The following is a 55,225-nucleotide window of genomic DNA, read 5'->3' as shown; positions in this document are numbered from 1 at the left end:
AGCGGCCGCAATTCACGAAGATCCGCTCGGCCGTGACCCGGACGACGTGATCCGCGCCGGGATAGAGGCCGAGCAAGGTCGGGTCGTCGGCAAGCGTGGCCTTGCCGTGCACCCGCAGCCGGTGCGGGCGCTCGAAATCGATGAAGAGCAGGCCGATGCGCGGGTTGTCGCCGAGATTGCCGAGGGTCAGGAACATCCCGTTCCCGTCATAGCTCGGAAGGATCAGCGCATTCGGGCCTACGACCCGGATGAAGCCGGGCGCGCCTCCCTTGTAGGACACCGTGGGCTGGCCGCTCCCATCCACCGTGCTGAGGAAGACCATTGTCGCTGCTTCGATGAAGTCCCGTTCCGGCGGCTCGAATGAGGCATGCGCGTGCGCTTCCAGCCGATCGGCGAGGGCGCGCGTGCCGTGCTCGTCCTGAAGGTGCCGGTGGCTCGCGCTGAAGAAGGCGCTCATGGTTGTCCTCCCCTGGTGCCGGCCCGTCCCGTGCCGATCCGCTGGGGTCGGGGAGAGCCGGTCGTGGTCGTGCTCGACCGTTGGCACCGTCATAGCATGGCGGCGGGGGAGCACCGCATCCGGGCTTGAAGGCAGGGCCTGACCAGGAAAGGGAGGGCGCGGGTTTCCCCGCTCCCCGACGGATCCCGGGCCTGCCCAGGATCTGCGCTTGCCCGGGGATCGATCCGGGGGCTCTGCAAGCCACGGGAGACGTCGGGCATGCCCGACGTCTCGTGGAGAGAGGAAGGCCCACCCCTCCTCTGGCCCGGACAGCCCTGCCTCAGGCAGGAAGCGCCGAGGCGCGCGGGTCGTCGCCGGGCTCAGTCCTTCATCACCTGCCCGTCCGGCCCGACCTTCACCTCCTGCTCCTTGTCCGCCAGCGCCACCTTGATCTCGTAGGCGACCGCCTTTCCCTCGCGCTCGACCTCGGCCTCGTAAGCCTTGCCGCCGCCGGCCTGCCGCTCGGCGATCGCCAGCGCGTCCTTCAGCGAGACCTTGGCGTTGTTGAAGTCGGCGACCTTCAGGCGGGTGAAATAGCGCTCGATCGGCTGGTTCTCGCTCTTGTAGAGCGCGCCGGTCTCGGCGTTGATGCCATGCTCGACCAGCTTGCCGTCCGGATAGACGACCTTGATCGCCCAATGGGTCGGGTTCTTGCCGTCGGCCTTCTCGAAATCGGCGTCGATGGCGCGGCCGTTACCGTCCTTCTGCTCGGCGGTGGCGATGGCATCGGCCAGGCTGACCTTGGCCAGCTTGGCGGCCTGGAACTCCTTCATGTCGCCCGTCGCCGTCGCGGCCGGCGCGGCGGCCGGCGCGGTCCCGGGAGCGGTCGGGGCCGTCGGGGCGGTGGTCTGGGCGAAAGCGAGGCCGGTGGTGAGGGCGAGGGCGCCGGCGGCGGCGAGGAAGCGGGTCGGCATCGTGGTCTCCGTGGGCGGAAGGCCCATCCATCAGGGATTGCGGAAACGCCGACCACCCGACTTGGTTTCCCGTTGGGCAGACTGCTTCACGGCTGGGCAGATCGCCGTCCTCGGAACGCAGATACCCCCCACTGGTTGTTCGGGCACCGCGACACCACCCGCAGCGACGCCTCCGCGCCGCTCCCCGCAGCCACGGAGTCCGACCATGACCGACGTCACGACGTCACCCTTCCCGAAGCCGCCCTTCGACCGGCAGAGGCCGATCCCGATGCCCGGGCACGACGCCGGAATGGACCCCCGGCCCGATTACGGCGAGACCCGCTACCGGGGCTCGGGCCGGCTCGCCGACCGCAAGGCGATCATCACCGGCGGCGACAGCGGCATCGGCAAGGCGGTGGCCCTGGCCTTCGCCCGCGAGGGCGCCGACGTGCTGATCGCCTATTACGACGAGCACGACGATGCCCGCGAGACTGCGAGGCTGGTCGAATCCGCCGGCCGCAAGGCGGTGCTGGTGCCGGGCGACATCAAGGATCCGGACCATTGCCGCGCCATCGTCGAGAAGGCCGTGGCGGCGTTCGGTCGGGTCGACGTGCTGGTGAACAACGCCGCTCACCAGGCCACCGTCCAGTCGATCGAGGAACTGAGCGACGAGGAGTGGGACGTCACGTTCCGCACCAACATCCACGCGATGTTCTACCTGACCAAGGCGGCGGTGCCGCACATGCGGCCGGGTGCGGCGATCATCAACACCACCTCGATCAACGCCGACACGCCAAACCCGCACCTGCTCGCCTACGCCACCACCAAGGGGGCGATCCAGAACTTCACCGGCGGCTTGGCGCAACTGCTCGCCGAGAAGGAGATCCGGGTGAACTGCGTCGCCCCCGGCCCGGTCTGGACGCCGCTGATCCCCTCGACCATGCCGGAGGAGAAGGTCCGCCAGTTCGGTTCCCAGGTTCCGATGAAGCGCCCCGGCCAGCCGGTCGAGCTCAGCCCCGTCTACGTGATGCTGGCGAGCGAGGAGGCGAGCTACGTCTCGGGCGCCACCGTGGCGGTGACCGGCGGCAAGCCGATGATCTGACCCCGTCGAACGTCCCCCGGATCGTGCTCCGGGGGGCCGCATCGGTGCAGAGGGATGCCCCGTCCTACGCGGCTGTCAGCGACACCCGGAACACCGTCCGCCCGGTTTCGTCACGGACGTTCATGGCGAGGATCGCTCCGGCGGCGCGGGCCGGGTCGAGGGCGCAGGAGCGCAGGGCCTGAACGGCCTCGGCATGGGCGGCGCCCGCATCGGTGAGCACGACGCCGATCGCGTCGCGGGCATCCCAGGTTCCGGCATCGAGATCGAAGAAGTAGCGGTGCACGGTACATCCTCCTGCTCATCCCGGTCTTGCCGGGCCCGACGACCCGCGCCTGAACGCGGGCTGAACCACGTGACGCAAGGATCGGACCGCCGCGGAGCGGGGGCGCACGCCGATTCGGCGCGGCTCTTGCCTTACCCTATCCCGCCAGCGGGAAGGGACTCAAGCCGTGCGCTACACTGTAGGTTGCCATCTCGCCTATGAAGTCGAGGCCGAGACGGTGTTCATCTTCAACCTGGAGGTCGCCCGGCTGGAGCGCCATCGCGACCTGCGGGAGACGGTCAACCTGATACCGGCCCTGCCCCTGCGGCGCCACGTCGCACTGGAGACCGGGAACCGCTACGTCGCCGTCACGGTGCCGCCCGGGCGGTTCAGCCTCGACTACGCGGCGGAGGTGACTCTCGATCCCCATCGGGCCGATCCCGCCGGCATCGCCGAGACGCCGGTGAAGGACCTGCCGCTTGCCATCCTGCCCTACCTGCTGCCGAGCCGCTTCGTCTCCTCCGACCGGCTCGCGCCGTTCGCGCAGGCCGAGTTCGGCGACACCGCCCCCGGCTTCGCGCGGGTGACCCGGATCTGCAACTGGATCCACGACCACATCGCCTATGTGCGCGGCGCCAGCGACGAGGAGACCACTGCCGACGAGACGCTGCTGAAGCGGGCAGGGGTGTGCCGCGATTTTGCGCATCTCGGCGCCGCCTTCTGCCGGGCGCTCGGCATCCCGGCCCGCTTCGTCAGCTGCTACGCCGATGGACTGGTGCCGAGCGACTTCCACGCGGTGTTCGAAGCCTATCTCGACGGCCGCTGGTGGCTGTTCGACGCCACCCGTCAGGCCCATCTCGACGGGCTGGTGCGGATCGGGGCCGGACGCGACGCCGCCGAGATCGCCTTCGCGACCCCGTTCGGAGAGATGACGCCAACCGGCATGGAGGTCCGCATCACCCGGACCGACGGCGCGCCGGAGACGGGCGAGCGCACGGTGGCGGCGATCTCGACGGCGGAGACGGGCCCTGACGCCGAAGGCGGCCTTGCGTGAGGTTCATGACGCCGAAGGCGGCCTGCGTTAGGTTCATCCGGAAGAAGGCCCCCGCATGAGCGATCGCCCATGACCTATCGGCATGTCGTCGGACCCCGAACCTTCGTCTTCGCCGATCTCGCCGAGCTGATGGCGAAGGCGAGCCCGCCGCGCTCCGGCGACCGGCTCGCCGGCCTCGCGGCCGGGAGCGCCGAGGAAGGCATGGCGGCGCGCTGGTGCCTCGCCGAGGTGCCGCTGGCCGACATCCTGGCCCGGCCGCTGATCCCCTACGAGGCCGACGACGTCACCCGGCTGATCCTCGACAGCCACGACGCCGCGGCCTTCGCCCGCATCGCCCATCTGACGGTCGGGGATTTCCGCGAATTCCTGCTCACCGCCTCGTCGGAGACCCTGGCGGCGATCGCGCCCGGGGTGACACCGGAAATCGCCGCCGCGGTGTCGAAGATCATGCGCAACCAGGACCTGATCCTGGTCGCCCGCAAGGCCCGGGTGGTCACGCGCCTGCGCAACACGATCGGGCTGCCCGGCACGCTGGCGGTCCGGCTCCAGCCGAACCACCCGAGCGACGATCCCGCCGGCATCACGGCGTCGATCCTCGACGGGCTGGCTTACGGCTGCGGCGATGCCTGCATCGGCATCAACCCGGTCTCGGATTCGGTGCAGGGCCTGACCGGCCTGCTGCATCTCCTCGCCGAGCTGATCGACCGCTTCGCGATCCCCACGCAAGGCTGCGTCCTCACCCACGTGACCACGACGCTGGAGGCGATGAACCGCGGCGTGCCGGTCGACCTCGTGTTCCAGTCGATTGCAGGCACGCAAGGAGCCAACGCCTCGTTCGGCGTCACGCTGGCGGTGCTGAAGGAGGCGCACGAGGCGGCCCTGGCGCAGAAGCGCGGCACCCTGGGCGACAACGTGATGTATTTCGAGACCGGCCAGGGCTCGGCGCTGTCGGCGGAGGCCCATCACGGCATCGACCAGCAGACCCTGGAGGCCCGGGCCTATGCGGTGGCCCGCGCGTTCCGGCCGCTCCTCGTCAACACGGTGGTGGGCTTCATCGGCCCGGAATACCTCTACGACGGCAAGGAGATCATCCGGGCCGGGCTAGAGGATCATTTCTGCGGCAAGCTGATGGGCGTGCCGCTCGGGGTCGACGTCTGCTACACCAATCATGCCGAGGCCGACCAGGACGACATGGACACGCTGCTGACGCTGCTCGGCGCCGCCGGCGTGACCTACGTCATGGGCGTGCCGGGGGCCGACGACGTGATGCTGAACTATCAATCGACCTCGTTCCACGACCAGCTCTACCTGCGCGAGGTGATGGGGCTGAGGCGGGCGCCGGAATTCGCGGCATGGCTCGCCCGGATGGGGCTGACCGACGCCGACGGGGTCCTGCTGCCCGGCGGCGGAGCGCCGCTCCTCGCCGCCGCGCCGGGACTTGCCACCACGCCGGAACTTGCCGCGTGAGCCGGGAGGACGATCCGGCCGCCGCCTGGCGACGCCTCGCCGCCCTGACCCCGGCCCGCATCGCGCTCGGCCGCGCCGGATCGGGCCTGCCGACCCGGGAAGTGCTGCGCTTCGGCCTCGCCCATGCGCAGGCCCGCGACGCGGTCCACACGCCCCTCGACGTGGACGGCGTGCGGGCCGGGATCGCGGCGCTCGGCTTCGAGTCCGTGGTGGTGGCCTCGGCGGCGCCCGACCGGGCGACCTACCTGCGCCGGCCCGATCTCGGGCGGCGGCTCGACGCGGCCTCCACGGCGGCGCTCGCGGCGGCGGCGGCGGGCGACCCGGTCGACCTGGCGCTCGTGGTGGCGGACGGCCTCTCGGCCCGCGCCATCCACGAGGGGGCGGTGCCGCTTCTCACGGCGCTGACGCCGGCGCTCACCGGGGCGGGCTGGCGCCTCGCGCCGGTGGTGGTGGCGACGCAGAGCCGGGTGGCCCTCAGCGACGCGGTCGGGGCGCTGCTCCGGGCCCGCGCCGTCGCGGTGCTGATCGGCGAGCGGCCCGGCCTGTCCTCGCCCGACAGCCTCGGGATCTACCTCACCTTCGACCCGCGCCCGGGCCGGACCGACGCCGAGCGCAACTGCCTGTCGAACGTGCGGGCGGCGGGGCTGACGCCGGACCTGGCGGCGTTCAAGCTGCACTGGCTGATCGATCAGGCCCTGAGCCGGCGGCTCACGGGGGTGGCGCTGAAGGACGAGAGCGACCGGCTGCTGCCGGGGCCGGGACCAGGAGCCGTCGCCGACGATGCGCGCCTGACCCCTCCCCCCTCTGCGGGGGAGGATGCCGCACGGAGTGGGGCGGGAGAGGGGAACCCGCTTCCCGAGAGGTCGCGCGCGTCATGACGGGCGCCCTCCGGATCAGGTGGCGCACGCGCTTCTTTCTGAGACGAATCTAGAAGAACGACTTGACCAGCCCGCTCACCAGCAGGTTCCAGCCGTCGATCAGGATGAAGAACAGCACCTTGAACGGCAGCGAGATCACCGTCGGCGGCAGCATCATCATGCCCATCGACATCACGATCGTCGAGACGATCATGTCGATGACGAGGAAGGGCAGGGCGATCAGGAAGCCGATCTCGAAGCCGCGGCGCAGCTCCGAGATCATGAAGGCCGGGATCAGGATGCGCAGGTCGATCTTCTCGCCTTCTTGAGCCTTCGGGAAGGTGCGGCTGGCGAGATCCTGGAAGGTCTGGAGATCCTTCGGGCGCACCTGGGCCGACATGAACTCGCGGAACGGGTCGGTGATGCGGGTGAAGGCTTCCTCCTCGGTGATCCGGTTCTCCTGGAGCGGGCGCACGCCCTCGCTCCAGGCCCGGTCGAAGGTCGGCGCCATGACGTAGAAGGTCATGAACAGCGACAGGCTGACGAGGAAGAGGTTGGCGGGCGTGCTCTGGAGGCCGAGCCCCGAGCGCAGGAACGAGAAGGCGACGGCGAAGCGCGTGAAGCTCGTCACCATCACGAGCAAGCCCGGCGCGAGCGAGAGCACCGTGAGCAGGGCGACGAGCTGGAGGATGCGCCCGCTCGCCGCGCCGTTGCCCGGCGGCAGCAGCGCGTCGAGACCCGGGATGCCCGTGACGCTGCCGGCCGCGCCGCCCGCCGCGCCCTGGGCCAGGGCGGCGCCGGCCGGCAGGAGCAGGAAGGCGGCGGTCGCGAGGGCGAGGAGGGTGCGTCGACGGACTGGACAACCGCTCATTGCACCACCAGGACCTCGACGATCAGCTCGCGGATCGCCCCCTTGGTGCGCAAGGACACGCGCTCGTTGAGATCCTCGCGCAGATGCTGCAAGCCGCTCGCCCCCTCGATCTGGGCCGTCGAGAGCGTGCGCAGATAGGCGATCATGTCGGCCTTGATCTCCGCCACCGTGATGTCCGGGGTCGGCAGGCTGCCGGTCTTGAACACCACCGAGGATTCGAGCCGGATCCAGGAATCGGCCGGCTCGGCGAGGTTCGTCACCACCGAGCCGACGCTGCGCAGGGTCAGGTCGCCGGAATAGTTCAGGACCTTGGCGGCCTTCTCGTGCTCCTGCGCCTCGCGGGTCTTCTGGTCGACCGCCTTCTCGACGCTCGACATCAGGTACATGCCGAGGCCGCCGCCGGTGCCGATCGCCACCAGGGTGCAGAGGGCGAGGGCGCCGATCCACGCCTTGCCGCCGCCCTTCTTCTTCTCGTCCTTGTCCGCCATCGCGCGTCCCCCAGGTTCGGGCCGTCAGAACGGCGCGACGGTCTCGAAGATCTGCTGGCCGAGGGTCGGCGCCTGCACGTCGCTGAGCCGGCCGCGGCCGCCATAGGAGACCCGGGCCTCGGCGATCTTGTCGTAGTCGATGGTGTTCTTGCGCGAGATGTCGCGCGGCCGCACGATGCCGGCGACGTTGAGCACCCGCACCTCGTTGTTGACCCGGATCTCCTGCGAGCCGCTGATCAGGAGGTTGCCGTTCGGCAGCACCTCGGTGATCACGGCGGCGATCGACAGGCTCAGGTTCTCCTTGCGGTCGATGGTGCCCTGGCCCTTGGTCTCGGTGCCGGACCGGATGCCGGTATCGGCGGTGGCCGAATCCTTCAGCCCGGAGACGCCGTAGCCGAAATCGAAGCCGAGGCTCGACTTCTGGCTGCGCGAGCGGTCGCTGGCATTGTCGAACTGCGCCTTGTCGTTGATCAGGATGCTGACGGTCAGCACGTCGCCGATGTTGCGGGCGCGGGGATCCTGAAACAGGTCGGCGCTCGCCGGCGACCAGGTCGAGTGGTAGCTGTGCCGGCTCTGGAGCGAGCCGAAGGTCGAGGGCAGGGCCTCGCGCGGGGCGGCGAGCCCGGTGCCGATCGGCGTCAGGCTCGGCGGGCGGCCGAACTCGTCGAGCCTGCTCTGGCACCCGGCGAGCGCGAGGCCCGCGACGGCCAAGGGAAGCAGGCGGAGAGTGAGGAGGCGGGCGGCCGGGAACGGGGGGGTCATCACGATCTCTCGTTGTCCTTGCGGCGGCCGGCCTCGGCCATCTTGCGGGCCAGCGACGCGGCGCGGGACGCCTCCATCTCGGCGAGCACCGCGCTCGCCGTCCGGGCGTTGAGCTTCACCAGGATCGCCGCGGCGTTGTCCTCGGGCATGTTGGTGAGCTGGAGCGCCGCGGCATCGGCCCGCATCTTGGCGTAGACCGCCACCACGCTCTCGTCGGCCTTGGCCAGGAATTCCTTGCGGCGCTGGACCACCGCCTCGTACTCGGCGCGCTTCTCCTCGAGGCGGCGGATGCGCTCCTCGACCTGCTTCTCAAGCGCGGCGAGCTGCTCCTTCTGCCAGGCGAAGCGGGCATCGGCCGCGGCATCCGCGATGGTGGCGCAATAGCCGGTCTTGGCCGGGTCCTTGGCGGCTCCCCCGGCGGCGAAGTCCTGGGCGGTCGGCTCCTTGGGGGCGTCGCGGGCGGCGATGGCGCGCATCGCCGCGTCCTTGGCCGGGTCGCTCGCCGCGCCACCGCCATGGCCGTCGCCGGCGGCGAGAGCCGGGCCGGCGACGGCCAGGGAGAGTGCCAGCAGGCGGGCCGTGAGGAGGATCCGGGTCATTGGACGACGAGCTCCGCCTGGAGGGCGCCGGCGGTCTTCACCGCCTGGAGGATCGCGATGATGTCGGTCGGCTTGAGGCCGACCTGGTTGAGGCCGCGCACCAGGGTCTGAAGGTCGGAGCCGCCGAGCACCGCGAGCTTGCCCTGCTCCTCGCGGGCCGCCACCTCCGTGCGCGGCACCACCGTGGTCTGGCCGTTGGAGAAGGGGGCGGGCTGCGACACTTCCGGCGTCTCGGTGACCCGCACCGTGAGGTTGCCGTGGGTGACCGCGACCGTGGAGATCTGCACGTTGCGGCCGATCACCACCGTGCCGGTGCGCTGGTCGACCACGACCCGGGCCGGCACGTCGGGCTGGATCGTCAGGTCGCCGATCTCGGCGACGAGGCGCGGCAGGACCATGTCGCGGGGGCGCTGGAGCACCACCGAGCGCTGGTCGCGCGGGCTGGCGATGCGGCGGCGGAAGCGGCCGATCGCGTAGGCGTTGATGGCGTCGGCCACCATCGTGGCGGTCTTGAAGTCGGGATTCTTCAGCTCGAAGACCAGCTCGGGCAGGTCGCGGAACGCGCCCGGCACCTCGCGCTCGATGAGCGCGCCGTTGGGGATGCGGCCGGCGGTCGGCACGCCCTGCGTCAGCTGCTCGGCCTGGCCCTGCGCCGAGAAACCCGAAACGGCGAGCGGCCCCTGCGCGGCGGCGTAGACGTTGCCGTCTCCGCCGGACAGGGGCGTCATCAGCAGCGTGCCGCCACGCAGGGAGGTCGCGTCGCCGAGGGAGGTCACCGTCACGTCGATGCGCGAGCCGGCGCCGACGTAAGGAGGCAGGTCGGCCGTCACCATCACGGCGGCGACGTTGCGGGTGCGCAGGCGCGCATCGCGCACGTTGATGCCCATCCGGTCGAGCATCGATTGCAGCGCCTGCTCGGTGAACTGGGCGTTGCGCAGGGTGTCGCCGGTGCCCTGGAGGCCGGTGACCAGGCCGTAGCCGACGATCTGGTTGTCGCGCACGCCCTTGAGGCTGGCGACGTCCTTGATCCGGGCATAGCCGCCGCTGGCGATGACCGGGGCGGCGGCGCGCGCCGGGACGGCCGGCACCAGGGCGACGGCCAAGGCCGAGACGACGCGGGCGAGGACGATGCGGAACCGGGCCCGCATCAGAACCCGCCGATCCTGATGCGCCCGTCGGCCATCACGGTGCCCAGAACGATGCGGTTGGTGTCGGTGTTGCGCACCCGGATGGTCTCGCCGAGGCCGCCATTCTGCAACGGCGCCCCGACCGCCGTGATGACGAGGCCGTTCTCCTCGAAGATCATCTGGGTCGGCGTGCCGCGGCTGACGAGGCGCGGATCGTCGACGGCGTTGACCGGCACCGGCTCGCCCGGCAGCAGCATCCGGCGGGCGGTGCGCCCGACGATGGCCATCGGCGCGTCGATCACCGCCGCCCGGGCCCGGAAGGTCGTCGGATAGGACTGGAGCCGCAGCATCGACTCCTTGATCGTGTCGCCCGGATAGATCGTCACGGTCGGCACCGGCAGCAGCATCTCGTTCGCCGCGGCGGCGGCCGGCGACCCGGTGGGCGACCCCGTGGGCGGCGACGGGGCCGGGGCGGCCACGCCGAGGGCGGCCGGCAGGCAGAGGCCGACGACGAGCGCCAGGACCAGGCGGGAAGGCCGGAGACGGGGATGCCGGAGAGAGGATGACATGGGGTGTCGCGCCGGGAGGAGGGGCGCCGCCTTGGACCGGCGGCGTGGCAGTCTCACCGAGGTCGGGGGCCGGACGTCGGAACGACCGGATCCCGGCTCACCGGATGCCCTTGGAGACCGTGCTGGCCATCTCGTCGACGGCCTGGATCACCTTGGAGTTCATCTCGAACGAGCGCTGGGCGGTGATCAGGCTGGTGATCTCCTTGACCGGATCGACGTTCGAGCCTTCGAGGTAGCCCTGCTGGAGCTTGCCGTAGCTGGCATCGCCCGGATTGCCGATCACCGCCGCGCCCGAGGCCGGGGTCTCGCGGTAGAGGCCGTTGCCGAGGGGCTCCAGCCCCGACTCGTTGGCGAAGTTGGCGATGGTGATCTGGCCGATATTCTGCTGCGCCACCTGCCCGTCGACCTTGGCGAAGACCTGGCCCGATTGGTTGATGGTGATCTCGGTGGCGTTGTTCGGGATCAGGATCGCGGGATCGACGGTATAGCCCTCGAGCGTGACGAGCTGGCCGGTGGCGTTCTTGTTGAAGGCGCCGGCGCGGGTGTAGTTGATCTCGCCGCTCGGGCTGGTGATCTGGAAGTAGCCGCGGCCGTTGATGGCGAGATCGAGCTGGTTGGCCGTGTTGGTGAGCTGGCCCTGGCGGTGCAGGTTGCGGATCGCCGCCGCGCGCACGCCGAGGCCGAGCATCGCGCCCTCGGGGATCGCCTCCTGGCCGGACTGGTTGGGCACGCCCTGCTGCCGCTCGGCCTGGTAGAGCAGGTCGGTGAACTCGGCCCGCGCCCCCTTGAACCCGGTGGTGTTCAGGTTGGCGATGTTGTTGGCGATGACTTCGAGGTTGAGCTGCTGGGCGGACATGCCCGTGGCGGCGACGGCGAGCGCTCTCATCTTTCGTGAAATCCTCAGATCGCCATGCGGCTCAGTTCGAGATAGGCGGCCACGACCTTGTCGCGGATGGCGACCGCGGTCTGGAGACTCTGCTCGGCGGACATCACCGCCTCGACGACCTGCTGGGTCGAGGCCTTGCCCTGGATGCCGGCGATCGCCGCGGCCTCGCCGGCGCGCAGGTCGTTGCGCATGCCGGTGGCGAAGCTCGCCATGATCTGCCCGAAATCCGCCGGAGCGGCGCCGTCGGCACCGGGAACAGCCGCTCCGGTCACCGGGGGCAGCGTCGCCCGCTGAACGGAGGCGCCCTCGGGGCGGGAGGAAGCCGCGGCCAGGTCGAAGGCGGAGAGGGTGAGGGCCTCGATCATCGGATGCTCATGTCCTCAGGAGGTCGATCACGCTGGCCACCATGGCGCGGGCCTGCTTGATCACCTGTAGGTTGGCTTCGTAGGAGCGGTTGGCCTCGCGCATGTCGGCCATCTCGATCAGGGCGTTCACGTTCGGCAGCTTGACGTTGCCGTTCTGGTCCGCCGCCGGGTTGCTCGGGTCGTACTCGACGCGGAACGGGGTCTTGTCGATATCGATGTCGCGCACCTTGACCGAGGCGGCCCCCACCGCCCGGTCGAGCTCGGCCTTGAAGGTCACGGTCTTGCGCGAATAGGGGTCGGCCCCCGGCACATCGCCCGTCGACTGGACGTTGGCGAGGTTCTCCGACACCACCCGCATGCGCAGGGACTGGGCTTCGAGGCCCGCGCTGGCGAGGCGGGTGGCCGTCATCAGGGGGTCGATCACGATCCGCTCCTCACGGCCGACATCAGCATGCGGTGGAAGCTGCGCACCACCCCGACATCGAGGTTGTGCTGACGCGACACCTCGCTCGCCTTCAGCATCTCCTGCTCCAGGCTGACGCCGCTCGCGGTCTCGAGCACGTCCCAGCCGGACTTGTCGGGCCGCACCGGCACCCCGAGGCCCGGGGCGTGGAGATGGGCCTGGGCGGTCGCCGCCATGTCGGCGCCGGTGCCGGCGAGCACCTGGGCGAAGGGCGCGACGTCCCGGGCCTTGTAGCCCTGGGTGTTGGCGTTGGCCACGTTGCCGGCGATCGTCGACTGGCGCACCGACAGGTAGCGGCCGTGCATCGAGGCGAGATCGAACAGGTAGATCCCCGTCACGCGAGCCTCTCCATGTCCCCGTCACTCCTTGGAGCTGTGCCGAAACGACCCGACGCCCGGGCCCCGCCGCGTAACCGAGGATTTAGAAGCGCTACCTTGCCCGAGGCTGGCGAAGCTGGCGAGTTCGCTCGGTGGGAAGCGGGTGTGGCGGCGCTCCCGCGCCTTGACAGGGATGGCCGCCGCCCGGCACTGCCGCGGGGTACCCTGCTCGCACCCGTCCCTCGTCCGCACCATGCTTCCGGCCCTGCTGCCCTCCGAGCCGGTCTTCCTCCCGGTCCAGGCCCGCTACGCGGGCGGGGCCAGGCCGGGGACGCACGAGGGCGAGCACGCGATCAGCGCCAACAACCGCTGGTCGCGGGTGCAGCTGACCTTCCGCCACCTGCCGGCGGAGGTGTGGTGCTGCCTGGAGGTGCGCCTCGCCTGGACGGAGGAGGAGGAGGGGGGACAGGCCCTCGACTTCCTCCTCGCGGGCTTCGACTTCCTGGCCGCCGACGGGTCGAGCCTCGACGTCGAGCACGTGCCGGGCCTCGCCCGCACCCTGCTCGATCCCCACAGCGCCTGGATCGCCGGCCCGGCCTGCCAGCCCGCCGGCAGCGAACTGGTCCGGGCGGCGCCGGTGCGGGTGGCGTTCGGGGTGCCGCCCCAGGCCCGCGGCCTCGCGCTCACGCTCCGCTCCTGGCGCAACACCGAAGGGATCACGCTCGCCACGCCGCGCCTGCGCCCCGGGGCGGCCCTGGGGCCTGGCGGGTTCCGCCGCCGCCGCCTCGGACCGCATCCCGCGCCCCTGCGCCACGGCCTCGTCCCGGGCCTCGGCCTCGTGGTGCGCGGGCAGATCCACGCCGCGCGGTCGACCGAGCACGCCGCACGGGTGAGCCTCGTCTACCGCGACCGCGACGGGGCGGAGATCCCGCCGCCCTATCCGGGCACCGTGGCGGTGCCGGGCCTGGGGGCGAGGCCGGGTGCGGAGGAGCCGGGATTAGGGGCGGCGATCAACCTGCCGGCCCAACCGCAGGCGCGCCGCTTCACCCTCGACCTGGAGCCGCCGCCGGGCGCCACCTCCCTCGATCTCGGCTTCTGCACCTGGGAGGAGGAGGGCGAGCGGCTGCCGGTCGTGGAGCTGCTCGGACCGCCGGAAGTGGCGCTCGAGGACGGTTTCCGGCTCGAGAGCCTGTGCGGTGACGACCTCCTCGACGCCCCAGGCTTCCTCGCGCGCCTCTCGGCCCGGCTCCGGCACGATCCGGGCGCCGAGGCGGCCTGGATCCCGGGCCCCGGCGAGGCCGGGGCCGCCGCCCTGCCGCTCGCCCGCGCCCGGTCCTTGCGGTCCGAGGCCGAGCGCCCGGTGGTGCTGCGGCCCGATGGCGGCCTGTCCTTGCGCCTCGCCGGCTGCCCGGACTGGACCCTGCCGGAGAGCCCGGATTTCCGCGAGGATCCGTTCCGGGCCGTGCCCTCCCGCGCCATCCCCTGGCGCCTCGCCTACCAGTCGCTGACCTGGCTGCTGCCGCTGGCCGAGGCGGCGCCGGCCCGGGCGCTCGGCCTCGCCCAGGCGTGGTCGCGGGCCAATCCCTGGGGCCAGCCGGCCGATCCGCTGAGCCTGCATCCGGGCGCCCTGCCGGCCCGGGCCGAGACGTGGATCGGGCTCCTCGCCCTGCCGGGCGCCGGGGCGGCGGCTGCGCTCCTGACCGGCGAGGCGGTGCGGCACGGCTTCGCCCTGGCGGAGATGGTCGGGCAGAACACCTTCGGGCGGAGCCTGCACCAGCTCCAAGCCGCGGCGGCCCTGCTCGCCCTCGCCCGCGCCCTGCCGCGCCTGCCGCTGTCGGCGCATTGGGACGGGCTCGCCCGCGAGAGCCTGGGCGAGGGCGTGGACGCCCTCCTTCCGGCGGACGGCCGCTTCGCGGAATCCTCGCTCCATCGCCGGCTCGACCTCGTCACCCTCGGGCGGGCCCTGCGCGAGCCCCTCGGCGAGGCGGCGCCCGGCCCCCTCGTCGCCGCCCGGACGGAGGCGGCCCTTGCGGATCTCGCCGGCCTCCTCGATCCGGGCGGGCGGCTGCCGCCCTTCGGCGAGGTGTTGTCCGGCACCGACGATGCCGGCTGGATCGCCCGGCTGCGCGGCACCGCCGGGCTGGTGGTGGCGCAGCGGCCGGCCGCTCCCATGCCGGCCGCCTCCTCCTCGACGCTCCTGCCCGATGGCCTGTCGGCCCGCCACGAGACCGCCGGGCGCGGCTGGGCCCATTTCGCCTGCACCTTCGCGGAGACCTCGCCGCAGGGCCACGCCGATTGCACGTCCTTCGTCTACGCGGCGGGCGCGACCCGCTGGATCGTCGAGGCCGGCGGCTCGGAGCAGGTCGAGGCCGGGGCGGCGCGCCACTACCTGCTCTCGGCCCGCGCCCACAACGTCGCGGTGATCGACGGCACCGAGCCGGTCGCCGGGCGCGGCCTCCACCGCGGCAGCCTCGCCCTGCCGGGGGCGGTCGCCCACGCGATCGAGACGAGCGTGCACGGGCCGGGCATCCGCCACCTGCGGATCTTCGTGCTGCCGCACGACCTGTCGGGCCTCGCGGTGATCGACCGCTTCGCCGCGCAGGAGGGCGGTCCCCTGACCTTCCGGGCCTTCGCGCAGCTCGCGCCCGAGACCCTGGTCGCCGTCGAGGGGCCGCGCCGGGTCCAGGCCCGCCAGGGCGGCCGGCGCCTCGGCCTGGTGCCGTTCGCGGTCGCCGGCCGGGTCGCGGGCCTGGAAACGGTGATCGGCCGCAGCGAGCGGCCCGGCACCATGCAGGGCTTCGTCGTCCGGCCCGGCATGCTCGAACCCGCCTGCGCCCTGCGCTACGCGGTCACCGGCCGCGGCCTGGTCTGCGGCGGCCTGCTGATGGCGGTGGACGGCCCGGCCGAGGATTCCCTCGCGCGGGTGCTGGCGCGGGAGGAACTGGCGCGGTTCCTCGTGGAGGCGTGATACCAAAGGTCGTTTTCAACGACCGTTGGTATACCGCGGCACGGAGGAAATCCGGCTTGGCCAGCCTCCCCGCCGATCGGCCCCAAACCAGGATTTCTTCCGCGTAGCGGTATATCACACCACCTTGCCGGGATTGAGAACCCCATTCGGATCCATCGCCGCCTTGAGGCGCCGCATCAGGGCGATCTCGGCCTCGGAGCGGACATGGCCGAGCCAGGGCTTCTTGGTCAGGCCGATGCCGTGCTCGGCCGAGACCGTGCCGCCGAACTCGCGCACCAGGCCGTAGACGACCTCCTGGATCACGTCTTTCGGCTGGGGGCTCGCGCCCTTCAGCCCGGCGACGATGTGCAGGTTGCCGTCGCCGATATGGCCGTAGAACAGCGCGAAGGCGCCGGGCAGGCGCTGGCTCAGCGCCGCCTTGCAGGCCCGCACGTACTCGTCCATGGCCGCCACCGGCAGGCCGATATCGAAGGGCTCGTGCGGCCCGAGCACCTGCGGAAATTCCGAGCAGGCATCGCGGACGCCCCAGAACGTCTTCACGTCGGCGAGCGAGCGGGACAGGACCGCATCGGCGAGCAGGCCCGCCTCGGCTTGCGCCTCCAGCCACGCCTCGAAGCGCGGCGCGTCGAAGGTCTCGTCGGTCCCTTGCGCCTCGATCAGGCAATAGACGGCATGGCCGTGCGGCAGCGGCACCCGCACCCCGGGCGTCATGGCGATCGTCTCCCAGTAATCCGGCCACATCACCTCGAAGGCCGACAGCATCGGGCCGAGGCCCCGGCGGGCCGCCGCGAGAAGGCCGACGACGGAGGCATAATCCGGCAGGGCGCAGAGCGCCGCGAGGGTGCAGGCGGGTTTGGGAAAGAGCCGCAGCACCAGCCGGGTGATGACGCCGAGCGTCCCTTCCGAGCCGATGAACAGGTGCTTGAGGTCGTAGCCGGCGTTGTTCTTGATCATCCGGTTGAGGGTGGTGACGATGCCGCCATCGGGCAGGACCACCTCCAGGCCGAGGATCATCTCGCGGGTCATGCCGTAGCGGATGACCCGGTTGCCGCCGGCATTGGTCGAGGCGTTGCCGCCGATGGCGCAGGAGCCCCGGGCCCCGAGATCGAGCGGGATCAGGAAGCCGGCCGCATCGGCGGCCTCCTGCACCACCTGGAGCGGCGTGCCGGCCCAGACCGTCATGGTGGCCGAGGCCGGGTCGATCGCCTCGATCCCGGTCATCCGCTCCAGCGACAGGGCGACCGCGCCGGGCAGCGGCCGGGCGCCCCCGCACAGGCCGGTGAGCCCGCCCTGCGGCACCACCGGCACGCCGTGGGCGGCACAGATCCGCATCGCGGCGGCGACCGCCTCGGTGGTGGTGGGCCGCACCACCGCGAGGGCGGGTTGCGGCCCGAGCGTGCTCCAGTCGGAGGCATTGCGGGCCGGCCGCTCGGCGCCGGTGAGCACCGCCTTCTCGCCCAAGGCCGCCACAAGGGCGGTGATGACCGCCTCGTCGCGGGTTGCGTCCGGCATCGTCCTCATGCTGGTCTCTCCTCCCAGGGGGGCAGCGTGGATCGCCGCTCGTGCCGGTGATCTGGCGAGTGTCCAGATCGGGCAACAGGATCAAGATCCACCGGGTCATTCCGGGCTCCGCTTTCACGCCCCCGGAATGACCCGGAGGGTGCCAGTTCGGTCGGAGACGATCCGTCAGGCTCTTACAAATTTCACGCCGCCGCGGCGCGCGACAGGCCGGCGATCTCCCCAGCGATGCGCTGCCCGATCGCAGCCTCCGCCGCGACCAGCGGGGGGCGCACCCGGCCGAACGCGGCCTCGCCGGTCATCGCCGCCATGGCGGCTTTCAGCACCGGCACGAACGGCCCGCGGATCAGGCCGATCGCCGCCCGCATCGGCTCGGCGGCGGCGGGATCGGTGAACATCGCCCGGACCAGGTCCGGCGCGAGGTTGGCCATCCCGCAGATCGTCCCGACCCCGCCCTCGGCGAGCGCCCGGCCGATATCGGCCTCGTTGCCGATGCAGACCGCGACCTCGGGCGCCGCCGCCCGGAAGGCCCGGAACTGGGCGAAATCGCCCGAACTGTCCTTCACCCCGGCCACCAGCTGGCCATAGCGGGCCCGTAAGCGCGCCACCGCCGCCGGGGGCAGGCCGACGCCGGAGGTCTGCGGGATGTGGTAGAGCGTCGCCCGCAACCGGTCGTCGCCGACGCCGTCGAGGATCGCCGCGAAGGCGTCGACGATCCCGGCCTCGGTCACGTCGCGGTAGAAATAGGGCGGCAGCACCAGGACATGGGTGAGGCCGAGGCCGAGCGCCGCTTTGGTCAGCGCGACGCTGTCGGGAATCGCCGGGGTGCCGGTGCCGAGGCCGATCTGCGCCGCCGGGATCCCGGCGGCGAGCAGGGCTTCGACCGCCGCGAGGCGCTCGAGGCCCGAGAACGAGGTGCCCTCCCCGGTGGTCCCGAACGGCACCACGCCGTCGCAGCCCCGCTCCATCAGGAACCGGACGTGACGCACGAGGGCGCCGTGATCGACCGCGCCGGTCGCGTCGAGCGGCGTGGCGAGGGCGACCCACAGGCCGGTGATGGCGTTGCTCATGCGGTCCTCCGAGAGGGCGCTTCGCGCCCGTCCGTGTCCAGGGATGCGGGCGCGTCGCGCCCGTTCGTGTCCAGGGATGCGGGCGCGTCGCGCCCGTTCGTGTCCAGGGATGCGGGCGCGTCGCGCCCGTTCGTATCGACGGATGCGGGCGCGTCGCGCCGGTCGGCCTCTCGGCCGGTCTCGAGCCCGAGCGCCCGGCGGCGCGAGGTGTCGAGGTGCCGGCGCAGGGCCGCCACCGCGCCGTCCGCGTCGCGCGCCTCCACCGCCGCCAGGACCGCGGCGTGCTCGGCGAAGGCGGGGGGCAGCACCTCGGGCGAGAGCGCGACGCGGCTCTGCATGATGACCCGGATGCGGATGAGGTTGACCCGGTGGATCTCCGAGACGAGGCCGTTGCCCAGATGGGCGACGAGCGCGTCGTGGAAGCCCCAATCGGTGGCTTGCGCCTCGGCGATCAGCGCCTCGGTGACGCCCTCCGCGGCCTGCGCGCTGATCCGCGCATGGGCGGCCCGCAGGGAGGCCACCAGCGCGGCCGGGGCGGTGCGGGCGAAATGCGCCACCGCCGCGGTCTCGATGATCTCCCGGAGCTGGAACGCCTCGTGGACCAGCCGCAGATCGACCGCGGCGACCTGGAGCCCGCGCTGCGGCAGGGTCGAGATCAGCCCATCGGCTTCGAGCCGCGGGATCATCTCGCGCACCGCGCCGAGCGGCAGGCCGGTGAGCGCCACCAGCTCGCGCTGCGTCACGAAGGAGCCCGGCGCCAGCCGCCCGCCCAGCAATTGCTGGACGAAGGCATCGTAAGCCTGGTCACGCTGTTTCATGTCAGTCGTATCTCACTGACATGTCAGATTGTCAATCGCTGACTGGTCGATCCATGCGCCCTGATCGGGGCAAGGCGAACGCGCCGGCCGGATTGGGACGGGACAGGGAAAGCCGTTGAGATCGGACGGTCCGGCCGTGGGCAATCCGGGGAGAGGGCGCGAGGGCCGACGCTCCCGAGGCGATGCGGGGCACACCCGCTCACCGCCTGCCGGCGCACGCGTCCGGCAGGCAAGATGCAGGTGGCGCGGGACAAGGAGCCCCGGGCGAAGGGCTTCAGAACGCGGCCCGGATGCCCGCGAACACGCTGCGACCGTTGCCGGGGTAGAAGGCCGCCAGCGCCGCGGCGCCGCCCGCCGCGGTCGCCGCATTGGTGACCACGGAGATGTCCGAGATGTAGCGCTCGTCGGTGAGGTTGCGGGCATCGACGAAGAGCGACACCCCGTTCTTGAAGTCGATGCCGGTCTGGACGTTGAACAGCGCGTAGCCCGGCACCCGCAGGGTGTTGGCGTGGTCGGCGAAGGCGCCGCGCGGGACCCAGTCCACCGAGGGCGAGAGGTAGAAGCCGCTCGGATGGACGTAGCCGAGCACCGTGCGCAGCACGTCGTCGGGAATGCCGGCGATCCGGTTGTTGCCGAAGACCGGATCGCGCACGAAGCGGAAGTCGTTGTGGGTCCAGATCTGCGTCAGGCTGACGGTGTCGCCGATGCCGGTCAGGTCCCGCGCCACCTCAAGCGAGACCGCCGCCTCGATGCCCTGATGGAGGGTGCGGGGCGCGTTGAAGGTCGCGGCCGGGATGTTGAGGCCGGGATTGATCGAGAAATTGATCAGCTCCTCGCGCAATTCCGAGCGATAGGCGGTGACGTCCCAGGCCAGGCGGTCGATGCGGCCGCGGGTGCCGGCCTCGTAGGTCCAGGCGCGCTGGGCCTCCAGCGGCACGAAAGTGGTCCGCAGCAGGTTCGACTGCGCGAGGTCGCTGAAATCCGGCACGTCGCGCGAGCGGGTGATGTCGCCGAACACCTGAATGTCCGGCAGCGGCTGCCACAGCAGCCCGAGCTTCGGGTTGATCCCCTCATAGGTCGCGTTGCCGAACTGGACCGTCGGGTTGGCGGCAAAGCCGCCCTTGTTGCTGTAGGTCCGGTTCGAGGAAAACAGCTTGGCGCCGGTCATCAGGGCCATGTCGGGCAGGAACCAGAACCGGTTCTCGCCATAAGCTTCGTAGTTCGAGGCGCTCTGGAGCGCGCGGAGGGTCTGGCCGCCGCGCTGGCCGGCGACGTTGGTGAATTGCAACGCCGAATTCTGGCCCGCGAAGGCGCGCAGGCCGAGGATCATGTCGTTGCGGTAGCCGCCGACATCGACGGTGCCGGCCCAGCGCGGCGCGATCCCGTAGGTCCAGCCATCCTGGTCGATGACCTGGAAGATCGGATGATAGAGGGACTTGTGGATCGCCCAGGTGTCGATGTCGAGCTTGCCGACATCGAGCAGGAACGAGGTCCGGTTGGCGATGCGCTGGGTCTCGACCTGCCGGGACTGGTTGCCGCTGATCGCCGCCGGGTTCGCGCGTTGCGGGTTGTTGAGCGCGTCGAACAGCGACAGAGTGCCGGGCAGCTTCTGGTCGGTGTTGTAGGAGCCGATGTAGAACCGCGTCTCGACGCCCGGCGCCAGCCGGTAGCCGAGATTGGCGTTGAGGTTCTGGGTGCGCTGGGTCTCGTGGGTGCGGTAGCCGTCCGAGTTCGTCGCGGTCCCGCTGATCAGGAAGTCCGCCGGACCCGCGATGCGGGAGAACTGGAAGCTCTCGCGGATCGTGTTGAAGCTGCCGCCGTCGATGCGCAGGATGTTGGGCGCCAAGGCGGTGTAGGCGGTCGGCGTGACGACGTTGATCGCGCCGCCGAGCGTCGTCGCCCCGAAGGTGAGGGCGTTGCCGCCCTTGTAGACCTCGATCGAGCGCAGGGCGAGCGGATCGATCTGGTAGAAGTCGCCGCTGCCATCGGCGAGGTTGAGCGGAATGCCGTCCTGCAACAGCTCGATGCCGCGCAGGTGGAAGGCGCGGGCGACGCCCGACCCGCGCACCGACAAGCGCAATTCCTGGCCGTAGCGTTCCTGCACGAAGACGCCGGGCGTGTCCTTGAGGACGTCGCGCAGGGTGTTGGCGTAGCGGTTCTGGAAGTCGGCGGCATCCACGAAGGCGACGGAGCCGACGGTGGCGTTCACGGCGGCGCGCTGCCGGGCGACGCTCGGCACCGTCACGGATCCGGCGGTCTCGCCGGGGCGGGCCCCCGTGCCGGCATCCGGGGGAGCGGCGCCCGCGACCGTGATCTGGTCGAGGGGAATGGTGGTCGCGGCGACGGTCTGCGCGCGAAGCGAGGTGGTGGCGAGCAACAGGGCGAGCAGGGCGGCACAGGGCGCGACCCGCGGAAGGCGAGGCATGGCTGGAATCCATCATCTGACTGACCGGGACGGGCGATCGGTCAGAGGACGGGAGGCGCTCGGGCACTGGCGCTGACCCCGGGCGGGGCGCGGGCAGGGGCCGGGACCTCAGGACGCCACGTCACGCCGACGCTCCGGCGGATGGGCCAGGCGACGAGCGTGGAATCCGGAAGCGGCGCCGTCACGACGCCTGCGCCGTGGGCCGCCGTGCAGCAATCGAGATGGCTGTGACCGGCCGGCGTCCCGGCCGGGGCATCGGGCGCGGCGCCGGCCTCCGGCGCGCAAAGGATGTGGGGCAGGCCCGGCTGGACGGTGACCAGCGCACCCGCGAGGAAAGCCTGAAGGACGAGCGCGTACAGCGCGGCGACGGCGATCACCGCACGGCAGGCGAGTCGGCTTGTCCTCTCCTTCGGCATGGCTCTCGCGTAAGGCCACGCTTGGGCACGGGTCAAGCGGCGGGCCGCGCCCCGCACCGATTTCGCCAGCCTGTGTCGCCGGCACCGGCCGTGGTGGAGGGCCGGTGCCGGCCTGAGGGTCGAACCACGGAGCCGAAGACCGTGGCGCGCGCCGCCGGGCGCGGTAGAGGAATCCCGATGTCGTGCCCGGCGCGACCGCCACCGAGGCCCGCCATGCCCACCCTCAGCCTCCGCATCGACCTCGCCCCCGGGATCCGGGTCGGGCCCGGCAAGATCCACCTGCTCGAGGCCATCGCCGCCCACGGCTCGATCTCGGCGGCAGGTCGCGCGCTCGGGATGTCGTATCGCCGGGCCTGGCTGCTGGTCGACGAGCTGAACCGAGCCTTCGCCGAGCCGGTCGTGGCGGGCCAGGCCGGGGGGCGCCGCGGCGGGGGCGCCCGGGTGACGCCGCTCGGCGAGCGGCTGGTCGCCAGCTACCGCGCCGTCGAGCGCGACGCGGCCGCGGCGGCGGCGCGCCACCTCGCGGGGCTCGACGCGGCGCTGGCGCCGCGCTGAACCGACGCTCGGCGTCGGGACGAGGCGTGCCGGGCGCGGCGATCAGGGCTTCGGACAGGCCGGGTCGGCCGGGCGGGCTGCGCGGCGGAAGTCCAGGACCTCGCGGGTATAGGTCTCGACCACCTCCGAGAATGGCTGCCGCTCGGCCGTGAACAGCACCGCGCGGTGGCTGAACAGGTGCTCGGGCACGGCGAGGCTGCCGCAGGACGGGGCCGGGGGCGCCGCCTGGTCCCAGCCCTCGGGCAGGGGCTGCCACAGCGGCTCGGACCCGACCGTCTGGCGGGTGGTGCCGAGGGGCGCCACCGCCCGGCCGAACGGCGTGTCGGTGGTCTCCAGCAGGCGGTTCATCTCCGGGGTCAGGCGGGCGGGCACGTACCAGTTGTCGGCCTCCGACAGCACATGGTCGCCGCAGGCGAGCCGCACCCGGCGGTAGCGCAGGGGCTCGTCCGGCCCGACCGCGAGGCGCTTGCGGGTCTCCGGGCTCGCCGGCTTGTCGACGCCCCGGTCGAGCCGGGCGGCGAGGCGCGGCGTCTCGGCCATGTGGTGGGCGGCGCACCAGCCTTCGAGCGTCGCGGTGGCGCTGCGGCTCGCCAGCAGGGCGGCGTTGAGGCTCTGCACCACCGCCACGGCCTCGACGCGGGAGAGATAGGTGTCGGGCCAGTCCGGCCCCGCGGCCCGGGCGGGGAGGGCGGCGAGAGGGACCGCGAGGAGCGGCGCGAGGGAGCGGGCGAGGGAACGGGCGTGCGGCATGGCGGGGCGTCTCTCCGGGCCGGCCCCGTGCCCGGGGCCGCTGCCCAGGGCCTGCCCGGTCCGGCCGACGGCCGCAAGCGGGGGGCTGGCGTGCCGCCACGGCCCGGCTATGAAGACGCCCGGGCCGCCGATTCGCCGCTGGCGCGGTGCGGCTGTTCTTCGTCCTGTCGCAGGGTTTCGCCAGTCTGGGCGCGGCGCGCGCCCGTCATGGCCGCTAGAGGGGAGACGACGATGTCGGGTGGTCACGGAGCGGTCGACAGCTCCAACAAGAAGGTTGCGCTGCTGATCTCGGTTCTGGCTCTGTTCCTCGCCCTCGGCGAGACCCTGGCGAAGAGCGCGCAGACCGAGGCGCTGAGCGCCAACGTCGAATCCTCGAATCTCTGGGCCTATTTCCAGGCCCGCACGATCCGCACCACGATCCTGAAGACCGCCGGGGAGCAGATCGCCCTCGATCCCGGCGCCTCCCCGGAAGCGGTGAAGAAGCAGGTCGAGGACTGGGCCAAGACCATGGCGCGCTGGGACTCCGACCCGTCCTCGGGCGACGGCCGCAAGGAACTCGCCGCCAAGGCCAAGAAGGCCGAGGAGAAGCGCGACCTCGCGCTCGAGCGCTACCATCATTACGAAATCGGCTCGGCTGCCTTCCAGATTGGCATCGTGCTCGCCTCCGCCCAGGTCATCACCGGCATCGCGGCGCTCGCCTTCGCGGGCGGGGCTTTGGGCGTCGCGGGGATCGCCATGCTGGCGATCGGGCTGTTCGCGCCGCACGCCATCCATCTGGTGTGACCCTCGGCCGGTCTCGATTGTCTCACGTCTGCGCTCTCGGCCTCTGATCAGGCCGAGGGCGCACGCGACGAGGACCTGCGGCGGCGCCTCGACGCCCCCCACCATCCCGAGGCACGGTCGGGGCCACGTCCAGAGCCGATGCTCTCGCCCATGCGATGACCCGCCAGCCGACCGACCAGTATCGATTTCAATCATACGCTCGATTGCAGAGAGACCGCCGCCCGATCGATTCGATCGATCGAGCCTGGCTGCGTGTCGATCCACGACCAGGCTGCCCGTTGCAAGATGCCGACAGCACATCCCCAGGATGTGCCGGAACCGGCCATTCCCGTTTCGCTCCTATTGCGCCTTCGTGTCGCAGAAACCTCAGCTTGCCAGCGCGATGCGCCGCACCCCTAACTGAACCCGCCAGTTCAGTTAGGGCTTCATGAGCGACGCCGCCCACCCCGTCGATCGCCTCCGGCTCGCGCGTGCCGCCGCCGCGCAGCCGGTCGCCTGCAAGCTGCTCGACCCCAGGCGGCGGCGCCGCATCCTCGAAGCCGGGATGGAGCTGTTCTCGGGCCTGCCCTACGCGGCCGTGCACATGGACGCGGTCGCCGCGGCGGCCGGCGTCGCCAAGCCCACGCTCTACCGCTACTTCCCCACCAAGGAAGCCCTGTTCATCGACGGCCTGGCCTGGACGCTGGCGGAGTTGCGGGACGCGATCGCGGCGATTCCGGCGACGGACGCCGCCGCGCGGCTGCGCTCCGCGGTCGGGCTGGTGCTGGAGCGCATCGGCGCGCTCTCGCCGGCGCTGACCGCCATCGAGGGGCGCGGCGCCGAGTTCGGCGAGCGCAGCCGGCGGGTCCTGCGCGAGGGCTTCGACGGCTTGCGCGATGCGCTGGCCGACCTCCTGCGCGCCGGGGTCACGGCTGGCGAGCTGCACGTGCCCGACATCGACCTCGCGGTGCTGATGATCCTCGGCGGCATCCGCATGGCGGTGCACGGCACCGGCCGGCGTCCGCCCGCGTCAGTCGCAGTGGCCGATTTCTTCCTCAACGGCCTCGGCGCGCCGTCCGCGCCGCGCAACGGAGCGCCCTGATGATCCGCCTCGTCCTCGTCCTCCTGGCGCTCGTTGCGGGCGGGGCGGGCTGGCTCGTGCAACGCCATGGCGGCGACACCCGCGCCGCCTGGAGCACGGCCCGGGGCGCGCTGCCGGCCGATCTCGCCCGGCACCTGCCGGAGCACCTGCCGGTGGCCTATGCCCCGCCGGCCCCGCCGCCGCCGAACCCCGCCGCGTCCCGTCCGGTCGTCACCACGGTGGCGGCGGGCGTCACCGACCTCGCGCTCACCCGCTCGGCGGTGGGCTGGGTCGAGCCGATGGCGAGCGTGATCGTGCGTCCGCGCATCGACGGGGTCATCGTCGAGCAGCTCGCCCGCGACGGCCAGGTGGTGAAGGCCGGCGACGTGCTCTACCGCCTCGACGACCGCGAGATCCGGGCCCAGATCGCCCGCGACGAGGCGGCTTTGGCCCGCGACCAAGCGACCCAGGTCCGCACCCAGAACGACGTCCGCCGCGTCGGCGAATTGCTGTCGCGCAACTCCGCCTCGCAGGCGCAGTTCGACATCGCCTCCGCCGAGGCCAAGGTGGCGGCGGCGAACGTCGCGGCGTCGTTGGCCGCGATCGAGGCCGACACGGTCCGGCTCGACTACACCACCGTGCGGGCGCCGATCGCCGGCCGCCTCGGGCGGGTGCTGGTCACCACCGGCAACCTCGTCAAGGGCAACGAATCCGCCGGGACCGGCCTCGTCACGATCACGCAGATGCGCCCCTTGCGCGCCACCTTCTCGCTGCCCGAGCGCGACCTCGACGGGCTGCGGGCGGCTCTCGGCCGTCCCGGCACCGCGCCGGTCCGGGTCTATCCAAGCGGCGGCGAGGCGGTGCTGGCGGTCGGGCGGCTCTCCTTCGTCGATTCGAGCGTCGATCAGGCCTCCGGCACCGTCACCGCCTGGGCCCTGTTCCCCAACGAGGACGACCGGCTCTGGCCCGGCCAGTACGTGCGGATCGAGGTCGATCTCGGCCGGCGGCCCGGCACCGTGACGGTGCCGCAGGCGGCGGTGCAACCCGGGCAGGAGGGCAGCTTCGTCTGGGTGGTGCGGCCCGACCGCACGGCCGAGCGCCGCACTGTCGAGGTGATCACCTCCCGCGACGGCCGCGCCGCCCTGAGCCTGGGGCTGAAGCCCGGCGAGCGGGTGGTGGTCGAGGGCCAGTTCCGGGTCCGCGCCGGCCTGCCCGTCACCGAACGGCCGCAGGACGCGACCGAGGCGCAGGCTGCCGCCGGCGCCCCGACCCGGATCGAGTAGTCCGATGAACCTCTCGGCCCCGTTCATCCGCCGGCCCGTCGCCACGATCCTGCTGTCGATCGCCCTGACGCTGTCGGGGCTGTTCGCCTACCGCTTCCTGCCGGTGGCGGCCCTGCCGACCGTGGATTTCCCGACCATCTCGGTCACCGCGCAGCTGCCCGGCGCCTCGCCGGACTCGATGGCGGCGTCCGTGGCGACGCCGCTGATCAAGGAATTCTCCACCATCCCGTCGATCGCCACGATCTCGGCGACGAACTACCAGGGCTTCACCTCGATCACCGTCGAGTTCGAGCTGTCGCGCAACATCGACCAGGCCGCCGCCGACGTGCAGGCGGCGATCACCCGGACCTTACGCCGGCTGCCGGTCGAGCTGACCATCCCGCCGAGCTTCCGCAAGCTCAACCCCGCCGACGCGCCGGTGATCCTGCTCGCTCTGTCGAGCGAGACGACGCCGCTGCCGACGCTCGACGCCTTCGCCCAGACGGTGATCTCGCCCTCGCTCTCGACCATCACGGGTGTGGGCCAAGTGCTGGTCTATGGCAGCCAGAAATTCGCGGTGCGGGTCCAGCTCGATCCCAACGTGCTCGCCGCCCGCGGCATCGGCGTCGACGAGGTGCAGGCGGCGATCCAGAACGCCAACACCTCGACGCCGGTCGGCGTGGTCGAGGGCAGGGGGCAGAACCTCACCATCCAGACCAACACCCAGCTGATGAACGCCGACGGGTTCCGCAACGTGATCGTGGCTTTGCGCAACGGCCGGCCGGTGCGCCTCGGCGAGGTCGCGCGCGTCATCGATTCGGTCGAGAACAACCGCATCGCCTCGTGGAAGGACGGCACCCGCGGCCTGGTGCTCGCCGTCCAGCGCCAGCCCGACGCCAACACGGTCGACGTGGTCGACCGGGTGCGGGCCATGCTGCCGAAGTTCCAGGAACAGCTGGGCGCGAGCGGCAGCATCGCCGTCGTCAACGACCGCTCGCTCTCGATCCGCGAGGCGGTGCACGACGTGCAGTTCACGCTGGTGCTCACCATCGTGCTCGTCGTCGCGGTGATCTACCTGTTCCTCGGCCGGCTCGCCGCGACGCTGATCCCCTCGGTCGCGGTGCCGATCTCGATCATCGCGACCTTCGGGGCGATGTACCTGCTCGGCTATTCGATCGACAACATCTCGCTGCTCGGCCTCACCCTGGCGGTCGGCCTCGTCGTCGACGACGCGATCGTGATGCTGGAGAACATCGTCCGGCACGTCGAGGAGGGGATGAAGCCGTTCGAGGCGGCGCTGAAGGGCGCGGGCGAGATCGGCTTCACCATCCTGTCGATCACCATCTCGCTCGTCGCGGTGTTCATTCCGGTCCTGCTGATGGGCGGGGTCGTCGGACGGATCTTCAACGAATTCGCCATCGTGGTGACGATCGCCATCGTCGCCTCGGCGGTGATCTCGCTGACGCTCACCCCGATGCTCGCCGCCCGCCTGCCGGCCGATGCCGCCGGGCATGGGCAGAAGAAGAACCTGTTCGAGCGCAGCTTTTCCCGGATGCAAGGCGCTTACGAGCGCGGCGTCGACCTCTGCCTGCGCTGGCCCTTCGCGGTGCTGCTGGTGTTCTTCGCCAGCGTGGCGCTCACCGCCTGGATGTTCGTCGTCATCCCGAAGGGCTTCTTCCCCTCGGAGGATATCGGCCAGCTCCAGATCGCCACGGAGGCGGGCCAGGACGTGTCCTTCGACGCGATGACCGCGCTCCAGCACGAGGCCGAGGTGATCCTCGCCCGCCATCCGGCGGTGGCCCACGTGGTGAGCCGGGCGGGCTCGAACGGCTTCTCCGGCACCCTCAACCAGGGCTCGTTCTTCGTCGAACTCAAGGACCGGGAGCTGCGTCCGCCGCTCGCCCGCACCATCGCGGAGCTGCGCCGGGACCTCGCCGCGGTGCCGGGCCTCACGTCCTTCATCACCCCGGTGCAGAACCTGCGCCTCGGCGGGCGCCAGTCGAAGAGCCAGTACCAATACGTGGTGCAGGGGCTGAACCGGCCCGAGCTGGAGCGCTGGTCCGAGCGGTTGACCGAAGCCTTGGCGAAGGACCGCGCCACCTTCACGGGCGTCACCAGCGACCTCCAGAACGCCGCGCTCCAGGCCAAGGTCACGGTCGACACCGACAAGGCGCAGGCGCTCGGCATCACCTCCGACCAGATCCGCCAGACCCTCTATACCGGCTTCGGCACCCGCCAGATCTCGACCATCTACGGCACCGCCGACAGCTACCAGGTGATCACCGAGTTCGACCCGCGCCTGAACTGGACCGCCGACCGGCTCGACGAGATCCGCCTGCGCGCCGCGAACGGCAAGCTCGTCCCGCTCTCGGCGGTGGCGAGCGTCACCCGGGTGCCGGGCCCGCTCTCGGTCAACCAGCTCGGGCTCCTGCCGGCGGTGACGATCTCGTTCGACCTCGCCCCCGGCGTCGCCCTCGGCCAGGCGGTCAACCGCATCGCCGCGATCAAGGACTCGCTCGGGGTGCCGGGCACCATCACGACGACGTTCGCCGGCACCGCCCAGGTGTTCCAGGACGCGCTGGCGAACCAGGGGCTGCTGCTGGCCGCCGCCGTCATCACCATCTACCTCGTGCTCGGCATCCTCTACGAGAGCTTCATCCACCCGCTCACCATCCTGACCGGGCTGCCGGCGGCGGCGATCGGGGCGCTCGGCGCGCTCCAGCTCTACGGGATGGACCTCTCGGTGATCGCGATCATCGGCGTCTTGATGCTGATCGGCATCGTGAAGAAGAACGCCATCATGATGATCGACGTCGCCCTGGTGCTCCAGCGCGAGCAGGGCTGGAGCCCGGCGGCGGCGATCCGCGAAGCCTGCTCTTTGCGCTTCCGCCCGATCATGATGACCACGGCGGCGGCCGTGATGGGCACCCTGCCGATCGCCATCGGCCACGGCGCCAGCGCCGAGCTGCGCCAGCCCCTCGGCGTTGCGGTGGTGGGCGGGCTCCTGGTCTCGCAGCTCCTCACCCTGTTCATCACGCCGGTGCTCTACCTCTACATGGACCGCCTCGGCACCGGTGCGACCCGCCTCGTCCTGTCGCTCCGCCGCGGCCGCCGCACGGCCCACCCGCCGGAGGGGGAGGCGGCCCGGCACCAGCCGGCGGAGTGATCCCGTCGGTCCCTCGATGCGTCAGCATCTTGGGCCGTCGGATCTTGGGCCTTTGAATCTTGGGCCTTTGAATCTTGGGCCTTTGAATCTTGGGCCGTTGGTATGATTCGGCAGCCTCAGTGATCCTTGAGCCTCAGTGATCCTTGGCGGCGGCGGTGGCGGTGACGACCGGCTCCGGCATCGCCGAGGAATGGTGGTGCGCGATCAGCCACTCGCCGTCCTTCAGCACGTAGATGAAGCTGTAGCGCGCCGGCACCACCACGTGCTCGCCCGGATTCTTCCCGTCGATCAGGAAGGTGTAGGTCCCGACATCGGTCGCCAGGTTGCAGCCGACCTTGACCGTGCGGGTGTTGATGACGCCCTGCGGGTGCTTCTCCAGGAAGTGCACGAAGTAGTCCTGGATCATCGCCCGGTCGGTGCGCGGCGTGTTGGACACGGTCGGCAGCAGCACGGCATCGGGCGCGTAGTTCGCCGTGACCTTCGCCGGGTCGAGCGTCGCCAGCGACGTGTTCCAGCGATCGAACAGGCCCTCGATCTGGCGCTCGGTGACCACGGCACACTCCGTCGTCTCGGCCCGCACCGGCGCGGCGGCGAGCAGCATCACCCCGGCGGCGCATGCCGCGAGCATCGTCGTCTTCATGATTCGGTCGTCTCCCTGCCGTGGCCGGCAGCGGGACAGTACAATGGCGGCGCGACGCAATCGACAGGAATGCGTTCGGTTCCCAAACACCGTCGAATTCTTTCGGTATAGGTCAAAAGAGATAGCGCTTCCGCCATCGTCCTGTAACCCTCCAATAACACCTGCCCTTCTCCATTCATTGGATACCGTCATCGCGGTGACGACAAGCGGGAGATGGCCGCCGCTGTCGAGGAGCCGGCGGCTCGCGAGAAGGCCGCGGCGTCAGAGGGCCGAGCATGTCCCGGGGGCCTCTTGCGACGCCTCTTGACCCTGGAACGGCCCGGACGACCGCCCGACCTGCCTCCGAGACCGGTGACGCCGTGGTGGCGGCGCGCGAAGTCTGCGGGCGGGCCCGGCGCTCCCCTGGTCGTCGGCTCCGCCCGACCGGGAACGAAAAGACCGAGACCCTTTCAGAGAACTTTGTTCATCCTATCCACGAAGGAGACGGCTCGACGCCCCTGGGCTGTGGGCAGCCACGCGCCAAACTTGGCGGCACAGGCCTATCGCGTTTGACACTTGGCCGATTCATTGCAACGTTGCACTGACGAGTGCCGGGACTGCCATCCAATGCGTCGCTTCGTTTTTGCTCTTGTTGCCGGATTGGCGGCTCACCCCGCAACCGCTCAGGTGCGGACGCCGGATTTCGCGAGGGCGGACCACATCTTCAACGAAGAGCATAGCTTGCGCTCCCGTGTGCTTTCACAAATCCTGCTGATCGCCACCGGTCACCAAACCTCCGTTCCGACCGAGAGCCTCGGCCTGCGCACCTTCGAGGCGACCAAGCGCTTCCAGGAGGAGAATGGCCTTTGGCCGGATGGGGCGTTGAGCAGGCAGACGGTCGATACGCTCATCAAGGCCGCCGTGCCGATGCTCGGCCTGTGGAACTTCAAGCTGATCGAGCATCCGTGGCGTGGTCGTCCGATCTGGATCCCGCAGGGCCTGGCGCTGCGCCCCGCCGCCAACAAGAACGGCCTTGCATTCGAGGACGCCATCGACCGTTTGAGCGTGAAATACAATTATTTTCCATCGATCGGCATCGATCTCGTCTATTCGGAGACGCTCGAGCGGAAGCGCCGCAATCGCTACGCTGTCAATTACAGCGTCATCAAGGACGGGTGGTTCGTCATCTCGGCGACCTCCCCGGGCGGCAAGGACGAGTATCTTCGCTACCATCAGGACGCCGACGGGGTCCTTGGCTTCTCGCTGTTCTGGGACAACGCGAAGGGGAATGTCGGCGGCGAGCGTGTCGCGATCCTGATGTCGGCGTCGCTCGGCTCGGTGATGAACGGACGGCCGATGATCGAGCCTCCCGGCGCATCGCAGCCGCCCCCTCAGGTCGCCACGACGCCTCCCGTGCGGGTCCCTGGTCCGGCGCAGCCCGTCGCGCGGGAGAATCCGCCGCTCCCCTCGGCCATGCCTCCAGCGGTGGCGACGCCCTCGCCACCGTCCGTCCCGCCGAAGGCCGAGGACAAGGGCATATCGACCGGCTCAGGCTTCTTCGTGGATGCGCGCGGGACCTTCGTGACGAACGCCCACGTCATCAAGGACTGCAAGCTCATCGCGGTCAAGCTCAACGACAACAAGGCGGCCCATCCGGCGCGTCTCGTGGCGACGGATGGCAGCAACGATCTCGCCCTTCTGGCCATCGACGATGCGAAGGGGGCAAAGTTCGCCTCGGTCCGCATGGGGACGCGACTCGGCGAGAGCGTGGCCGCCTTCGGTTATCCCCATGCGGACATCCTGGCGAGTTCCGGCAACTTCACCCTCGGGAACGTCACGGCCCTCTCGGGCTTGGGCGACGACAGCCGGTATTACCAGATCTCCACCCCCGTCCAGCAAGGCAACTCGGGCGGGCCGCTCCTGGATGGCTATGGGAACATCGTCGGCGTTGTCGCCGCCAAACTCAACGTGCTCAAGGTCGCCCTCGCATCCGGCGACTTCCCGCAGAACATCAACTTTGCCATCAAGAGCACGATGCTGGCGACGTTCCTGGAATCGAATCAGATCGCCATCCAGCCGGGGACGACCGCGGGAATCAAGCTCGATCCCGCCGACCTCGCAGAGGCGGCGAAGGCCATGACCGGGTTCGTGGCCTGCCAGTGAGGCCGCCCCCTTGCGCCGGCCCCGTCCCCGTCCCCGGTACGTCGTACCAACGGTCGTCAGACAACGACTGTTGGGTCCGGTCCTGCCTTGCCGAGGATCGACGGTGATGCGTCGGCATCCCGGACTACTGGTCTCGGGCGTCGGCCCCGATCAGGTGTGGATCACCCGCCCGTAGGCGTCGAGCACGCTCTCATGCATCATCTCGCTGAGGGTCGGGTGCGGGAAGACCGTGTGCATCAGCTCTTCCTCGGTGGTCTCGAGGGTCATCGCCACGACGTAGCCCTGGATCAGCTCGGTCACCTCGGCCCCGACCATGTGGGCGCCGAGGAGCTGGCCGGTCTTGCGGTCGAAGATCGTCTTCACCAAGCCGTCGGGCTCGCCCAGCGCGATCGCCTTGCCGTTGCCCGCGAAGGGGAAGCGGCCGACCCGCACGTCGAAACCCTGCGCCTTGGCCTTGGCCTCGGTGAGGCCGACCGAGGCGACTTGCGGCTGGCAATAGGTGCAGCCCGGGATCTTGCCCTTGTCCATCGGGTGGGTGTGCAGGCCCTTGATGGTCTCGACGCAGAGCACCCCCTCGTGCTCGGCCTTGTGGGCCAGCATCGGCGGGCCGGCGACGTCGCCGATGGCGTAGATCCCCGGCACGCTGGTGCGCCCGAGCCCGTCGGTGGCGACGATGCCGCGCTCGATCGTGACGCCGAGTTTTTCCAGGCCGAGAGTCTCGATGTTGCCGACGACGCCGACCGCCGAGATCAGGATCTCGGCCGTGATCTCCTGCGTCTTGCCGCCCTCGGTCTCGACCGTGGCGGTGATCGCATCTGCGCCCTTCTCGACCTTGGCCACCTTGGCGCCGGTGAGGATCTTGATGCCCTGCTTCTCGAAGCGCTTGCGGGCATGGGCGGCGATCTCGTGGTCCTCCACCGGCAGGATCTGCGGCAGCACTTCCACCACCGTCACCTCGGCGCCCATGGTGCGGTAGAACGAGGCGAACTCGATGCCGATCGCGCCCGAGCCCATCACCAGCAGGCTCTTGGGCATCGTCTGCGGGACCATGGCCTCGTAATAGGTCCAGATCTGCTTTTTATCCGGCTCGATGCCCGGAATTGCCCGCGGGCGGGCGCCGGTCGCCACGATGATGTGCTTGGCGCCATAGGTGCCCGCGGCCTTGGCGCCCTTCGGCGCTTCGGCGCGCGTGGTCTCCCGCACCACCACCCGGCCGGCCTCGTTGCCTTTCGGCGCCGCCTCGATCGCGGCCTCGCCCCAGATCACGTCGACCTTGTTCTTCTTCAACAGCATGCCGACGCCGCCGTTGAGCCGGCCCGAGACGCCGCGCGAGCGCTTGACGATGGCCGAGACGTCGAACCCGACATTCTCCGCCGTCAGGCCGTAATCCTTGGCGTGCTGCATGTAATGGTAGATCTCGGCCGAGCGCAGCAGCGCCTTGGTGGGGATGCAGCCCCAGTTGAGGCAGATGCCGCCCAAGTGCTCGCGGTCCACCACCGCCGTCTTGAAGCCGAGCTGGGCGGCCCGGATCGCCGCCACGTAGCCGCCGGGACCGGCGCCGATGATGAGGATGTCGTAGGTGTCGGACATTCAGGTCTCCGGGGAGGGCGGGGCGACGGGGCTCAAACCAGCATGCCCATCGGGCTCTCGATCAACCCCTTGAACGCCGCGAGCAATTCGGCGCCGAGCGCCCCGTCGACCACCCGGTGGTCGCAGGAGAGGGTGACGGTCATCGCCTGGACCACCGCGGGGGCGCCGTTCTTCGCCACCACCCGGGCCTCCCCGGCGCCGACCGCCAGGATGGTGCCGTGGGGCGGGTTGATGACCGCGCCGAACGACTTGATGCCGAACATGCCGAGATTCGACACCGCGGTGGTGCCGCCCTGGTACTCGTCCGGCTTGAGCTTCTTGGTGCGGGCGCGGGCCGCGAGGTCCTTCATCTCGGCCGAGATCGTCGAGAGAGTCTTCTGCTCGGCCTTGCGGATCACCGGGGTGAACAGCCCGCCGTCGATCGCCACCGCGACGCCGACATCGGAGTGGCGGAACCGTAGGATCCGGTCCTCGGCCCAGACGGCATTCGCCGCCGGCACCCGCTGGAGCGCCAGCGCCAGCGCCTTGATGACGAAGTCGTTGACCGAGAGCTTGAAGGCCGGCTTGCCGTCCTTGTCCTTCGCCGCCCCCGCATTGACCTGCTCGCGCAAGCTCAAGAGCGCGTCCAGCTCGACGTCGAGGGAGAGGTAGAAATGCGGGACGGTCTGCTTCGACTCGACCAGGCGCTTGGCGATGGTCTTGCGCATGCCGTCGAGGGGCACTTCCTCGAAGGAGCCGGGCTCGAACATCCCCATCACCTGCTTGGCGGTGAGGCCGGAGGGCGGGGCGGCAGCGGGCTTCGGGGCTGGCGCCGGGTCGGGCTTCGCGGCGGGGACGGCCGCTTCCTTTGCGGCAGCTTCCTTGGCGGCGGCTTGCGGTACGGGCTTGGCCGTCCCGCCGTCGAGGGCGGCGCGCACGTCGCGCTCGATGATCCGTCCGTGCGGGCCCGAGCCCTGGACCGCCGCGAGGTCGAGGCCCTCCTGCTTGGCGATGCGGCGGGCGAGCGGCGAGGCGAACAGGCGCCCTCCCGATGTCGGCGGGGCGGCGCCGTTCGCCTTGCCGGCTGCCGGTCGCGCGCCCTCCGGCGCCGTGTCGACCCGCTCGTAGGACATCGTCCCGCCGCCGGGCGTCTCGTTGCCGGCGGGAGCCTGGGGCTTTCCTGGCTCGGTCCTGCCGGCATCGGTCTTGGTGGCATCGGTCTTGGCGGCTTCCGCCTTTGCGGGCGCCTCTGCCGCCTTCCCCTGCCCGTTGCCGCCGGCCTGCACGCTGCCCACGTCCTCGCCCTCCTCGGCGATGAGAGCGATCAGGTCGTTGACCGGCACGTCGGCGGTGCCCTCCGGCACCACGATCTTGGCGAGCACGCCCTCGTCGACCGCCTCGACCTCCATGGTCGCCTTGTCGGTCTCGATCTCGGCGAGAACGTCGCCCGACTTGACGGTGTCGCCCTCCTTCTTGAGCCACTTGGCGAGGTTGCCCTTCTCCATGGTCGGCGAGAGGGCGGGCATCAGGACGTTGATCGGCATGGATTCAGGTCTCGGCGGGAGGAGGGGCGGCCGGATCGTCAGGAGGCGAAGCCTCAATCGGGAAGAGGTCGTCGAGCGGGAACGGGGCGGCCTCGAAGGGCGGCAGAACCACTTCGCCGCCGCGCTCCACGGTGCCGAGGAGCAGCCAGCGGTCGCCCACGAGCGCGAAGCCTTCGAGCACGCCATTGGCGGGATCGAGCAGCCAGAGGTGACCGACGGCAAACTCGGCATAGATCCGCCGCTTCGGCCCGCGGTCGAGCCGTGTGGTGGACGGGGACAGGATCTCGCAGACCCAGTCGGGCGACGTTTCGACGAAGGCGGTCTTCGGGATGACCGGAAGGCGTTCGAGGCGCCAGCCGGCGAGGTCGGGCACGACCACGTGCGGCCCAAGGTGAAGCTCGGGCTCGATCATGAAGATCCAGCCGCCCGGGCCGCCGCGCCCGCGGGAGAAAGGACGATCCAGTTCACCCGACAGCCGCGCCGACGCGATGCTGTGCAGCGGCCGCGGCCGCGGATGCGTCTCCAGCACCCCGTCGACGATCTCGGCCACGAGGGGGTCCGGCACCGCCTCGAGATCGGCGTAGGTGGCCCAGCGCGGCGCGGCCCCGGCCATGAGGCGCCTCAGTTGAGGCTTTCGGGATCGAGGCTCTCGGCCTCCATCCCGGCGCGGATGCGGGCGAACGCCTCTTCCTCGGACATCCCGGTCTCGCGGGCATAGACCCGCGCCGCCTGACGGGCGAGGTCGACCAGCAGCCGGCCCCAGGTGGCCGGGTCCTCGAAGGAGCGGCGCAACGCAAAGCTCACCGCGCCGTCGACCACGGCAGCGCGCAGGACCTCGATGCCGCCCTGCTCCCGGGCGTCGGGCGGAACGTCGAGGGCCTCGAAGCGGGGCGCGTCGTCGGTCATGGGGCTCACCGGTAGCAGACGGCCTTGGCCGCCGCGATCACCTCGGCGACGTTCGGCAGGGCGAGCTTCTCGAGGTTCGCCGCGTAGGGCATCGGCACGTCCTTGCCGGTGATGCGCAGGACCGGGGCGTCGAGATAGTCGAAGGCATCGACCATCAGGCGGGCGGCGATCTCGGCGCCGATTCCGGATTGCGGAAACCCCTCCTCGACGGTGACGCAGCGGCCGGTCTTCTTCACCGAGGCGACCACGGTCTCCGAATCCATCGGCCGGATGGTGCGCAGGTCGATCACCTCGGCCTCGATCCCGGCCTCGGCCAGTTCGTGGGCGGCCTTGAGGGCGTAGGTCATGCCGATGCCGAACGTGACGATCGTCACGTCCTTGCCCGCGCGATGGACCTTGGCCTTGCCGATCGGCACCGTGAAGTCGTCGAGCTTCGGCACCGGGAAGGACTGGCCGTACAGGATCTCGTTCTCGAGGAAGACCACCGGGTTCGGGTCGCGGATCGCACTCTTCAGAAGGCCCTTCGCGTCGGAGGCGGTGTAGGGCATCACGACCTTCAGGCCCGGCACGTTGGAGTACCAGGCGGCGTAGTCGTGGCTGTGCTGGGCGCCGACCCGGGCCGCCGCGCCGTTGGGGCCGCGGAACACGATCGGGCAGCCGAGCTGGCCGCCGGACATGTAGAGGGTCTTGGCCGCCGAGTTGATGATCTGGTCGATCGCCTGCATGGCGAAGTTGAAGGTCATGAACTCGACGATCGGCCGCAGGCCCGTGAACGCCGCGCCGACGCCGACGCCGGCGAATCCATGCTCGGTGATCGGCGTGTCGACGACGCGCTTGGGCCCGAATTCCTGCAACAGCCCCTGCGTGATCTTGTAGGCGCCCTGGTACTCGGCGACCTCCTCGCCCATCACGAACACGGTGTCGTCGCGGCGCATCTCCTCGGCCATCGCGTCGCGCAGGGCCTCGCGGACGGTCTGGGTCACCATCTCGGTGCCCTCGGGGATCTCCGCCATCGCCCGATCGTCGCTGCGGTTGGTGATCACCGCAGGCGAGGCGGGTGTCTCGACCGGCGTGTCGGCTTCAGTCTTGGCGTCAGGGGCGGGGCGCTCGGCCTGGCCCTCGGCGTGCATGTCGGGGGCAGGGGCCGTCTGGCCCTCCTGTTTATCCTTGCCGTTCGCCTTCGAACCGCCCGCCTGGACGCCCTTCGGATCCTCGCCCTCCTCGGCGAGCACGGCGATCGGGGTGTTGACCGCGACGTTGTCGGTGCCGTCGGCGACCAGGATCTTGGCGAGCACGCCCTCGTCGACCGCCTCGACCTCCATGGTCGCCTTGTCGGTCTCGATCTCGGCCAGGATGTCGCCGGCCTTGACCGGGTCACCCTCCTTCTTGAGCCACTTCGCGAGCTTGCCCTGCTCCATCGTCGGCGAGAGGGCGGGCATCAGAATGTCGGTCGCCATTATTTCACCAGCTGCCAAACGTTGCGCCCATTCTCGCGAGCGTATGCGAGCTGCCCGGCGTTGCGCAGCTTTTGTGCCGTCCAACGCATCTCATATTGCCATGTGTAAAATAGATCACCTGCCGCTTTTAGATCAGCCTCATGGTTGATCCAAATATGCCTGGCGATCTCGACGATAGTCGCCCTGCCACCATTGTCGCGCACAGCGCGCAGAACGGCCTCGCTCAACTTCTGGCGGTCCATGTCGCCGACCTTCAGAGCAGGATGTCGGTCCAAAGCTCGGACGGATCCGGCTCGGGATCATTGGTGGCGAACTCCGCCGACTCGTTCACGATCTCCCGCACCTTGGCGTCGACCGCCTTGATCTCGTCCTCCGGCACCGTGTGGGCCCCGAGCAGGCGCTTGCGGACCTGCTCGATCGGGTCGGATTCCTCGCGCATGCGGGCGACCTCGTCCTTGGTCCGGTACTTGGCCGGATCGGACATCGAGTGGCCGCGGTAGCGGTAGGTCTGCATCTCGAGGATGTAGGGCCCTTCCCCGTCGCGGGCATGCGCGATGGCCCGCGTCGCCGCCTCGCGCACGGCGCGCACGTCCATGCCGTCGACCTGCTCGCCCGGGATGCCGAAGGAGACGCCGCGCTTCGAGAAGTCGGTCTGGGCCGAGGCCCGCGAGACCGAGGTGCCCATGGCGTAGCGGTTGTTCTCGATCACATAGACCACGGGCAGCTTCCACAGCTGCGCCATGTTGAAGCTCTCGTAGACCTGGCCCTGGTTGGCCGCGCCGTCGCCCATGTAGGTCAGGCTGACCGCGCCATCGCCGCGATACTTGTTGGCGAAGCCGATTCCGGTGCCGAGAGAGACCTGGGCACCGACGATGCCGTGGCCGCCATAAAAATTCTTTTCGCGGGAGAACATGTGCATCGAGCCGCCCTTGCCGCGGGAATAGCCCCCCCGGCGGCCGGTCAGCTCGGCCATCACGCCCTTCGGGTCCATGCCGCAGGCCAGCATATGGCCGTGGTCGCGGTAGCCGGTGATGACCTGGTCGCCGTCCTTCGAGGCCATCTGGACCCCGATCACCACGGCCTCCTGGCCGATATAGAGGTGGCAGAAGCCGCCGATCAGGCCCATGCCGTAGAGCTGGCCGGCCTTCTCCTCGAAGCGGCGGATCAGCAGCATCTCGCGATAGGCGTGCAGGTCCTCGTCACGGCTGAAGGCCGGAACGTTCGAGGCCGTGTGCGGCGGGGCCGCCTTCTCGCGGGTCTCGTCGCTCCCGCGGCGCGCCTCTTTCGCGGCTTCCATCGGCACCCTCCCGGCTGCTACCCTTATGGGAGCGTTTCTAGGGCAGGTGGCCGCGCAAATCGAGCGGTTCGGGACGGAAAGCCGCTCCCCGGAGTGGTCTCTCCGCAGCCTTCCGCCTCACGGGGTGATGATGACGACGTCGTTGGGATGGACGCGGCCGAGCACCACCCGGGCCCGCTCCTCCAGGAGGTCGCGGTCGATCTGGTCGCTGCGCAGGAGCGCCACGCGCCGTTCCCACTCGGCCCGATCGGCCTTGGTGGCATCGAGCTCCTGCTGGAGGTTGTAGGCCTGGATCTTCAGGGCCCGCTTGGCTTCGAGGCCGCGGCTTCCGCTCTCGGCCTCGTGCAGGAAGTAGCCGACCACGAGGATCGACACGGCGTAGAGGCCGAGCGGCAACAGGACGGCACGGGCGCGACGACGGACTACCATGCGGGCGAGGATGGGGTGGGAGGGTTAAGGAAGGCGTAAAGCGCGACCGACGACCGGCCCTCGACATGAAGCGTGGAGCCTGACGAAACTGTATCCTGTCGGATACGATACCGCGTGGTCGAGATCCGCCGAACCGCCACATGCGCTGCCTGGATCGACGGCCTGCATGATCGGCGGGCGGCGGTGCGGATCGAGGCACGAATCAACCGGATGCGCCTGGGCAATCCGGGAGATGTGAAGCTCGCAAGCGAAAGCGTCTCGGACATGAGGATCGACGACGGCCCGGGATAGCGGGTCTACTTCGTCCAGCGCGGGACGACCTTGGTTATCCTGTTCTGCGGCCGGAACAAGAGCAGCCAGGAACGAGACATCAGGACCGCCAAGCCCGGACCGCCAAGCCCGGACCGCAAGTCCCTCGCGAATGAGGTGTGATGATGCCGCTGGAGATTTTCTGCACGACACGGCGGAGCATTTGAGAACCGACGAGGACATCGCGCTGGACATCGAGGCCGTTCTTGAGGACGGCGACCCCGCGCTGATCCGCGACGCGATCGGGATCGTCGCCCCCACCCGTGGGATGAGCCAGATCGCCCGCGAGGCGGGCCTGAGCCGCGAGAGCCTCTACAAGGCACTCTCGCAGACCGGCAATCCGGGCTTCGAGACGGTGCGGGCGGTGTTGCAGGCGCTGGGCCTGCCGCTCAGCGTGACGCGGGCCGACAAGCCGGCGGCGTGACGCGAGACATCACCCGCGGAGCCTCACGCAGCCCCCCGCCACGCCGCCGGCGTGAGGCCGGTCGCCTGGGCGAAGCGGCGGGTGAAGTGGCTCTGCGAGGCGAAGCCGCAGGTCAGCGCGATCTCGGCGAGGCTCGTCCGCCCTTCCGCCAGCAGCGCCTTGGCCCGCGCGATCCGCCGCTCGGTCACGTAGCGGTGTGGCGGCACGCCGAAGCTCGCCTTGAACATCTTGGCGAAGTGGAAGGTGCTCAGGCCCGCCTCGTCGGCCAGGACCTCAAGGCTCAGGGCTTCGGCGAGGCGCGCCTCGATCAGATCCGCGATGCGGCGCCGGATGGCGGGCGCGAGGCCGCCCGTCACCGCCCGCGCGCCGCGGCCGGCATGGCGCCGCAGCAGGGCGTGGAGCAGCAGGTGGCAGGCGCTCCCGAGCGCCATCCGGTCGGCACCCGCCGCCCAGTCGAGGGGCAGGACGGCGCCGCGCATCAGCATCGCGGTGGCGGGATCCTCGGCAAAAGTCAGCTCGCGTAAGGAGATCGCGCGGGGATCGACGTCGAGGGCGCTCACCGCCTGGTAGGCCAGCGTCTCGGGCGCGACGTAGAGGTGGAGCATCCGTAAGGGACCGCCGATCAGCCACCGGCTCTCGTGGCCGGCGGGCAGCAGGCAGAGCTTGTCCGGCCCGCCGCCCGATACCGCGCCGTCCTCTCGCACCACGCCCTCGCCGCCTTCGAGATAGAGGCTCAAAGTGTGATGGTCCGGCCGGTCGTAGCGGGCGCGGTTGTCGCGGTTCCGCCACTCGGCCAGCGACAGCCCGCGCCCGATCTCGACGTTGCGCAGGAGCGCCGCGCCGGTGCGGGAGAGGGCGTCGTGGACGTCGGGATTCGGCTCGGTCACGGTGTGGGCCAGAAGGTCGTCGCCGTGAGACCGTAGGGGGTGCCCGGGATGTCCGGCAACCGGGTCCGCAGCCGTGAGGGTGCTGAAAACCCCAAGAATCGGCAACGCCACCGCCGGAACCGGGAAGCCCGCGGGCGCCGGCCCGGCCTATGCCGGTGGCTCACAAGCCCACCGGAAACCGACACGCCGTGACCGCCTTCCTCTATGCCTTGACCGTGCTCATCTGGGGCACGACCTGGATCGCCATCAAGCACCAGCTCGGTGCGATCGCCTTCGAGGCGTCGATCGCCTATCGCTTCGCGCTGGCCGGCGCGGTGCTGTTCTGTGCGCTGGCCCTCAGCGGGCGGATCAAGACCATTCCGTGGCGGCACCAGCCCTTCGTGCTGTTGCAGGCTGTGTGCCTGTTCTCGTGCAACTTCGCCTGCTTCTACCTCGCCACGCGCTCGGTCCCGAGCGGGATCGTCTCGGTGGTCTTTTCCGCCGCCACCGTGTTCAACGTCGCCAACGCCTATTTCTTCCACCGCCGCCGCCCGGCGCCGCGGGTGCTCGCCGGGGCGGTGATCGGGCTTCTCGGCATCGCCTGCCTGTTCCGGGACACGCTCATCGGCACCGCCCTCGACCGGGACACCGCGATCGGTCTCGGCCTCGCGCTTCTCGGCACCTGGTTCTTCTCGGCCGGCAATCTCGTCTCGGCCCGCAACCAGCGCCATGGGCTGCCGGTCGCCACGGTGAACGCCTACGGGATGCTGTACGGCGCCGCCCTGGTGGCGACGGTCGCGGCCCTGCGCGGCGTGCCGTTCGGCTTCGATCCGTCGCCGGCCTATGTCGGGGCGCTCCTCTACCTCGCGATTCCCGGCTCGGTGATCGGCTTCACCGCCTACCTGACGGTGGTGCACCGGATCGGCCCCGAGAAGGCCGCCTACATGACCGTGCTGTTTCCGGTCGTGGCGCTCACGATCTCGGTCTTCGCGGAAGGCTACCGGGTGACGCCGCTCGCCGCTCTCGGCTTCGCCCTGGTGCTGGCCGGCAACGTCGTGGTGTTCGCGCCATTACGGACTCTGCGCGCCCACCGAAAAGGCCGCCCGGAGGCGGCCTGCAAGGCATGATGTTTTTAAAGGCGGGGAGGGGCGTCCGATGCCCCTCCACCCCACGAGGTTCAGCCGACCTTCAGCGCGCCACGGCCGAGGTAGCGGGCCTGTGAGCCCAGGCCCTCCTCGATGCGGATGAGCTGGTTGTACTTGGCCAGTCTGTCCGAGCGGGCGAGCGAGCCGGTCTTGATCTGCCCGCAATTGGTCGCGACGGCGAGGTCGGCGATAGTCGCGTCCTCGGTCTCGCCCGAGCGGTGCGACATCACGGCGGTGTAGCCGGCGCGGTGCGCCATGTCGACGGCGGCCAGGGTCTCGGTGAGCGAGCCGATCTGGTTGACCTTCACCAGGATCGAGTTCGCCGTGCCCTTGGCGATGCCCTCCGACAGGCGCGTGACGTTGGTCACGAACAGGTCGTCGCCGACGAGCTGGCAGCGATTGCCGACCTTGTCGGTCAGCGCCTTCCAGCCGGCCCAGTCATCCTCGGACATGCCGTCCTCGATCGACAGGATCGGGTAGGCGTCGACCAGCTTGGCGAGGTAGGTCGCCTGGGCCTCGGGGTCGCGGGTCTGGCCCTCGCCCTCGTAGACGTAAGCGCCGTTCTTGAAGAACTCGGTGGCGGCGCAGTCGAGCGCCAGCACGATGTCGCGGCCGGGCTGGAAGCCGGCGGCGCGGATCGAGTCCATCACGAAGTCGAGGGCCGCCTCGGCCGAGGGCAAGTTCGGGGCGAAGCCACCCTCGTCGCCCACGTTGGTGTTGTGGCCGGCCTTCTTCAGGGCGCCCTTGAGGGTGTGGAACACCTCGGCGCCCCAGCGCACCGCCTCGGCGAGCGAGTCGGCGCCCACCGGCATGATCATGAATTCCTGGAAGTCGATCGGGTTGTCGGCATGCGCCCCGCCGTTGATGATGTTCATCATCGGCACCGGCAGGATCCGCGCCTGGGTGCCGCCGACATAGCGGTAGAGCGGCAGGCCGGACGCCTCGGCGGCGGCCTTGGCGACGGCGAGCGAAACACCCAGGATCGCGTTGGCGCCGAGACGGGCCTTGTTCGGCGTGCCGTCCAGCTCGATCATCGCCTCGTCGATGGCGGCCTGCTCCTCGGCATCCATGCCGCCGATGGCGTCCAGGATCTCGCCGTTGACCGCCTCGACGGCCTTCAGCACGCCCTTGCCGCCGTAGCGGGACTTGTCGCCGTCGCGCAGCTCCACCGCCTCGTGGGCGCCGGTCGAGGCGCCGGAGGGCACCGCGGCGCGGCCGAAGGAGCCGTCCTCGAGGAGAACATCGACCTCGACGGTGGGGTTGCCCCGGCTGTCGAGGATCTGGCGGGCGGCGATGTTGGTGATCGCAGTCATTGAGAGGATCTCTCGGGCAGGCTTCGAGCGTTCGCGCGGCTTATCGGCCAAGATGCCGCCTGCGGCAAGCCGCCCATCGGTGGTGAAGGCGGCAGGCTGCCCAGAGGGGAAGCAATCGGGGATGCAGGCACGCGGGTCGGCGCTTGCCGGCCCGGGTCGATCCGCCGGCGGGCGGGCGGTTTCGCGCGGGCCCGCGCGGGTCTATAGGACGGCCATGACCCAGTACACGATGACCCAAGACCTGTCGCACCACGCTCGCCAGCTCGGGCAGCTCAGCGCCCAGCCGCGCTCGCCCGACGAGGCCCAGCTCGACCGCGTGCCGAACCCGCACCCGGATACCGATTACTGCGCCCGCTTCACCGCGCCGGAATTCACCTCGCTCTGCCCGGTGACCGGACAGCCCGACTTCGCCATCCTGGTGATCGACTACGTGCCGGACCAGTGGCTGGTCGAGTCGAAGTCGCTGAAGCTCTACCTGCACAGCTTTCGCGATCACGGCGCCTTCCACGAGGATTGCACCGTCGGCATCGGCCGCCGGCTGACCGCGCTGCTGGAGCCGCGATATCTCCGCATCGGCGGCTACTGGTATCCGCGCGGCGGCATCCCGATCGACGTGTTCTGGCAGACCGGCACCCCGCCCGCCTCGGTCTGGCTGCCCGATCAGGGCGTGCCGCCGTATCGCGCGCGCGGCTGATCTTTCACCAGCGGTCGAAAGAAACCGACCTTTGGTTCCGTTCGCGAAGTTTCGCCAAGCCCAAAATCCCGGACATCTGGGCTTGACGTCGAAAATTCGAGATGGGTTGACGGCCCCGTCGATCCCGGACCTGCCCGAGATCGAATCGATGCGTCAGCATCCTGGGCGGTTGATCTTAAAGACAAGAAGAGCGGCCGGGTCGCCCCGGCCGCTCCTCACGAACCACTCGCGGTTCGGGCGTCCTCAGTAGCCGTAGCCATAGGCCGGGGCCGGAGCGCCATAATAGCCATAGCCGTTGCGGCGGGCCGCATCGGCCGCCGCCGCCGCGCCGATCGCCCCCACGGCGGCACCCGCGATGCCGAGGCCGACCGCGGCGCCCGGCGAGATGCCGCGGCGGCGACCGCCATAGGCATAAGGACGACCAGCATAGCCGCGGCCATAGCCGTGGTGATGGTGGCCGTAGCCATGGCCGCGCCACCCTTGAGCCTGCGCCGGGGAGGGCGCGACGGTGGACATCGCGCCGAGGGCGACGGCGAGCGCCGGGATGATCGCCAGCTTGCGCATCGTTGATCTCCTGCTTTCGTTCAAACCATGTGACCCGGGTAACCAGCTCGGCGGGTCAGAGTTCCCGCAATCGTGCCCCCGGGACAGCCGGCCCTGCATGCGCCGGATCATCGACCCGGCCGCCGCGCCGGCCCGGCGTGACTGAGGCTGATCCTCGCACCGGCTTCCTGAATTCCGGCTGAACTTGTCGCCGAATCCGATCGTCAGCCCGCGCGGGCCAGGCGCCGGGCGGTGGCGAGCCCAAGGACCAGGATCGCGGCGGCGCAGAGCGCCAGAGCCGGCAGCTGGCCGAGGGCTTCGAGGCCGAGCCCCATCACGGCGACGCCGAGGGCCTGGCCACAGAAGAACGAGAAGGCGTGCAGCGCCACCGCCGAGGCCCGGGCCTCCGGCGCGACCTCGGTCACCTGCACCTGGAAGGTGTTGTGCAGCATGTAGAAGCCGAGGCCGAGGGCCACGAGCGCCGCCGCATCGGCCTGCCAGGAGCCGGCGAGGCCGACGACCAGCAGCGCTCCGGCCGAGACCGCGCCGCCCGCCATCAGCATCCGGGTCTGGCCGAGGAAACGCAGCAGCAGCCCGACGGTCAGCGAATAGGCGAGCCCCCCGGCGGCGAAGCCCGCCAGCACCAGCCCGGCCTCCTTCGGGCCGCCCTCGCCGCGCGCCTCGATCAGGTGGGCGAGGTGCGGGAAGATGCCGAACACCGCGATCGCCTCGACGAAGACGGCGGAAAACAGCACCCGGGCGCGGGGGGTGCGCAGGATGGCGCGGTAGCGGGTGAGGGCGGGCGCGAGGGCGAAGCGCCCGCCGGGCGCACGCAGGCGCCGGGCGAAGCCGAGGGCGACGCCGCAGAGGCCCGAAGCCCCGACCCCGGCGGCGAGACCGAACACCCCGCGCCAGCCGATCGCGCCCTCGATCAGCCCGGCGAGGGTGGAGCCGGAGAGCTGGCCGAGGATCACCGCGACGAGGAAGCGGCCGATCGCCACCTGGCGCTGCGCGATCGGGATGCGATCGCCCATCATGGCGAGGGACAGCGGGATCACCCCGCCGGCCGCCGCCCCGGCGAGCATGCGCAGGCCGAACAGGGTGCCGATGTCGTCGGCGACGATGCAGGCGCCCAGCGCCAGGGTCAGCACGACTAGGCAGGCCACCACCACCCGCTCCTTGCCGAGCGCATCGCCCACCGGCCCGAGCACCGGCTGGATCAGCGCATAGGGCAGGGCGAAGGCGGTGGAGAGGAGCGCCACGGTGGCGGGCGGGCTCGCAAGATCGCGGGCGAGCACGCCGACGAGCGGCTCCACCACCCGTCCGGCGAAGGTGCTGGCGAAGCCCCCGGCGGCCAGGACCGCGATCAGGCGCGAGGGCGACTCGGCCCGAGGCGTTTCCACGGCCTGCATCGCCGCCGCCCGGTCAGCCGCCGGCCCCGTCCGATCCCCGTGCTTTCGCGAGCCGGTCGAAGGCTTGAAGCTCGGCCAGCAGCGCCGGCATCCGGCGCAATGGCACCATGTTGGGGCCGTCGGAGGGCGCCCGGTCGGGATCGGGATGGGTCTCGATGAACACGCCCGCGACCCCCACCGCCACCGCGGCCCGGGCCAGAACCGGCACGAATTCGCGCTGGCCGCCGGAGGTGGCGCCCTGGCCGCCGGGCTGCTGCACCGAGTGGGTGGCGTCGAACACCACCGGCAGGCCGCCGCTCACCTGCGCCATGATCGGCAGGGCGCGCATGTCCGACACCAGGGTGTTGTAGCCGAAGGAGGCGCCGCGCTCGGTCAGCAGCACGTTGGGATTGCCGGCCCCGGTGATCTTGGCCGCGACATGAGCCATGTCCCAGGGGGCGAGGAACTGCCCCTTCTTGACGTTGACCACCCGGCCGGTGGCGGCCGCCGCCAGCAGCAGGTCGGTCTGCCGGCACAGGAAGGCCGGAATCTGGAGAACGTCCACCGCCTCCGCCGCGGCGGCGCAGTGGCCGGCCTCGTGCACGTCGGTGACGACCGGCAGCCCCAGGGTCTCGCGGATCTCGGCGAAGATCGGCAGCGCCTGGGCAAGGCCGATTCCCCGGCTCGACCCGGCCGAGGTGCGGTTGGCCTTGTCGAACGAGGACTTGAAGACGAGGCCGATGCCGAGAGATGCCGTCATCTCCTTCAGGGCGCCCGCAACCTCGAGCGCATGGCTCCGGCCCTCCAGGGCGCAAGGCCCGGCGATCAGGCTCAGCGGCAGGTGGTTGCCGAACCGGACAGAGCCGGCGGCGACGGTGACGGGTGAGGAGGATTCGGTCGGCATGGTGGGGGAGGCGTAGCGGGTTTCGGCGGGCGCGGGAAGGTGGTGGCGTGGCATGAAGGCTCTGCTTCACCCCGGCGGGCCCAGGGAACAGGCCTCGATCGCGTCGATGCGGCAGATAACGCTCGGGTCCTCCGCGTGCATCCGCGTGCATGCGGGGAACACGCCTTTGAGGGCGGACGACATCGCCTTGATGGCGGTTCATCCCCGCGTATGCGGGGAACACGCCGATCCGGAGTTGAACGCGGCGGATGGCGGCGGTTCATCCCCGCGTATGCGGGGAACACTACAAGGGCATCGGGATCGAGTCGAACGTCGACGGTTCATCCCCGCGTATGCGGGGAACACAAGTCCGGCAAGTTCGTCGATCGCTCCGGCAGCGGTTCATCCCCGCGTATGCGGGGAACACTGGGTGTGTCGGACGCGCGGGCCGCCCGACGACGGTTCATCCCCGCGCATGCGGGGAACACTTCTCGATCGCCCGGTACTCGGGCAGGAGATCCGGTTCATCCCCGCGCATGCGGGGAACACAGAGTCCACGTCCACCTTGATCTTCGTGCCGGCGGTTCATCCCCGCCATGCGGGGAACACCAATACACACCCTCATTGATCTCTGGCGCGTGCGGTTCATCCCCGCGCATGCGGGGAACACCTCCCTCGTCGTCGGGGAGGGCGCCGAGATCGCGGTTCATCCCCGCGCATGCGGGGAACACTGCTGGTAGTCCTTCTCGCCCTCGTCGGCGAACGGTTCATCCCCGCGCATGCGGGGAACACGCCACAGCCCTCGGCGATGATGGCGCGGGCGGCGGTTCATCCCCGCGCATGCGGGGAACACAGCGCAGCAGACTCCTCTAGATCCTGGATAAGCGGTTCATCCCCGCGCATGCGGGGAACACGCCAGGAGGCGCTCAACCTCTCGAAGAAGATCCGGTTCATCCCCGCGCATGCGGGGAACACTGCGCTCAGTAGGCGGCAGCCACGGAAACTCGCGGTTCATCCCCGCGCATGCGGGGAACACCCTTCCGAGAAGCCTTTGATCAGGCTTGCATTTTACGATGTCGAAGAGCGCACCGACGATCACGGTCCGTTCCCGGCCGGGCGCGGGGCCTGCCGGAATCGGTCCGCCACAGACGTAGCGGGTTTCCAAGTCCCCGGAAAGCGGTCCCAGCCGAGGACCGTCCCATGTCCGACTTTTGACAATCAACCCTCATGGACGATGATCGGGGCCCGACAGGAGCCGCGCCATGCCATCCGATCCCGCCCCCTCGTCCCATCCAGCCGGAGCCGCCCGATGACCGGCGCGACGCTCCTCTGCCTCGTCGCCGGGGCGGCCCTGGTGGTGCAGAACGCACTGATGGGGGCGATGGTGGCGCGGGGGACCGGGCTGACCGGGGCGCTGGTCTTCAACTCGCTGGTCGGGCTGTCGCTGCTTGGCCTCGTCGAGGTCTGGCGCAACGGCGCGGCCTTCCCGCTGCGCCTGGCGGAGCGGGCGGAGCCCTGGTTCCTGCTGCCGGGACTGCTCGGCACGCTGGTCGTGGCGGCAAGCCTCTATGGCTACCGGCAGCAGGGCGCGACCGTCACGGTCGCACTGGTGGTGGCGGGCCAGCTGGCGGCGGGGATCGCCGGCGACGCGATGGGGCTCACCGGCCGCAAGGGCGGCCTCGGCCTGGAGACCTGGATCGGGGCCGCGCTCTTGCTCGCCGGCGCGGTCCTGATCCTGCGGGGGCGGGGGGCGGCCTGACGCGACGCCCCCGGGTTCAGCCCCTTCCGCCCCGCGGCGCCTCGGCGGAAACGGCCGAGAGGAGGCCGTCCGGTGCCGCGCCGGGGCCGAACAGGTGGGAGGCCACGTGGAGGCCGATGGCGGGTCCGAAGACCAGGGCCAGCATCAGAAGAAGCACGATCACGACGCTGCGGTCGTGGGTGGCGGCGGCGCCGGAACGGGCGCCCGTCGTCATCAGGGTCATGGCTCACCTCGTTCGACCGGCCGCATCGGGCCGGTCGCGGGCGAGCCCGATCAGCGATCAGGCGCGGGTCACGCGAGGCGGCACCGAGGCGGCGCGGTCCGTCGACTACTGTCGCTGGGCATGGGGGATGAAGGATTCCGATGATGCCGCGCACGGCCGAGTCCTCGGCCGCGCACGGACCCGTCTCACATGCGCGTGAAGCCACGCCCCGTCAAGAGCCGGCACGGGCTTTTTCCCCGGTGTGGGCGCCCGGCGACGCCCGGCCCGGCGCGCCTCCTGCGGACAGACACACCGCGGGTGTATGACCCTTTGTTCTCGCCGCATTTCTTTGCCACAAGCCGGAGGCCCGCGCCGGGCGCCGCGAGCCGGCGGCCGCCGATCTCAGACAAGCCTGCCAGCCCTCCATGCCCGATTCCGTGCTTTTCCCGTCCGACGACGCAGCCCCGGTCCCGACCGGCGTGCCGGGCCTCGATGCCATCCTGGAAGGAGGCTTCGCGGCCAACCGCGCCCATCTGGTCGAGGGACGGCCGGGCTCGGGCAAGACCACCCTGGCGCTGCAATTCCTCCGCGACGGGGCGCGGCTCGGCGAGCGCTGCCTCTACATCACCCTGTCGGAGAGCCGGCGCGAGCTCGCCTCCGTGGCCTCCCGCCACGGCTGGTCGCTGGCGGGCATCGAGATCTTCGAGCTGGTGCCGCCGGAACTCAGCCTCGATCCGCGCCAGCAGCAGAGCCTGGTCCATTCCTCCGACCTCGAACTCGGCGAGACCGTGCGGCTCGCCATCGCGGAGATCGACCGGGTCAAGCCGCAGCGGGTGGTGTTCGACAGCCTGTCGGAGATCCGCCTGCTGTCGCAAGGCTCCCTGCGCTACCGCCGCCAGGTGCTGGCGCTCCGCAGCTACCTGCTGATCCACGACACCACCGCGCTCCTCCTCGACGACCTCACCGCCGAGCAGGACGACCTCAATCTGCACAGCCTCTGCCACGCGGTGATCCAGCTCGAGCAGCTCGCCCCCCTGTATGGCGGCGAGCGCCGGCGCCTGCGGGTGATCAAGATGCGCGGCACGCATTTCCGCGGCGGCTACCACGATTTTGTCATCCGCCGCGGCGGCCTCGTGGTGTTCCCGCGGCTGATCGCAGCCGAGCATCACCACCCCTACGCCATCGACCGCCTCGGCAGCGGCAATCCGGGCCTCGACGCCCTCCTCGGCGGCGGGCTCGACCGGGGCACCAGCACGATGCTGCTCGGCCCCTCGGGGGTCGGCAAGTCCTCGACCGCGCTCGCCTACGTGACGGCGGCCCTGGCGCGCGGCGAGAGCGGGCTGATCCTGAGCTTCGACGAGCCGACCGGGATCCTGATGCGCCGGGCCGCCGGCCTCGGCATGGACATCGCCGAGGCGGTGGCGGAGGGGCGCCTGCGGGTCGAGCAGATCGATCCGGCGGAGGTCTCGCCGGGCGAGCTCGTCGCGATGGTGCGCGACGCCGTCGAGCAGGCGGGCGTGCGCGTGGTGCTGATCGATTCGCTCACCGGCTACCAGAACGCGATGCCGGGCGAGCAATACCTGCTGTTGCAGATGCACGAAATTCTGACCTACCTGAACCAGCAGGGCGTCACGACGCTGCTCGTGCTCGCCCAGCACGGCCTCGTCGGGCAGATGTCCACGACGGTCGATCTCACCTACCTTAGCGACACCGTGGTCCTGTTCCGGTTCTTCGAGGCGGACGGGTACTTGCGCCGCGCGGTGTCGGTGGTCAAGAAGAGGGTGGGGCCGCACGAGGACACCATCCGGGAACTTCGGATCGACGGCGAGGGTTTGCGTGTGGGCGAGCCGCTGACCGGCTTCCGGGGCGTCCTGACCGGCGTGCCGAGCTACCACGGCGCGCTTGGCCGCCTCCTGGCCGAGGGTGAGACTGCCGAGCGCGATCGGCCGGACCGGGACAAGCATGAAAGAGAGTGATCCCCCGGTCCTGATCCTGGCCCCCGCCGGGCGCGACGCCGCGGTGGCTTCCAGCATCCTGGAGGAGGCGGGCCTGCGGACGGAGATCTGCGCCGACCTGCCGGGCCTCGTCGCCCGCCTGGACGAAGGCAGCTGCGCGGTCCTCACCGAGGAGGCCCTGCGCGCCTCGGACCGGCACGGGCTCGCCGCCTATCTGGCCGGGCAGGAGCCGTGGTCGGACTATCCCTTCGTGCTGCTCACCCTGCGGGGCACCCCGCCGGAGGCGCGGCTGACGGAGTCCCTCGGCAACGTCACCCTGCTCGAGCGGCCGTTCCACCCCGCCACCCTGGTCACCGCGGCGCGCTTTGCCGTGCGGGCGCGGCGGCGCCAGCGCGAGGCGGCAGCCTTCCTGCACGAGCGCCAGCAGACCGCCGAGCGCCAGGCCCTGCTGATCCGCGAGCTGCATCACCGGGTGAAGAACACGCTCGCCACCGTGCAGGCGCTGCTCGGCGCCTCGGCGCGCGGCGCCACCAGCGTCGACGAGTTCTACCAGGGTTTCTCGGCCCGGGTGATCTCGCTCGCCAAGACCCACAACCTCCTGACGGAGGATTACTGGCAGATGGCCTCGCTCCAGGAGATGCTGGAGAACGAGCTCGGGCCCTACAACGACGAATCCGGCCGGCGCATCACCCTCACGGGGCCGCATGTCGAGCTGACCGCCGACCTCGCCGTGCCGACCGGCATGGCGATCCACGAATTGACCACCAACGCCGCCAAGCACGGCGCCCTGTCGCTGCCCGAGGGGCGCATCACCGTGGCCTGGGCCGTCGACCAGGGCGAGACCGGCCGCCGCCTGCGCCTCGACTGGACCGAGCGCGGCGGCCCGCGCACCGCGGAGCCGACCCGCAAGGGCTTCGGCTCGACCCTGCTGCAACGGGTGCTCACCATGCAGTGCGGCGCCGACATCCGCTTCGACTTCAAGCCGACCGGCCTGCATTTCCGCATGGAAGCGCCGCTGGTCGAGCACCGGACGGTGCCGCACTACTGAAGGCGTCAGACCAACGGTGGTTGGAAACGACCTTTGGTGCCGCTCGCGAATTGTCGCCAGGCCCACAATCCCGGACATCTGGGCTTGGCATCGACACTTGCAGATGGAGTCAACGGCCGCGTCGATCTCGGGCCTGCCCGAGATCGACTCGATGCGTCAGCATCTTCGGCCGTTGGTCTCACGCCGCACCGGGCAGGAGCACCGCCGCCACCGCCTCCGGCGTGGGGAACAGGTGGGCAGGCCCCGCGGCGGCGAGCGCCTCCGCCCGGGTATAGCCCCAGGTCACCGCCCCGAAGGCGAGGCCGGCCCGCGCTGCCGCGTCGTGGTCGCGCAGCTCGTCGCCGAGGCACAGCACCTGAGCGCGAGGGACGCCGCTCGCCCGCACCACCGCCCGGAACCGCCGCGCCTTGCCGGAGACGGCCGCGCCGCAGGCATAAAGCTCGATCAGGCCGGCACTCTCCGGCCCGAGCACCCGGCGCACCACGTCCTCGCGGTTCGAGCTGACGAGCGCCAGGCGAAGGCCGCCGGTCCGCAGCCGGGCGAGCAACATGGGGATCCCCGGAAAAAGCGCGAGGTCCGCCGCATCGCGGGCCGCAAGGCCACGCATGTGGCGGGCGATCAGCGGCAGCTTCCAGCCCGGCACCTCCAGGTGCCGCAACACCGCCCGCGCCTCCAGGGCCCGCAGGGTCTCGACCTCCTGCGCGGCCGGGCGGCGGAAGCCGTACCGGTCGGCCACGCCGGGCAGCACCCGGGCGAACCACGGGAAGGTATCGGCAAGGGTGCCGTCGAAATCGAGGATGACCAGCCGGTACGGCGGACCGTTCCGGTCCGCGACGGGCCGGCCGGCCCGGTCCGCTACCAGCACACGCGGGGGAGCCGGCGCTTCCAGCGCTGGCCGATGCGCAGATCCTCGTCGCCGGTGCGGCGCTTCACGCGGGGGCGGATCTCGCCGGCCTCCTGCGCCGGCGGCCCGGCGTCGGACCTGGCTCCAACCTCGGACTTGGACTTGGACTCGGACACGGAATTGGTCTTGGACACGGACTTGGGCAGCTCGATCCTGTCCTGGCGCTGGGCGGAGGCCGGCACGGTGATCGGCGACGGCGTCTGGATCGGAGCCTCGTCGGGCCAGTCCTCGGGCCACACGAAGGCGGGGCGCGGCCCGGCAGCGCGGCGGGGCGGGGTCGGCTCGGTGGCGCGGTAGCGGCGGACCCGGGGCAGCTTGGGTTCGGGCTCGGGCGCGATCTCCGGCTCGGGCTCCGGCTCCGGCGGGGCGATCAGGCTCGGAAGGACGCGCTTGGCGGGAGCCGGCGGCGCCGGGGTCTTGCCAGCGAACTCTTTGGCAGAGGACTCCTTCACGCCAGGATCCTTCACGCCAGGATCCTTGGCCGCGAGGGCCTTGTCGGCCTGTGTCTCGGTGGGTGCCTTGCCGACGGGCGCTTTGCTGAAGATCGGCGGATCCGGCGGGTCGAAGCGGCCGGACTGGGTGGCGGCGGCGGCTTCCTCGAAGAGGCCGGTCCCGGCCCACAGGCTACGGCCGGGGGAAGAGGGCCGGTTCTCGGGCTCGCTCGGAGCGGGGGCCCCCGCCGGGGCTTTCGGGGCGCCTGGCGTCTTGAAGAGTCCCGCGGCCTCGGGCGACAAGCCTGCCGACGGCTTGCTGGCGGGGCGCTCGCTCTGGGGCCGTTCGCCGTCGGGCAGGGGGGAGGTGCGGCTGCGCTTGATCTCGACCGTGAATGACGGTCTCGCGCGGTGGCGCGTCATTGAATGTCCTGAAGCGATCTGTTCGGAATCAGTCGCCCGCGGCCATGCGCGCGGGCACGATCCTCACTTAGGATGGGTGACAGGAATTGTCCATGCCAAGAATTGATAAAGTCTCAACGGAGGTCTCAGCCACGGCACCGCGATGGTCTCGCGCCGGCATTGTTCTGCCGGATGCGAAGTTCGACACAATCGTGACCCCGTCGTGGCTCGAACCGCACCCCGGATGGGAGGACCGCCCGTGAGCCCCGGCCTCCGCGACGTCTTCGTGCTCACCGGGGCCGGGATCTCGGCCGAGAGCGGGCTCGGCACCTTCCGGGACCCGGACGGGCTGTGGCGGCGGTTCGACCCGATGCGGCTCGCCACGCCCGAGGCTTTCGCAGACGCGCCGGAGGAGGTCCACGCCTTCTACAACCTGCGCCGGCAGGGGGCGCGGGCGGCCGCGCCCAACGCCGCCCATGCGGCGCTCGTGCGTCTGGAAGCGGGTCTCGCCGCCCGCGGCGGCCGGCTCTTCCTCTGCACCCAGAACGTCGACGACCTGCACGAGCGCGCCGGCGCGACGGCGGTCGTCCACATGCACGGCGAGCTGATGCGGGCCCGCTGCATCGCCTGCGGCCAGGGCCTCCCCTGGGCCGAGGACCTCTCCGTCGAGACCGCCTGCCCGGCCTGCGGGCAGCGGGGCGGGATGCGCCCGGACGTGGTCTGGTTCGGCGAGATGCCGCTCCACCTCGAGGCCATCGCGCAGGCCCTCGACACCTCGGACCTGTTCGTCGCCATCGGCACGTCCGGGGCGGTCTACCCGGCGGCGGGCTTCGTGGCCCGGGCGCGGGCGGCCGGGATCCCGACCCACGAGATCAACCTCGCCCCCTCCGACACGGCCGGCCTGTTCGCCCAGGCCACCTACGGCCCGGCCACGCAGGCGGTGCCGGACTTCGTGGACGGCCTCCTGCAGACGATCGGCGGACCGCCCTCCTGAGCGCGGCCTCCGGTCCGGCCGTCAAACAGGGCGCGCATGCAGGACGCCACGCGAAGGGACCCTCTGCCACGCGGCATGGGAGGGCCGCCAGTCGTCCGTCCCGACGGAGGAGGTGGTGCGCCGGGTCGAACCGTGCGCCACCGTCGCAATCATCGTGCGGTGCGTCTCAAACCGCACCGGCTCCCGCGCGGGCGGCCGCAGGCCCCTTTCGGCCCGGCCGGTGTCGTCCTCATCACGCCGCAGTGAAACCGACGCCCGACCGCACCGGCCCCGACGACGATGGACCGCGCGGTCCGGCCGGCTGCCGCGCGAGGACCAGAGGATGTCCCGGATCGCCCAGGCGCCGTTCCTGTCGCTGGCCGGCCCCGGCGCGGCGCGGACGGCGACCGAGCCCTCGGCAGCCGCCGCCGGCCGATCTCGGCGAGACCCTGCCTGCGGACGGCGTCACCGCCCCTCGCGTCCCGCGCGGCGGCATCGGCGCTCAGGGCGCATAGGCGCTGGCGGCTTTCGGCAGGGGCACGGGCAGCACCGTGCGGGCGGAGAGCGGCCTCAGGTTCGGGCGCAGCCATGGCCCCTCGATGGCGAAGCTCCCGCCCGCACGGTGCTGCC

General features: G+C 70.8%; 55 protein-coding genes and 2 CRISPR repeat arrays (1 of these 57 cut by a window edge). Of the genes, 19 read left to right on the top strand and 36 right to left on the bottom strand.

The features are described from left to right. On the bottom strand, positions 1-457 hold the 5' portion of the coding sequence (locus VP06_RS14130) for a pyridoxamine 5'-phosphate oxidase family protein (protein WP_048464411.1). The gene continues 191 nt to the left of window position 1, outside the view; the window shows 457 of its 648 coding nt (coding positions 1-457); it begins with the start codon at positions 455-457; its stop codon lies off the left edge, out of view. A gap of 359 nt (positions 458-816) precedes the next feature. Continuing rightward, entirely contained in the window at positions 817-1,410 is a 594-nt protein-coding gene (locus tag VP06_RS14125; protein WP_048464410.1) for a PepSY domain-containing protein, read from the bottom strand. 205 nt (positions 1,411-1,615) lie between these two features. On the opposite strand from VP06_RS14125, the gene VP06_RS14120 reads away from it, so the two are divergent. After that, entirely contained in the window at positions 1,616-2,491 is an 876-nt protein-coding gene (locus VP06_RS14120; RefSeq protein ID WP_048464409.1) for an SDR family oxidoreductase, read from the top strand. A 64-nt stretch (positions 2,492-2,555) separates the two neighbouring features. On the opposite strand, the gene VP06_RS14115 is transcribed toward VP06_RS14120, so the two are convergent. After that, positions 2,556-2,774, bottom strand: a complete 219-nt coding sequence (locus tag VP06_RS14115) for a DUF6894 family protein (RefSeq protein ID WP_048464408.1) — start codon at positions 2,772-2,774, stop codon at positions 2,556-2,558. A gap of 166 nt (positions 2,775-2,940) precedes the next feature. Between VP06_RS14115 and VP06_RS14110 the strand changes: the two genes are divergently transcribed. The 3 genes from VP06_RS14110 (at position 2,941) to eutC (ending at position 6,152) form a co-directional block, all read left to right on the top strand. Next, complete coding sequence (locus VP06_RS14110; RefSeq protein WP_048464407.1) at positions 2,941-3,807, top strand: transglutaminase-like domain-containing protein; 867 nt, start codon at positions 2,941-2,943, stop codon at positions 3,805-3,807. Positions 3,808-3,876: 69 nt separating this feature from the next. Next, positions 3,877-5,274: an ethanolamine ammonia-lyase subunit EutB gene (locus tag VP06_RS14105; RefSeq protein WP_048464406.1), complete on the top strand. Its 1,398-nt coding sequence runs from the start codon at positions 3,877-3,879 to the stop codon at positions 5,272-5,274. Then, positions 5,271-6,152 (top strand): ethanolamine ammonia-lyase subunit EutC, encoded by an 882-nt coding sequence (gene eutC, locus VP06_RS14100; protein ID WP_048464405.1) that lies wholly within the window; start codon positions 5,271-5,273, stop codon positions 6,150-6,152. Before VP06_RS14105 ends, eutC begins: the two co-directional genes overlap by 4 nt. A gap of 49 nt (positions 6,153-6,201) precedes the next feature. Here eutC and fliP read toward each other — a convergent pair whose 3' ends face one another. The 10 genes from fliP to flgB form a co-directional block, all read right to left on the bottom strand. Further along, positions 6,202-7,002 (bottom strand): flagellar type III secretion system pore protein FliP, encoded by an 801-nt coding sequence (fliP, locus tag VP06_RS14095; protein WP_197093206.1) that lies wholly within the window; start codon positions 7,000-7,002, stop codon positions 6,202-6,204. Further along, the gene (locus VP06_RS14090; protein WP_048464404.1) at positions 6,999-7,490 is read right to left on the bottom strand and encodes a flagellar basal body-associated FliL family protein; all 492 of its coding nucleotides are present in this window, start codon (positions 7,488-7,490) and stop codon (positions 6,999-7,001) included. The genes fliP and VP06_RS14090 overlap by 4 nt, the downstream gene beginning before the upstream one ends. 24 nt (positions 7,491-7,514) lie before the next feature. Then, positions 7,515-8,252, bottom strand: a complete 738-nt coding sequence (gene flgH / locus VP06_RS14085; protein WP_048464403.1) for a flagellar basal body L-ring protein FlgH — start codon at positions 8,250-8,252, stop codon at positions 7,515-7,517. Next, positions 8,252-8,842 (bottom strand): MotE family protein, encoded by a 591-nt coding sequence (locus VP06_RS14080; protein ID WP_048464433.1) that lies wholly within the window; start codon positions 8,840-8,842, stop codon positions 8,252-8,254. Before VP06_RS14080 ends, flgH begins: the two co-directional genes overlap by 1 nt. Before the next feature lie 5 nt (positions 8,843-8,847). After that, positions 8,848-9,999, bottom strand: a complete 1,152-nt coding sequence (flgI, locus tag VP06_RS14075; protein WP_048464402.1) for a flagellar basal body P-ring protein FlgI — start codon at positions 9,997-9,999, stop codon at positions 8,848-8,850. Next, a complete protein-coding gene (flgA, locus tag VP06_RS14070; protein ID WP_053081785.1) occupies positions 9,999-10,547 on the bottom strand; it encodes a flagellar basal body P-ring formation chaperone FlgA in 549 nt (182 codons plus the stop codon). The genes flgI and flgA overlap by 1 nt, the downstream gene beginning before the upstream one ends. 97 nt (positions 10,548-10,644) lie before the next feature. Further along, positions 10,645-11,433, bottom strand: coding sequence for a flagellar basal-body rod protein FlgG (gene flgG, locus VP06_RS14065; RefSeq protein ID WP_048464401.1), 789 nt, complete (start codon positions 11,431-11,433; stop codon positions 10,645-10,647). Positions 11,434-11,447: 14 nt separating this feature from the next. Beyond that, the gene (gene fliE, locus VP06_RS14060) at positions 11,448-11,798 is read right to left on the bottom strand and encodes a flagellar hook-basal body complex protein FliE (RefSeq protein ID WP_048464400.1); all 351 of its coding nucleotides are present in this window, start codon (positions 11,796-11,798) and stop codon (positions 11,448-11,450) included. Positions 11,799-11,805: 7 nt separating this feature from the next. Next, a complete protein-coding gene (gene flgC, locus VP06_RS14055; RefSeq protein ID WP_048464399.1) occupies positions 11,806-12,222 on the bottom strand; it encodes a flagellar basal body rod protein FlgC in 417 nt (138 codons plus the stop codon). Beyond that, entirely contained in the window at positions 12,219-12,599 is a 381-nt protein-coding gene (flgB, locus tag VP06_RS14050) for a flagellar basal body rod protein FlgB (RefSeq protein WP_156295590.1), read from the bottom strand. The genes flgC and flgB overlap by 4 nt, the downstream gene beginning before the upstream one ends. Positions 12,600-12,771: 172 nt before the next feature. Between flgB and VP06_RS14045 the strand changes: the two genes are divergently transcribed. After that, complete coding sequence (locus VP06_RS14045; RefSeq protein ID WP_245291175.1) at positions 12,772-15,546, top strand: heparinase II/III domain-containing protein; 2,775 nt, start codon at positions 12,772-12,774, stop codon at positions 15,544-15,546. 114 nt (positions 15,547-15,660) lie between these two features. Here the strand turns inward: VP06_RS14045 and VP06_RS14040 are convergent, their stop codons facing one another. The 5 genes from VP06_RS14040 to VP06_RS14020 form a co-directional block, all read right to left on the bottom strand. Further along, entirely contained in the window at positions 15,661-17,067 is a 1,407-nt protein-coding gene (locus VP06_RS14040; protein WP_048464398.1) for an FAD-binding oxidoreductase, read from the bottom strand. Positions 17,068-17,249: 182 nt separating this feature from the next. Beyond that, positions 17,250-18,134 (bottom strand): dihydrodipicolinate synthase family protein, encoded by an 885-nt coding sequence (locus VP06_RS14035; protein ID WP_048464397.1) that lies wholly within the window; start codon positions 18,132-18,134, stop codon positions 17,250-17,252. Next, on the bottom strand, positions 18,131-18,952 hold the full coding sequence (locus VP06_RS14030) for a GntR family transcriptional regulator (RefSeq protein ID WP_063928389.1): 822 nt from the start codon (positions 18,950-18,952) through the stop codon (positions 18,131-18,133). Before VP06_RS14030 ends, VP06_RS14035 begins: the two co-directional genes overlap by 4 nt. 274 nt (positions 18,953-19,226) lie before the next feature. Further along, positions 19,227-21,377: a TonB-dependent receptor family protein gene (locus VP06_RS14025; protein ID WP_048464396.1), complete on the bottom strand. Its 2,151-nt coding sequence runs from the start codon at positions 21,375-21,377 to the stop codon at positions 19,227-19,229. Positions 21,378-21,418: 41 nt separating this feature from the next. After that, on the bottom strand, positions 21,419-21,793 hold the full coding sequence (locus VP06_RS14020; protein ID WP_048464395.1) for a hypothetical protein: 375 nt from the start codon (positions 21,791-21,793) through the stop codon (positions 21,419-21,421). A gap of 213 nt (positions 21,794-22,006) precedes the next feature. Between VP06_RS14020 and VP06_RS14015 the strand changes: the two genes are divergently transcribed. Then, positions 22,007-22,348, top strand: a complete 342-nt coding sequence (locus VP06_RS14015) for a winged helix-turn-helix domain-containing protein (RefSeq protein WP_048464394.1) — start codon at positions 22,007-22,009, stop codon at positions 22,346-22,348. A 42-nt stretch (positions 22,349-22,390) separates the two neighbouring features. Here VP06_RS14015 and VP06_RS14010 read toward each other — a convergent pair whose 3' ends face one another. Further along, positions 22,391-23,098: a hypothetical protein gene (locus tag VP06_RS14010; RefSeq protein WP_048464393.1), complete on the bottom strand. Its 708-nt coding sequence runs from the start codon at positions 23,096-23,098 to the stop codon at positions 22,391-22,393. A 231-nt stretch (positions 23,099-23,329) separates the two neighbouring features. Here VP06_RS14010 and VP06_RS14005 point away from each other — a divergent pair, with 231 nt between their 5' ends. The 4 genes from VP06_RS14005 (at position 23,330) to VP06_RS13990 (ending at position 29,369) form a co-directional block, all read left to right on the top strand. Further along, complete coding sequence (locus VP06_RS14005; RefSeq protein WP_048464392.1) at positions 23,330-23,881, top strand: DUF4337 domain-containing protein; 552 nt, start codon at positions 23,330-23,332, stop codon at positions 23,879-23,881. Positions 23,882-24,308: 427 nt separating this feature from the next. Further along, positions 24,309-24,962 (top strand): TetR/AcrR family transcriptional regulator, encoded by a 654-nt coding sequence (locus VP06_RS14000; RefSeq protein ID WP_048464391.1) that lies wholly within the window; start codon positions 24,309-24,311, stop codon positions 24,960-24,962. After that, complete coding sequence (locus VP06_RS13995) at positions 24,962-26,224, top strand: efflux RND transporter periplasmic adaptor subunit (protein ID WP_048464390.1); 1,263 nt, start codon at positions 24,962-24,964, stop codon at positions 26,222-26,224. Before VP06_RS14000 ends, VP06_RS13995 begins: the two co-directional genes overlap by 1 nt. A gap of 4 nt (positions 26,225-26,228) precedes the next feature. Further along, positions 26,229-29,369, top strand: a complete 3,141-nt coding sequence (locus tag VP06_RS13990; protein WP_048464389.1) for an efflux RND transporter permease subunit — start codon at positions 26,229-26,231, stop codon at positions 29,367-29,369. A 133-nt stretch (positions 29,370-29,502) separates the two neighbouring features. Here VP06_RS13990 and VP06_RS13985 read toward each other — a convergent pair whose 3' ends face one another. Further along, complete coding sequence (locus tag VP06_RS13985; protein ID WP_048464388.1) at positions 29,503-30,009, bottom strand: SgcJ/EcaC family oxidoreductase; 507 nt, start codon at positions 30,007-30,009, stop codon at positions 29,503-29,505. A 555-nt stretch (positions 30,010-30,564) separates the two neighbouring features. Between VP06_RS13985 and VP06_RS13980 the strand changes: the two genes are divergently transcribed. Continuing rightward, the gene (locus VP06_RS13980) at positions 30,565-32,151 is read left to right on the top strand and encodes a trypsin-like peptidase domain-containing protein (protein ID WP_245291174.1); all 1,587 of its coding nucleotides are present in this window, start codon (positions 30,565-30,567) and stop codon (positions 32,149-32,151) included. Positions 32,152-32,301: 150 nt separating this feature from the next. Here the strand turns inward: VP06_RS13980 and lpdA are convergent, their stop codons facing one another. The 8 genes from lpdA to VP06_RS13945 all read right to left on the bottom strand — a co-directional run bounded on the left by lpdA (position 32,302) and on the right by VP06_RS13945 (position 39,353). After that, positions 32,302-33,741, bottom strand: a complete 1,440-nt coding sequence (gene lpdA / locus VP06_RS13975; protein WP_048464386.1) for a dihydrolipoyl dehydrogenase — start codon at positions 33,739-33,741, stop codon at positions 32,302-32,304. A 32-nt stretch (positions 33,742-33,773) separates the two neighbouring features. Then, positions 33,774-35,264, bottom strand: a complete 1,491-nt coding sequence (locus VP06_RS13970) for a pyruvate dehydrogenase complex dihydrolipoamide acetyltransferase (protein WP_048464385.1) — start codon at positions 35,262-35,264, stop codon at positions 33,774-33,776. A 4-nt stretch (positions 35,265-35,268) separates the two neighbouring features. Then, positions 35,269-35,877 (bottom strand): Uma2 family endonuclease, encoded by a 609-nt coding sequence (locus VP06_RS13965; protein ID WP_048464384.1) that lies wholly within the window; start codon positions 35,875-35,877, stop codon positions 35,269-35,271. Positions 35,878-35,885: 8 nt separating this feature from the next. Further along, complete coding sequence (locus VP06_RS13960; RefSeq protein WP_048464383.1) at positions 35,886-36,170, bottom strand: DUF5076 domain-containing protein; 285 nt, start codon at positions 36,168-36,170, stop codon at positions 35,886-35,888. A gap of 5 nt (positions 36,171-36,175) precedes the next feature. Beyond that, positions 36,176-37,627 carry a pyruvate dehydrogenase complex E1 component subunit beta gene (locus tag VP06_RS13955; RefSeq protein WP_048464382.1) on the bottom strand — a complete coding sequence of 484 codons (1,452 nt, stop codon included), beginning with the start codon at positions 37,625-37,627 and terminating at the stop codon, positions 36,176-36,178. Then, positions 37,627-37,869 (bottom strand): hypothetical protein, encoded by a 243-nt coding sequence (locus VP06_RS34950; protein WP_082167382.1) that lies wholly within the window; start codon positions 37,867-37,869, stop codon positions 37,627-37,629. The genes VP06_RS13955 and VP06_RS34950 overlap by 1 nt, the downstream gene beginning before the upstream one ends. 11 nt (positions 37,870-37,880) lie before the next feature. Then, positions 37,881-38,924, bottom strand: coding sequence for a pyruvate dehydrogenase (acetyl-transferring) E1 component subunit alpha (gene pdhA, locus VP06_RS13950; RefSeq protein WP_048464381.1), 1,044 nt, complete (start codon positions 38,922-38,924; stop codon positions 37,881-37,883). A 117-nt stretch (positions 38,925-39,041) separates the two neighbouring features. After that, positions 39,042-39,353, bottom strand: a complete 312-nt coding sequence (locus tag VP06_RS13945) for an FtsB family cell division protein (RefSeq protein WP_048464380.1) — start codon at positions 39,351-39,353, stop codon at positions 39,042-39,044. A gap of 114 nt (positions 39,354-39,467) precedes the next feature. On the opposite strand from VP06_RS13945, the gene VP06_RS38740 reads away from it, so the two are divergent. Then, positions 39,468-39,644, top strand: a complete 177-nt coding sequence (locus VP06_RS38740; RefSeq protein ID WP_342586820.1) for a hypothetical protein — start codon at positions 39,468-39,470, stop codon at positions 39,642-39,644. Positions 39,645-39,774: 130 nt separating this feature from the next. Beyond that, complete coding sequence (locus VP06_RS13935) at positions 39,775-40,086, top strand: addiction module antidote protein (RefSeq protein ID WP_048464379.1); 312 nt, start codon at positions 39,775-39,777, stop codon at positions 40,084-40,086. A 23-nt stretch (positions 40,087-40,109) separates the two neighbouring features. Here the strand turns inward: VP06_RS13935 and VP06_RS13930 are convergent, their stop codons facing one another. Continuing rightward, on the bottom strand, positions 40,110-40,973 hold the full coding sequence (locus tag VP06_RS13930; RefSeq protein WP_245291173.1) for a helix-turn-helix transcriptional regulator: 864 nt from the start codon (positions 40,971-40,973) through the stop codon (positions 40,110-40,112). Positions 40,974-41,161: 188 nt separating this feature from the next. Here VP06_RS13930 and VP06_RS13925 point away from each other — a divergent pair, with 188 nt between their 5' ends. Continuing rightward, positions 41,162-42,079: a DMT family transporter gene (locus tag VP06_RS13925; RefSeq protein WP_063928387.1), complete on the top strand. Its 918-nt coding sequence runs from the start codon at positions 41,162-41,164 to the stop codon at positions 42,077-42,079. A gap of 50 nt (positions 42,080-42,129) precedes the next feature. Here VP06_RS13925 and eno read toward each other — a convergent pair whose 3' ends face one another. After that, complete coding sequence (gene eno, locus VP06_RS13920; protein ID WP_048464377.1) at positions 42,130-43,410, bottom strand: phosphopyruvate hydratase; 1,281 nt, start codon at positions 43,408-43,410, stop codon at positions 42,130-42,132. A 229-nt stretch (positions 43,411-43,639) separates the two neighbouring features. On the opposite strand from eno, the gene queF reads away from it, so the two are divergent. Continuing rightward, a complete protein-coding gene (queF, locus tag VP06_RS13915) occupies positions 43,640-44,104 on the top strand; it encodes a preQ(1) synthase (RefSeq protein WP_048464427.1) in 465 nt (154 codons plus the stop codon). A gap of 243 nt (positions 44,105-44,347) precedes the next feature. On the opposite strand, the gene VP06_RS13910 is transcribed toward queF, so the two are convergent. The 3 genes from VP06_RS13910 to kdsA all read right to left on the bottom strand — a co-directional run bounded on the left by VP06_RS13910 (position 44,348) and on the right by kdsA (position 46,942). Then, positions 44,348-44,668 carry a hypothetical protein gene (locus VP06_RS13910; protein WP_048464376.1) on the bottom strand — a complete coding sequence of 107 codons (321 nt, stop codon included), beginning with the start codon at positions 44,666-44,668 and terminating at the stop codon, positions 44,348-44,350. 203 nt (positions 44,669-44,871) lie between these two features. After that, positions 44,872-46,059 carry an MFS transporter gene (locus VP06_RS13905; RefSeq protein ID WP_048464375.1) on the bottom strand — a complete coding sequence of 396 codons (1,188 nt, stop codon included), beginning with the start codon at positions 46,057-46,059 and terminating at the stop codon, positions 44,872-44,874. Between the two features lie 13 nt (positions 46,060-46,072). Next, positions 46,073-46,942 (bottom strand): 3-deoxy-8-phosphooctulonate synthase, encoded by an 870-nt coding sequence (gene kdsA, locus VP06_RS13900; protein WP_048464374.1) that lies wholly within the window; start codon positions 46,940-46,942, stop codon positions 46,073-46,075. Between the two features lie 133 nt (positions 46,943-47,075). Next, a CRISPR array of direct repeats spans positions 47,076-47,470; the repeat unit is 29 nt; unit sequence CGGTTCATCCCCGCGCATGCGGGGAACAC. 91 nt (positions 47,471-47,561) lie between these two features. Continuing rightward, positions 47,562-47,957: a CRISPR direct-repeat array (repeat unit 29 nt; unit sequence CGGTTCATCCCCGCGCATGCGGGGAACAC). 273 nt (positions 47,958-48,230) lie between these two features. Here kdsA and VP06_RS13895 point away from each other — a divergent pair. Next, positions 48,231-48,680, top strand: coding sequence for a DMT family transporter (locus VP06_RS13895; protein WP_048464373.1), 450 nt, complete (start codon positions 48,231-48,233; stop codon positions 48,678-48,680). 16 nt (positions 48,681-48,696) lie between these two features. Here VP06_RS13895 and VP06_RS13890 read toward each other — a convergent pair whose 3' ends face one another. After that, positions 48,697-48,903 carry a hypothetical protein gene (locus VP06_RS13890; protein WP_048464372.1) on the bottom strand — a complete coding sequence of 69 codons (207 nt, stop codon included), beginning with the start codon at positions 48,901-48,903 and terminating at the stop codon, positions 48,697-48,699. A 404-nt stretch (positions 48,904-49,307) separates the two neighbouring features. Here VP06_RS13890 and VP06_RS13885 point away from each other — a divergent pair, with 404 nt between their 5' ends. Both VP06_RS13885 and VP06_RS13880 read left to right on the top strand, forming a co-directional pair. Next, complete coding sequence (locus VP06_RS13885; RefSeq protein ID WP_048464371.1) at positions 49,308-50,858, top strand: ATPase domain-containing protein; 1,551 nt, start codon at positions 49,308-49,310, stop codon at positions 50,856-50,858. Next, positions 50,845-51,885 (top strand): sensor histidine kinase, encoded by a 1,041-nt coding sequence (locus tag VP06_RS13880; RefSeq protein ID WP_048464370.1) that lies wholly within the window; start codon positions 50,845-50,847, stop codon positions 51,883-51,885. The genes VP06_RS13885 and VP06_RS13880 overlap by 14 nt, the downstream gene beginning before the upstream one ends. A 178-nt stretch (positions 51,886-52,063) precedes the next feature. Here VP06_RS13880 and VP06_RS13875 read toward each other — a convergent pair whose 3' ends face one another. Continuing rightward, positions 52,064-52,750, bottom strand: coding sequence for an HAD hydrolase-like protein (locus VP06_RS13875; RefSeq protein WP_245291172.1), 687 nt, complete (start codon positions 52,748-52,750; stop codon positions 52,064-52,066). Then, complete coding sequence (locus tag VP06_RS13870) at positions 52,741-53,643, bottom strand: hypothetical protein (protein WP_048464369.1); 903 nt, start codon at positions 53,641-53,643, stop codon at positions 52,741-52,743. Before VP06_RS13870 ends, VP06_RS13875 begins: the two co-directional genes overlap by 10 nt. A 223-nt stretch (positions 53,644-53,866) precedes the next feature. Between VP06_RS13870 and VP06_RS13865 the strand changes: the two genes are divergently transcribed. Further along, on the top strand, positions 53,867-54,616 hold the full coding sequence (locus VP06_RS13865; protein WP_048464368.1) for an NAD-dependent deacylase: 750 nt from the start codon (positions 53,867-53,869) through the stop codon (positions 54,614-54,616). The last annotated feature ends 609 nt before the right edge of the window (positions 54,617-55,225 follow it).

Origin of the sequence: Methylobacterium aquaticum (assembly GCF_001043915.1) — a bacterium.
Classification (GTDB): Bacteria; Pseudomonadota; Alphaproteobacteria; order Rhizobiales; family Beijerinckiaceae; genus Methylobacterium; species Methylobacterium aquaticum.
Note: the sequence above shows the minus strand (reverse complement) of the source record. Positions and strands in the feature narration are given on the sequence as shown.

Bases quoted from the DNA above. Each gene is read 5' to 3' on its own strand.
- VP06_RS14045 (WP_245291175.1), top strand. From the start codon at position 12,772: ATGGCCGCCGCCCGGCACTGCCGCGGGGTACCCTGCTCGCACCCGTCC.
- VP06_RS13970 (WP_048464385.1), bottom strand. From the start codon at position 35,264: ATGCCGATCAACGTCCTGATGCCCGCCCTCTCGCCGACCATGGAGAAG.
- VP06_RS13995 (WP_048464390.1), top strand. From the start codon at position 24,962: ATGATCCGCCTCGTCCTCGTCCTCCTGGCGCTCGTTGCGGGCGGGGCG.
- VP06_RS14010 (WP_048464393.1), bottom strand. From the start codon at position 23,098: ATGCCGCACGCCCGTTCCCTCGCCCGCTCCCTCGCGCCGCTCCTCGCG.
- VP06_RS14025 (WP_048464396.1), bottom strand. From the start codon at position 21,377: ATGCCTCGCCTTCCGCGGGTCGCGCCCTGTGCCGCCCTGCTCGCCCTG.
- queF (WP_048464427.1), top strand. From the start codon at position 43,640: ATGACCCAAGACCTGTCGCACCACGCTCGCCAGCTCGGGCAGCTCAGC.
- VP06_RS13905 (WP_048464375.1), bottom strand. From the start codon at position 46,059: ATGCAGGCCGTGGAAACGCCTCGGGCCGAGTCGCCCTCGCGCCTGATC.
- VP06_RS14020 (WP_048464395.1), bottom strand. From the start codon at position 21,793: ATGCCGAAGGAGAGGACAAGCCGACTCGCCTGCCGTGCGGTGATCGCC.
- fliP (WP_197093206.1), bottom strand. From the start codon at position 7,002: ATGAGCGGTTGTCCAGTCCGTCGACGCACCCTCCTCGCCCTCGCGACC.
- VP06_RS14040 (WP_048464398.1), bottom strand. From the start codon at position 17,067: ATGAGGACGATGCCGGACGCAACCCGCGACGAGGCGGTCATCACCGCC.
- VP06_RS13865 (WP_048464368.1), top strand. From the start codon at position 53,867: ATGGGAGGACCGCCCGTGAGCCCCGGCCTCCGCGACGTCTTCGTGCTC.
- VP06_RS13890 (WP_048464372.1), bottom strand. From the start codon at position 48,903: ATGACCCTGATGACGACGGGCGCCCGTTCCGGCGCCGCCGCCACCCAC.
- VP06_RS13985 (WP_048464388.1), bottom strand. From the start codon at position 30,009: ATGAAGACGACGATGCTCGCGGCATGCGCCGCCGGGGTGATGCTGCTC.
- VP06_RS14005 (WP_048464392.1), top strand. From the start codon at position 23,330: ATGTCGGGTGGTCACGGAGCGGTCGACAGCTCCAACAAGAAGGTTGCG.
- VP06_RS14030 (WP_063928389.1), bottom strand. From the start codon at position 18,952: ATGAAACAGCGTGACCAGGCTTACGATGCCTTCGTCCAGCAATTGCTG.
- VP06_RS13880 (WP_048464370.1), top strand. From the start codon at position 50,845: ATGAAAGAGAGTGATCCCCCGGTCCTGATCCTGGCCCCCGCCGGGCGC.
- VP06_RS13910 (WP_048464376.1), bottom strand. From the start codon at position 44,668: ATGCGCAAGCTGGCGATCATCCCGGCGCTCGCCGTCGCCCTCGGCGCG.
- VP06_RS34950 (WP_082167382.1), bottom strand. From the start codon at position 37,869: ATGGACCGCCAGAAGTTGAGCGAGGCCGTTCTGCGCGCTGTGCGCGAC.
- VP06_RS13935 (WP_048464379.1), top strand. From the start codon at position 39,775: ATGAGGTGTGATGATGCCGCTGGAGATTTTCTGCACGACACGGCGGAG.
- VP06_RS14125 (WP_048464410.1), bottom strand. From the start codon at position 1,410: ATGCCGACCCGCTTCCTCGCCGCCGCCGGCGCCCTCGCCCTCACCACC.
- VP06_RS13960 (WP_048464383.1), bottom strand. From the start codon at position 36,170: ATGACCGACGACGCGCCCCGCTTCGAGGCCCTCGACGTTCCGCCCGAC.
- VP06_RS14015 (WP_048464394.1), top strand. From the start codon at position 22,007: ATGCCCACCCTCAGCCTCCGCATCGACCTCGCCCCCGGGATCCGGGTC.
- VP06_RS14120 (WP_048464409.1), top strand. From the start codon at position 1,616: ATGACCGACGTCACGACGTCACCCTTCCCGAAGCCGCCCTTCGACCGG.
- pdhA (WP_048464381.1), bottom strand. From the start codon at position 38,924: ATGGAAGCCGCGAAAGAGGCGCGCCGCGGGAGCGACGAGACCCGCGAG.
- flgA (WP_053081785.1), bottom strand. From the start codon at position 10,547: ATGTCATCCTCTCTCCGGCATCCCCGTCTCCGGCCTTCCCGCCTGGTC.
- lpdA (WP_048464386.1), bottom strand. From the start codon at position 33,741: ATGTCCGACACCTACGACATCCTCATCATCGGCGCCGGTCCCGGCGGC.
- VP06_RS13965 (WP_048464384.1), bottom strand. From the start codon at position 35,877: ATGGCCGGGGCCGCGCCGCGCTGGGCCACCTACGCCGATCTCGAGGCG.
- VP06_RS14105 (WP_048464406.1), top strand. From the start codon at position 3,877: ATGACCTATCGGCATGTCGTCGGACCCCGAACCTTCGTCTTCGCCGAT.
- VP06_RS14000 (WP_048464391.1), top strand. From the start codon at position 24,309: ATGAGCGACGCCGCCCACCCCGTCGATCGCCTCCGGCTCGCGCGTGCC.
- VP06_RS14090 (WP_048464404.1), bottom strand. From the start codon at position 7,490: ATGGCGGACAAGGACGAGAAGAAGAAGGGCGGCGGCAAGGCGTGGATC.
- VP06_RS13870 (WP_048464369.1), bottom strand. From the start codon at position 53,643: ATGACGCGCCACCGCGCGAGACCGTCATTCACGGTCGAGATCAAGCGC.
- flgH (WP_048464403.1), bottom strand. From the start codon at position 8,252: ATGACCCCCCCGTTCCCGGCCGCCCGCCTCCTCACTCTCCGCCTGCTT.
- VP06_RS13945 (WP_048464380.1), bottom strand. From the start codon at position 39,353: ATGGTAGTCCGTCGTCGCGCCCGTGCCGTCCTGTTGCCGCTCGGCCTC.
- VP06_RS13955 (WP_048464382.1), bottom strand. From the start codon at position 37,627: ATGGCGACCGACATTCTGATGCCCGCCCTCTCGCCGACGATGGAGCAG.
- fliE (WP_048464400.1), bottom strand. From the start codon at position 11,798: ATGATCGAGGCCCTCACCCTCTCCGCCTTCGACCTGGCCGCGGCTTCC.
- flgI (WP_048464402.1), bottom strand. From the start codon at position 9,999: ATGCGGGCCCGGTTCCGCATCGTCCTCGCCCGCGTCGTCTCGGCCTTG.
- kdsA (WP_048464374.1), bottom strand. From the start codon at position 46,942: ATGCCGACCGAATCCTCCTCACCCGTCACCGTCGCCGCCGGCTCTGTC.
- eno (WP_048464377.1), bottom strand. From the start codon at position 43,410: ATGACTGCGATCACCAACATCGCCGCCCGCCAGATCCTCGACAGCCGG.
- VP06_RS14035 (WP_048464397.1), bottom strand. From the start codon at position 18,134: ATGAGCAACGCCATCACCGGCCTGTGGGTCGCCCTCGCCACGCCGCTC.
- VP06_RS13990 (WP_048464389.1), top strand. From the start codon at position 26,229: ATGAACCTCTCGGCCCCGTTCATCCGCCGGCCCGTCGCCACGATCCTG.
- VP06_RS13885 (WP_048464371.1), top strand. From the start codon at position 49,308: ATGCCCGATTCCGTGCTTTTCCCGTCCGACGACGCAGCCCCGGTCCCG.
- flgG (WP_048464401.1), bottom strand. From the start codon at position 11,433: ATGAGAGCGCTCGCCGTCGCCGCCACGGGCATGTCCGCCCAGCAGCTC.
- VP06_RS13895 (WP_048464373.1), top strand. From the start codon at position 48,231: ATGACCGGCGCGACGCTCCTCTGCCTCGTCGCCGGGGCGGCCCTGGTG.